The sequence below is a fragment of the Streptomyces sp. NPDC000348 genome, from assembly GCF_042898795.1.
In the GTDB taxonomy this organism is placed as follows: domain Bacteria; phylum Actinomycetota; class Actinomycetes; order Streptomycetales; family Streptomycetaceae; genus Streptomyces.
In genome coordinates this window covers 113,057-169,108 of sequence record NZ_JBIAZD010000005.1, presented here as the reverse complement: position 1 = coordinate 169,108, position 56,052 = coordinate 113,057, and the positions used below count along the sequence as shown (strand labels likewise).

54 protein-coding genes (2 of these 54 only partly in view) are annotated in these 56,052 nt (G+C 72.8%); 21 read left to right on the top strand and 33 right to left on the bottom strand.

The features are described 5' to 3' along the window. Positions 1–491, bottom strand: partial view of a two-component system response regulator gene (locus tag ACFY3N_RS12575; protein ID WP_390816621.1) — the 5' portion only. Its footprint begins 52 nt before the window's first position; only the first 491 of its 543 coding nucleotides appear in the window; its start codon is at positions 489–491; its stop codon lies beyond the left edge, outside the window. 110 nt (positions 492–601) lie between these two features. Continuing rightward, positions 602–979, bottom strand: coding sequence for a chorismate mutase (locus ACFY3N_RS12570; RefSeq protein ID WP_390816620.1), 378 nt, complete (start codon positions 977–979; stop codon positions 602–604). Positions 980–1,060: 81 nt separating this feature from the next. On the opposite strand from ACFY3N_RS12570, the gene ACFY3N_RS12565 reads away from it, so the two are divergent. After that, on the top strand, positions 1,061–1,957 hold the full coding sequence (locus tag ACFY3N_RS12565; RefSeq protein ID WP_390816619.1) for a hypothetical protein: 897 nt from the start codon (positions 1,061–1,063) through the stop codon (positions 1,955–1,957). 103 nt (positions 1,958–2,060) lie between these two features. Here ACFY3N_RS12565 and ACFY3N_RS12560 read toward each other — a convergent pair whose 3' ends face one another. Beyond that, positions 2,061–2,780, bottom strand: a complete 720-nt coding sequence (locus ACFY3N_RS12560) for a vWA domain-containing protein (protein ID WP_390816618.1) — start codon at positions 2,778–2,780, stop codon at positions 2,061–2,063. Positions 2,781–2,925: 145 nt separating this feature from the next. On the opposite strand from ACFY3N_RS12560, the gene ACFY3N_RS12555 reads away from it, so the two are divergent. Together ACFY3N_RS12555 and ACFY3N_RS12550 are read left to right on the top strand one after the other, a co-directional pair. Beyond that, positions 2,926–3,852: a rhomboid family intramembrane serine protease gene (locus ACFY3N_RS12555; RefSeq protein WP_390816617.1), complete on the top strand. Its 927-nt coding sequence runs from the start codon at positions 2,926–2,928 to the stop codon at positions 3,850–3,852. Further along, complete coding sequence (locus ACFY3N_RS12550; RefSeq protein ID WP_390816616.1) at positions 3,849–4,757, top strand: chitosanase; 909 nt, start codon at positions 3,849–3,851, stop codon at positions 4,755–4,757. The genes ACFY3N_RS12555 and ACFY3N_RS12550 overlap by 4 nt, the downstream gene beginning before the upstream one ends. Before the next feature lie 123 nt (positions 4,758–4,880). Here ACFY3N_RS12550 and ACFY3N_RS12545 read toward each other — a convergent pair whose 3' ends face one another. From ACFY3N_RS12545 to ACFY3N_RS12535, 3 genes are all read right to left on the bottom strand, one after another. Continuing rightward, the gene (locus ACFY3N_RS12545; RefSeq protein WP_390816615.1) at positions 4,881–6,344 is read right to left on the bottom strand and encodes a glutamate synthase subunit beta; all 1,464 of its coding nucleotides are present in this window, start codon (positions 6,342–6,344) and stop codon (positions 4,881–4,883) included. After that, positions 6,337–10,935: a glutamate synthase large subunit gene (gltB, locus tag ACFY3N_RS12540; protein ID WP_390816864.1), complete on the bottom strand. Its 4,599-nt coding sequence runs from the start codon at positions 10,933–10,935 to the stop codon at positions 6,337–6,339. The genes ACFY3N_RS12545 and gltB overlap by 8 nt, the downstream gene beginning before the upstream one ends. A 371-nt stretch (positions 10,936–11,306) precedes the next feature. Further along, positions 11,307–12,038 (bottom strand): VIT1/CCC1 transporter family protein, encoded by a 732-nt coding sequence (locus tag ACFY3N_RS12535; protein ID WP_390816614.1) that lies wholly within the window; start codon positions 12,036–12,038, stop codon positions 11,307–11,309. A 259-nt stretch (positions 12,039–12,297) separates the two neighbouring features. On the opposite strand from ACFY3N_RS12535, the gene ACFY3N_RS12530 reads away from it, so the two are divergent. From ACFY3N_RS12530 to ACFY3N_RS12505, 6 genes are read left to right on the top strand one after another with little or no spacing between them, the layout of a single operon-like run. After that, entirely contained in the window at positions 12,298–13,344 is a 1,047-nt protein-coding gene (locus tag ACFY3N_RS12530; RefSeq protein ID WP_390816613.1) for an ADP-ribosylglycohydrolase family protein, read from the top strand. Further along, positions 13,341–14,618, top strand: a complete 1,278-nt coding sequence (locus tag ACFY3N_RS12525; RefSeq protein WP_390816612.1) for an ADP-ribosylglycohydrolase family protein — start codon at positions 13,341–13,343, stop codon at positions 14,616–14,618. The genes ACFY3N_RS12530 and ACFY3N_RS12525 overlap by 4 nt, the downstream gene beginning before the upstream one ends. A 7-nt stretch (positions 14,619–14,625) precedes the next feature. After that, entirely contained in the window at positions 14,626–15,807 is a 1,182-nt protein-coding gene (locus ACFY3N_RS12520) for an ADP-ribosylglycohydrolase family protein (RefSeq protein WP_390816611.1), read from the top strand. Next, positions 15,795–17,315, top strand: a complete 1,521-nt coding sequence (locus ACFY3N_RS12515; RefSeq protein WP_390816610.1) for an ADP-ribosylglycohydrolase family protein — start codon at positions 15,795–15,797, stop codon at positions 17,313–17,315. Before ACFY3N_RS12520 ends, ACFY3N_RS12515 begins: the two co-directional genes overlap by 13 nt. Next, a complete protein-coding gene (locus ACFY3N_RS12510; protein ID WP_390816609.1) occupies positions 17,312–18,517 on the top strand; it encodes a CaiB/BaiF CoA transferase family protein in 1,206 nt (401 codons plus the stop codon). Before ACFY3N_RS12515 ends, ACFY3N_RS12510 begins: the two co-directional genes overlap by 4 nt. After that, on the top strand, positions 18,514–19,344 hold the full coding sequence (locus ACFY3N_RS12505; RefSeq protein WP_390816608.1) for an HpcH/HpaI aldolase/citrate lyase family protein: 831 nt from the start codon (positions 18,514–18,516) through the stop codon (positions 19,342–19,344). The genes ACFY3N_RS12510 and ACFY3N_RS12505 overlap by 4 nt, the downstream gene beginning before the upstream one ends. Before the next feature lie 178 nt (positions 19,345–19,522). Here ACFY3N_RS12505 and lgt read toward each other — a convergent pair whose 3' ends face one another. The 11 genes from lgt to hisI all read right to left on the bottom strand — a co-directional run bounded on the left by lgt (position 19,523) and on the right by hisI (position 28,336). Beyond that, complete coding sequence (gene lgt / locus ACFY3N_RS12500; protein ID WP_390816607.1) at positions 19,523–20,482, bottom strand: prolipoprotein diacylglyceryl transferase; 960 nt, start codon at positions 20,480–20,482, stop codon at positions 19,523–19,525. 93 nt (positions 20,483–20,575) lie between these two features. Beyond that, complete coding sequence (locus tag ACFY3N_RS12495; protein WP_390816606.1) at positions 20,576–21,355, bottom strand: DsbA family protein; 780 nt, start codon at positions 21,353–21,355, stop codon at positions 20,576–20,578. 97 nt (positions 21,356–21,452) lie between these two features. After that, positions 21,453–22,268: a tryptophan synthase subunit alpha gene (trpA, locus tag ACFY3N_RS12490; protein ID WP_390816605.1), complete on the bottom strand. Its 816-nt coding sequence runs from the start codon at positions 22,266–22,268 to the stop codon at positions 21,453–21,455. After that, on the bottom strand, positions 22,265–23,548 hold the full coding sequence (gene trpB, locus ACFY3N_RS12485) for a tryptophan synthase subunit beta (RefSeq protein ID WP_390816604.1): 1,284 nt from the start codon (positions 23,546–23,548) through the stop codon (positions 22,265–22,267). Before trpB ends, trpA begins: the two co-directional genes overlap by 4 nt. 56 nt (positions 23,549–23,604) lie before the next feature. Next, complete coding sequence (trpM, locus tag ACFY3N_RS12480; protein ID WP_390816603.1) at positions 23,605–23,853, bottom strand: tryptophan biosynthesis modulator TrpM; 249 nt, start codon at positions 23,851–23,853, stop codon at positions 23,605–23,607. A gap of 22 nt (positions 23,854–23,875) precedes the next feature. Then, positions 23,876–24,685 (bottom strand): indole-3-glycerol phosphate synthase TrpC, encoded by an 810-nt coding sequence (trpC, locus tag ACFY3N_RS12475; protein ID WP_390816602.1) that lies wholly within the window; start codon positions 24,683–24,685, stop codon positions 23,876–23,878. A 168-nt stretch (positions 24,686–24,853) separates the two neighbouring features. Next, positions 24,854–25,291, bottom strand: coding sequence for a DUF2752 domain-containing protein (locus tag ACFY3N_RS12470; RefSeq protein WP_390816601.1), 438 nt, complete (start codon positions 25,289–25,291; stop codon positions 24,854–24,856). A gap of 77 nt (positions 25,292–25,368) precedes the next feature. Continuing rightward, positions 25,369–25,620, bottom strand: a complete 252-nt coding sequence (locus tag ACFY3N_RS12465; RefSeq protein WP_390816600.1) for an HGxxPAAW family protein — start codon at positions 25,618–25,620, stop codon at positions 25,369–25,371. A gap of 138 nt (positions 25,621–25,758) precedes the next feature. Continuing rightward, a complete protein-coding gene (locus ACFY3N_RS12460) occupies positions 25,759–26,400 on the bottom strand; it encodes a TIGR02234 family membrane protein (RefSeq protein WP_390816599.1) in 642 nt (213 codons plus the stop codon). 41 nt (positions 26,401–26,441) lie between these two features. Then, positions 26,442–27,935: an anthranilate synthase component I gene (locus ACFY3N_RS12455; RefSeq protein ID WP_390816598.1), complete on the bottom strand. Its 1,494-nt coding sequence runs from the start codon at positions 27,933–27,935 to the stop codon at positions 26,442–26,444. A gap of 11 nt (positions 27,936–27,946) precedes the next feature. Then, on the bottom strand, positions 27,947–28,336 hold the full coding sequence (gene hisI / locus ACFY3N_RS12450) for a phosphoribosyl-AMP cyclohydrolase (protein WP_390816863.1): 390 nt from the start codon (positions 28,334–28,336) through the stop codon (positions 27,947–27,949). Between the two features lie 75 nt (positions 28,337–28,411). Between hisI and ACFY3N_RS12445 the strand changes: the two genes are divergently transcribed. Next, positions 28,412–29,047: a TIGR03085 family metal-binding protein gene (locus tag ACFY3N_RS12445; RefSeq protein WP_390816597.1), complete on the top strand. Its 636-nt coding sequence runs from the start codon at positions 28,412–28,414 to the stop codon at positions 29,045–29,047. 23 nt (positions 29,048–29,070) lie between these two features. Continuing rightward, on the top strand, positions 29,071–29,460 hold the full coding sequence (locus ACFY3N_RS12440) for a VOC family protein (protein ID WP_390816596.1): 390 nt from the start codon (positions 29,071–29,073) through the stop codon (positions 29,458–29,460). Here ACFY3N_RS12440 and hisF read toward each other — a convergent pair. Genes hisF through hisD form a run of 8 tightly spaced genes read right to left on the bottom strand, consistent with a single transcriptional unit; the run spans position 29,420 to position 35,132 of the window. Beyond that, the gene (gene hisF / locus ACFY3N_RS12435; RefSeq protein ID WP_390816595.1) at positions 29,420–30,175 is read right to left on the bottom strand and encodes an imidazole glycerol phosphate synthase subunit HisF; all 756 of its coding nucleotides are present in this window, start codon (positions 30,173–30,175) and stop codon (positions 29,420–29,422) included. The two genes, ACFY3N_RS12440 and hisF, sit on opposite strands and share 41 nt — an antisense overlap. Then, a complete protein-coding gene (locus ACFY3N_RS12430; protein WP_390816594.1) occupies positions 30,172–30,576 on the bottom strand; it encodes a Rid family hydrolase in 405 nt (134 codons plus the stop codon). Before ACFY3N_RS12430 ends, hisF begins: the two co-directional genes overlap by 4 nt. Continuing rightward, positions 30,573–31,298 (bottom strand): bifunctional 1-(5-phosphoribosyl)-5-((5-phosphoribosylamino)methylideneamino)imidazole-4-carboxamide isomerase/phosphoribosylanthranilate isomerase PriA, encoded by a 726-nt coding sequence (priA, locus tag ACFY3N_RS12425; protein WP_390816593.1) that lies wholly within the window; start codon positions 31,296–31,298, stop codon positions 30,573–30,575. The genes ACFY3N_RS12430 and priA overlap by 4 nt, the downstream gene beginning before the upstream one ends. Positions 31,299–31,302: 4 nt before the next feature. Continuing rightward, positions 31,303–31,944, bottom strand: a complete 642-nt coding sequence (gene hisH / locus ACFY3N_RS12420; RefSeq protein WP_390816592.1) for an imidazole glycerol phosphate synthase subunit HisH — start codon at positions 31,942–31,944, stop codon at positions 31,303–31,305. Between the two features lie 4 nt (positions 31,945–31,948). After that, the gene (locus ACFY3N_RS12415; RefSeq protein WP_390816591.1) at positions 31,949–32,107 is read right to left on the bottom strand and encodes a hypothetical protein; all 159 of its coding nucleotides are present in this window, start codon (positions 32,105–32,107) and stop codon (positions 31,949–31,951) included. 3 nt (positions 32,108–32,110) lie between these two features. After that, positions 32,111–32,704 carry an imidazoleglycerol-phosphate dehydratase HisB gene (hisB, locus tag ACFY3N_RS12410; protein WP_390816590.1) on the bottom strand — a complete coding sequence of 198 codons (594 nt, stop codon included), beginning with the start codon at positions 32,702–32,704 and terminating at the stop codon, positions 32,111–32,113. Next, the gene (locus ACFY3N_RS12405; protein WP_390816589.1) at positions 32,701–33,810 is read right to left on the bottom strand and encodes a histidinol-phosphate transaminase; all 1,110 of its coding nucleotides are present in this window, start codon (positions 33,808–33,810) and stop codon (positions 32,701–32,703) included. Before ACFY3N_RS12405 ends, hisB begins: the two co-directional genes overlap by 4 nt. Then, positions 33,807–35,132 (bottom strand): histidinol dehydrogenase, encoded by a 1,326-nt coding sequence (hisD, locus tag ACFY3N_RS12400; RefSeq protein ID WP_390816588.1) that lies wholly within the window; start codon positions 35,130–35,132, stop codon positions 33,807–33,809. The genes ACFY3N_RS12405 and hisD overlap by 4 nt, the downstream gene beginning before the upstream one ends. A 193-nt stretch (positions 35,133–35,325) precedes the next feature. Here hisD and ACFY3N_RS12395 point away from each other — a divergent pair, with 193 nt between their 5' ends. The 4 genes from ACFY3N_RS12395 to ybaK all read left to right on the top strand — a co-directional run bounded on the left by ACFY3N_RS12395 (position 35,326) and on the right by ybaK (position 39,411). Further along, the gene (locus ACFY3N_RS12395) at positions 35,326–36,903 is read left to right on the top strand and encodes an oxidoreductase (RefSeq protein WP_390816587.1); all 1,578 of its coding nucleotides are present in this window, start codon (positions 35,326–35,328) and stop codon (positions 36,901–36,903) included. Between the two features lie 149 nt (positions 36,904–37,052). Continuing rightward, positions 37,053–38,129, top strand: a complete 1,077-nt coding sequence (locus tag ACFY3N_RS12390; RefSeq protein WP_390816586.1) for a hypothetical protein — start codon at positions 37,053–37,055, stop codon at positions 38,127–38,129. 11 nt (positions 38,130–38,140) lie between these two features. Next, positions 38,141–38,881 (top strand): LON peptidase substrate-binding domain-containing protein, encoded by a 741-nt coding sequence (locus ACFY3N_RS12385; protein ID WP_390816585.1) that lies wholly within the window; start codon positions 38,141–38,143, stop codon positions 38,879–38,881. A gap of 29 nt (positions 38,882–38,910) precedes the next feature. After that, a complete protein-coding gene (ybaK, locus tag ACFY3N_RS12380) occupies positions 38,911–39,411 on the top strand; it encodes a Cys-tRNA(Pro) deacylase (protein WP_390816584.1) in 501 nt (166 codons plus the stop codon). Between the two features lie 274 nt (positions 39,412–39,685). Here the strand turns inward: ybaK and ACFY3N_RS12375 are convergent, their stop codons facing one another. The 4 genes from ACFY3N_RS12375 to ACFY3N_RS12360 form a co-directional block, all read right to left on the bottom strand. Further along, a complete protein-coding gene (locus ACFY3N_RS12375; protein WP_390816583.1) occupies positions 39,686–40,354 on the bottom strand; it encodes an AAA family ATPase in 669 nt (222 codons plus the stop codon). Between the two features lie 34 nt (positions 40,355–40,388). Beyond that, positions 40,389–41,210, bottom strand: a complete 822-nt coding sequence (locus ACFY3N_RS12370; protein ID WP_390816582.1) for an ABC transporter permease — start codon at positions 41,208–41,210, stop codon at positions 40,389–40,391. Between the two features lie 80 nt (positions 41,211–41,290). Further along, complete coding sequence (locus tag ACFY3N_RS12365; RefSeq protein WP_390816862.1) at positions 41,291–42,265, bottom strand: ABC transporter ATP-binding protein; 975 nt, start codon at positions 42,263–42,265, stop codon at positions 41,291–41,293. A gap of 230 nt (positions 42,266–42,495) precedes the next feature. Beyond that, positions 42,496–43,704, bottom strand: a complete 1,209-nt coding sequence (locus ACFY3N_RS12360) for an NYN domain-containing protein (RefSeq protein ID WP_390816581.1) — start codon at positions 43,702–43,704, stop codon at positions 42,496–42,498. Positions 43,705–43,924: 220 nt separating this feature from the next. Between ACFY3N_RS12360 and ACFY3N_RS12355 the strand changes: the two genes are divergently transcribed. Next, positions 43,925–44,092, top strand: coding sequence for a hypothetical protein (locus ACFY3N_RS12355; protein ID WP_390816580.1), 168 nt, complete (start codon positions 43,925–43,927; stop codon positions 44,090–44,092). A 106-nt stretch (positions 44,093–44,198) separates the two neighbouring features. Here the strand turns inward: ACFY3N_RS12355 and dnaE are convergent, their stop codons facing one another. Then, positions 44,199–47,738: a DNA polymerase III subunit alpha gene (dnaE, locus tag ACFY3N_RS12350; protein WP_390816579.1), complete on the bottom strand. Its 3,540-nt coding sequence runs from the start codon at positions 47,736–47,738 to the stop codon at positions 44,199–44,201. Between the two features lie 205 nt (positions 47,739–47,943). Here dnaE and ACFY3N_RS12345 point away from each other — a divergent pair, with 205 nt between their 5' ends. The 4 genes from ACFY3N_RS12345 (at position 47,944) to ACFY3N_RS12330 (ending at position 52,745) form a co-directional block, all read left to right on the top strand. Continuing rightward, the gene (locus tag ACFY3N_RS12345) at positions 47,944–49,293 is read left to right on the top strand and encodes a DUF2252 domain-containing protein (RefSeq protein WP_390816578.1); all 1,350 of its coding nucleotides are present in this window, start codon (positions 47,944–47,946) and stop codon (positions 49,291–49,293) included. Positions 49,294–49,361: 68 nt separating this feature from the next. Next, complete coding sequence (locus ACFY3N_RS12340; RefSeq protein ID WP_390816577.1) at positions 49,362–50,063, top strand: hypothetical protein; 702 nt, start codon at positions 49,362–49,364, stop codon at positions 50,061–50,063. A gap of 93 nt (positions 50,064–50,156) precedes the next feature. Further along, positions 50,157–50,969 (top strand): DsbA family protein, encoded by an 813-nt coding sequence (locus ACFY3N_RS12335; RefSeq protein ID WP_390816576.1) that lies wholly within the window; start codon positions 50,157–50,159, stop codon positions 50,967–50,969. A 90-nt stretch (positions 50,970–51,059) separates the two neighbouring features. Next, a complete protein-coding gene (locus tag ACFY3N_RS12330; protein ID WP_390816575.1) occupies positions 51,060–52,745 on the top strand; it encodes an alkaline phosphatase D family protein in 1,686 nt (561 codons plus the stop codon). A 12-nt stretch (positions 52,746–52,757) separates the two neighbouring features. On the opposite strand, the gene ACFY3N_RS12325 is transcribed toward ACFY3N_RS12330, so the two are convergent. Next, positions 52,758–53,333, bottom strand: coding sequence for a dienelactone hydrolase family protein (locus tag ACFY3N_RS12325; RefSeq protein WP_390816574.1), 576 nt, complete (start codon positions 53,331–53,333; stop codon positions 52,758–52,760). A gap of 107 nt (positions 53,334–53,440) precedes the next feature. Here ACFY3N_RS12325 and ACFY3N_RS12320 point away from each other — a divergent pair, with 107 nt between their 5' ends. Continuing rightward, positions 53,441–54,556, top strand: a complete 1,116-nt coding sequence (locus tag ACFY3N_RS12320) for a mechanosensitive ion channel family protein (RefSeq protein WP_390816573.1) — start codon at positions 53,441–53,443, stop codon at positions 54,554–54,556. A 7-nt stretch (positions 54,557–54,563) separates the two neighbouring features. Here the strand turns inward: ACFY3N_RS12320 and ACFY3N_RS12315 are convergent, their stop codons facing one another. Beyond that, positions 54,564–55,304 carry an SDR family NAD(P)-dependent oxidoreductase gene (locus ACFY3N_RS12315; protein WP_390816572.1) on the bottom strand — a complete coding sequence of 247 codons (741 nt, stop codon included), beginning with the start codon at positions 55,302–55,304 and terminating at the stop codon, positions 54,564–54,566. 106 nt (positions 55,305–55,410) lie between these two features. Further along, positions 55,411–56,052: the 3' end of a Na+/H+ antiporter gene (locus ACFY3N_RS12310; RefSeq protein WP_390816571.1), read on the bottom strand. 945 nt of this gene lie beyond the right edge of the window; only the last 642 of its 1,587 coding nucleotides appear in the window; the start codon falls outside the window, past its right edge — the gene reads right to left on this strand; the stop codon is at positions 55,411–55,413.

Sequence of the window (56,052 nt, the reverse complement as noted above, 5' to 3'; positions counted from 1 at the left end):
GGCGGCATGTGCGCGTGCGGGTGGGGCGGGGCGGGATGTCCGGGGGCGGGGTTGCGTTCCCCGAGCCGGGCGCGCAGGGCGCGGATCTCGCGTTCCAGGGCGAGGTGGCGCTGGTGCGCGTCGTAGAGGTGACGGACCTTGGTGCGCAGCGCCCACGGGTCGACCGGTTTGGTGACGAGGTCGGCTACGCCGAGGGCGTACGCGGCGGCGCCGAGCTGCGGGTCGCGGGCGAAGCCGGTGAGCAGGACCACGGGGATGAGCTGGGTCTGTTCCAGGCACCGCATGTAGCGCACGACGTCGAGTCCGCCGGCGCCGGGCGGCCGGACGTCGAGGAGCAGCAGGCCGACGTTTCCGCGCAGCAGTTGTTTGAGGGCCTCGTCGCCACTGGTGGCCCGGCCCAGCAGGTGGCCCAGCGGGGCCAGGGCGCTCTCCAGGGCGTACAGGGTGTCCTCGTGGTCGTCGACGATGAGGATCCGGGCGTTCGGCGGCATGCGCACGTCCCTCCTCGCAAGGGACCGGATGGCTGTCCGGGTGCCGGCCGGCGGTGCTCACCGGCCGACGAGGAGTGCACAGCGCAGCATGCCCCGCGCGGGCGGCTCTGTCACTCCCCGGGGGAGGACGTCGTGGCGTGGTTCGCTGAGGGCGTGGCGCCGCCCAGGGTGTCCTCGGCGATGCGCTCGTGGTGGCGGATCACCTCCGCGATGATGAAGTTCAGGAACTTCTCCGCGAAGGCCGGGTCGAGTTTGGCGTTCTCGGCGAGGGCGCGCAGCCGGGCGATCTGGCGGGCCTCCCGGCCCGGGTCGGCGGGCGGCAGCTGGTGCGCGGCCTTGAGCCGGCCGACCTGCTGGGTGCACTTGAAGCGTTCGGCGAGCATGTGGACGACGGCCGCGTCGATGTTGTCGATGCTGTCGCGCAGCCGGACGAGCTCCTCGTGGACGGCTGGGTCGACGGCACCGGTGGTGGTGTTGCTGGTGGTCATGATGGGTCACCTTACGGGGCGGGCGTGGGCCGGGGCGGGCCCGTACAGTGGAACCGGGTTCAGGGCGTCCGGGGGTGAGACGTGGCGAACGGCGGACCGGTGGAGCACGGCTACCCGCATCTGGAGACGGTGCGGGCGGCCGTCACCGCGCTGTACCGGCGTCTGTCGTACGACACGGTCCGCGCCTTCTCGGTGAGTGTGGCGCCGGCCGACGTGGCGTTCTGCGACACGGACGATCTTCATCTGGGGGCGCAGCGGGTGGCCCGCGAGCTGGTGCGGCACTACCGGCTGCCGGACGCGCGGCTGATCGTCGGGTTCCGGGAGATGACGCATGCGGCGAACGTGGAGCTGACGGCCGGACCGGAGTACTTCGTCGAACTGAACGACAGGTTCCGGACGCATCGGCGGGACATCGGGGCGGCCCTGGCGCACGAGGTGGCACACGTGTACCTGCACCGGCTGGACCTGTCGTTCCCGGGGACGCGGGAGAACGAGATCCTGACGGACACGACGGCGACGTACCTGGGGGCGGGGTGGCTGCTGCTGGACGCGTTCCGGGAGGACGGGGCGTCGTCGCAGAAGCTGGGGTACCTCACCCCGGAGGAGTTCGGGTACGTGCTGGCGAAGCGGTCGCTGGTGTTCGGGGAGGATCCGTCGGTGTGGTTCACCAGCGCGCAGGCGTACACGGCGTACACGAAGGGGGTGGCGTTGGCGCGCCGGGACGGGCAGCAGCAGCCGCTCACCGCCGCCGGGTGGGCCGGCAGACGGCGGTACGCGCGCGATCGCCGGCACGCGCGGGAGGACCGCGTGCCCGCGGGGGACCTGGACGTGCCGTACGCCTTCACTCCGCAGGAGCACGGCTCCCTGCGGGTGTCGTTCCCGTGCCCCACGTGTCACCAGCGGATCCGGGTGCCGGTGCGGGGGCGCGTGCGCGCGCGGTGCGGGCTGTGCCGCACGGTGCTGGAGTGCGACACCTAGCGGTGCCGGTGCCCGGTTCCCCGGGTGCGGGCGCGTGGTGGCCCGTCGCGCCCACGCGGCGGAGCCGCACATCGGTACGGCCCCGGGTCCCCGGGGGGTCGTCCTACCCCACGATGCCCTGGGCCCGTGCCGCTGCCAGCCACCGGGGGAACTCGGACACCAGGCGGTCGTAGAGGTCGGCGTCCGGGATCCCGCGGGGGTTCTCGCCCGCGTGGAAGAAGCCCGCGTTGTCGACGGCCCGCTTCGCCGGGACGGCCAGTTCGTCCAGTCTGCGCAGGTAGTCGAACTGCTTGCCGTGCGGGTCGCCGAAGCCGACGAACTGCCAGAAGAGGGGGAGGCGGGCGGCCTTGCAGAGGTACTTCTCCGCGGCGAGTCTGCTGACGGGGCCGCCGTCGGTCTGGAAGATCACCAGGGCGGGGGCCGTGGAGCCGCTGTCCAGGTAGTGGTCGATGACCGCGTCCATCGCCAGGTGGTAGCTGGTCCTGCCCATGTGGCCGAGGCCGGACACGATCCGTTCGATCCGGCCCCGGTGGTCGGCGAGGGCGATGCCGGTGACGGCGTCGACGTCGGTGGAGAAGAAGACGACCGGCACGGTTCCGTCGTCGTCGAGGTGCGCCGACAGGCCCAGCACCCGGTCGGCGAGCGCCTGCACACTGCCGTCCTCGTAGTACGGCTTCATCGAGCCGGAGTAGTCGACCACCAGGTAGACCGCGGCGCGCAGCCCGTCCAGACCGTGCTTGGCGAGTGACACCCCGGCGGTCCTGTAGAGGCCGGCCAGCGCGGGTGCCGTCTCCTCGACCTTGCGCAGACTGATCGCGGCCATACGGCTCCCCCTCGGTCACGGACCCGGCCACGAGAGTACGGCACGCTCACCCCCGCCTCTCAGCCCCTTCACAGGTGTTCGCTATTTTGTTCGCCGCCGTCCCCACCGGCTCACTTCCGTCCCGTCCCTCCCGAGGAGCCGGCCCGTGGATTCCGAGTCCACCGTCACCACCTGCTACCGCCATCCCGAGGTGGAGTGCCACGTCCGCTGCGTCCGCTGCGAGCGGTACATCTGCCCGGACTGCATGCGCGAGGCGGCCGTGGGCCACCAGTGCCCCGAGTGCGTCAAGGAGGGCGCCCGGTCGGTACGGCAGGCCCGCACCCTGGTGGGCGGCCGGGTCTCGGCGGTGCCCGTCGTGACGTACGGGCTGATCGTCCTCAATGTGCTGGTGTACCTGGCGGAGCTGGCGCGGCCGGAGATCGTGGACCGGTTCGCGATGGTGGGCGCGGGGCTGCTCGGGCCGGACGGCGAGCACTACCTGTGGGTCGACCCGTACCCCGCGGGCTTCGGCCCGGAGGGCCTGGTGGACGGGGAGTGGTACCGGCTGTTGACCGGCGCGTTCCTGCATCTGCCGCCCACCGAGGGCACGTTCGGGATCCTCCACGTGGTGATGAACATGGTGGCGCTGTGGAACCTGGGCCGGCTCGTCGAGCCGATGCTGGGCCGGGTGCACTACCTCGTCCTGTACCTGCTGTCGGCGCTGGGCGGTTCGGTGCTGGTGCTGCTGATCGCGCCCGAGGACGCCGTGGTCGGCGCGTCCGGCGCGATCTTCGGGGTGGGGGCCGCGTACTACGTGATGGCCCGGCGCGTCGGGGCCGACATGGCCGGGGTCAACCGGTTCATGGCGGGGCTGCTGCTGTGGCTGGTGGTCTCCGCGGTCGTCACGTCCTGGGAGGGGCACCTCGGCGGACTGCTGTCGGGCGGCGCGGTGGCGCTGGCGTTCGCGTACGCTCCCAGGGACGGGCGGCGGACGGTGGTGCAGGTGGGCGCGTGTGTGGCGCTGGTGGTGGTGCTGTCGGTGGCGGCGGCGGTCAAGGTGTCCGAACTGACGGGTGGAGGCGTCCCCCAGTGAAACGTGCCGGTGTGCTGCTCCTCGCGGCCGTTCCCGTGATCGCCACGGGGGTGTACTTCGTCATGCCGGCGGACTCGGCCGGCACGTCGGCGGCGCCGCCCGCGGCCACCGCCCGGTCGGCCCGTGAGGACGCCAAGGACCGGGCCGAGCAGGAACGGGAGCGGGACGAGGACGACGCGGTCGTCGCCGCCATGCCGCCGGGGCTGGCCGCGCCCGCGAAGAAGGAGCTGGCCCAGCGGCTGGTGGCGAGCGCCGAGCACTCGACCACCGACTGGCGCAGCACCTACGGGGCCATCGAGGACGAGGGCGACGGCTGCGGCTACACGGCGGGCATCATCGGCTTCTGCACCGGCACCCACGATCTGCTCATGCTGGTCGAGAGCTACACCGAGGACCACCCGGACAACGGGCTGGCGTCCTATCTGCCCGCCCTGCGCGAGGTCGACGGCTCGGACTCCCACGAGGGCCTGGACCCCGGCTTCCCGGCCGCCTGGAAGGCGGAGGCGCGGGTGCCCGCCTTCCGGGCGGCGCAGGAGGCGGAGCGCGACCGCATCTACTTCGAGCCGGCGGTCCGGCTCGCCAAGCTGGACGGTCTCGGCACGCTGGGCCAGTTCGTCTACTTCGACGCGATGGTCTTCCACGGCCCCGACACCGACGCGGACGGCTTCTACGCGCTGCGCGAGCGCACGCTGAAGCAGGCGAAGACGCCCGCCGCGGGCGGCTCCGAGACGGGGTACCTGGACGCCTTCCTCGGCATCCGCCGGGAGGCCCTGCTGACCCGGTACCCGGGGCACGACGCCTCCCGCGTCGACACGGCCCAGCGCCGGTTCCTGGAGGCCGGGAACCTGGGCCTGGACACCCCCCTGGTGTGGGAGATGTACGGGGACCACTACCGGCTTCCCTGAACACGTGAAGGCGCCTGCCCATGCGTCCGGTCGGGGACTGGGGGCAGGCGCCTCCTGTGTGTTCCGTACGCCGTTGTACGGGACGTGTGCGGGGACCGTCAGGTCACCTCGTGAGCCGGTCCGTCAGACCGCCAGCGCGCGGTCCGTCGGACGGATCGGGGCCGGCAGCTCGCTCGCCCCGGTGAGGAAGCGGTCGCAGCCGCGGGCGGCCGAGCGGCCCTCCGCGATCGCCCACACGATGAGCGACTGGCCGCGGCCGGCGTCACCGGCGACGAACACGCCGGGCACGTTGGTCTGGAAGTCGGCGTCGCGGGCGATGTTGCCGCGCTCGTCGAGCTCCAGGCCGAACTGCTCGACCAGGCCGTTCTCCCGGTCGGTGCCGGTGAAGCCCATGGCGAGGGTGACCAGCTGGGCCGGGATCTTGCGCTCGGTGCCCGGCTTGGAGGTCAGCTTGCCGTCGACGAACTCGACCTCGCTCAGGTGCAGCCACTGGACGTTGCCGTCCTCGTCGCCCTCGAAGTGGGTGGTGGAGACGGAGTAGACCCGCTCACCGCCCTCCTCGTGGGCGGACGTGACCTTGTAGAGCATCGGGAACGTCGGCCACGGCTGGGAGACCGGGTTCCGCTCCTCGTTCGGGCGGGGCATGATCTCCAGCTGGGTGACGGAGGCCGCGCCCTGGCGGTGGGCGGTGCCCACGCAGTCGGCGCCGGTGTCACCGCCGCCGATCACCACGACGTGCTTGCCCTCGGCCGAGATCGGCGGGGCGACGTAGTCGCCCTCCTGCACCTTGTTGGCCAGCGGCAGGTACTCCATGGCCTGGTAGACGCCCTTGAGCTCACGGCCCGGCACCGGCAGGTCGCGCGCGGTCGTCGCGCCGACGGCGAGGACCACGGCGTCGTACCGCTTGCGCAGCGCGGTGGCCGGCATGTCGCGGCCGATCTCGACGCCGGTGCGGAACTTGGTGCCCTCCGCGCGCATCTGCTCGATACGGCGGTTGATGTGCCGCTTCTCCATCTTGAACTCGGGGATGCCGTAGCGCAGGAGGCCGCCGATGCGGTCCGCGCGCTCGTACACCGCGACCGTGTGGCCGGCCCGGGTCAGCTGCTGGGCGGCGGCCAGACCCGCCGGGCCCGAGCCGACGACCGCGACGGTCTTGCCGGACAGGCGCTCAGGGATCTGCGGGGCGACGTCACCGGTCTCCCACGCCTTGTCGATGATCGAGACCTCGACGTTCTTGATGGTGACCGGCGGCTGGTTGATGCCGAGCACGCACGCCGACTCGCACGGAGCGGGGCACAGCCGGCCCGTGAACTCCGGGAAGTTGTTGGTGGCGTGCAGCCGCTCGGAGGCGGCGCCCCAGTCCTCGCGGTAGGCGTAGTCGTTCCACTCGGGGATGAGGTTCCCCAGCGGACAGCCGTTGTGGCAGAACGGGATGCCGCAGTCCATGCACCGGCTGGCCTGCTTGCTGATGATCGGCAGCAGGGAACCGGGGACGTAGACCTCGTTCCAGTCCTTCTTGCGCTCCTCGACCGGACGGGACCTGGCGACCTCGCGGCCGTGGTTCAGAAAGCCCTTCGGGTCAGCCATTGATCGCCGCCTCCATCATCTTCTCGGTGATCTCGGTCTCGGACAGACCGGCTCGCTCGGCGGCGTCCTTGGCGGCGAGCACTGCCTTGTACGTGCTGGGGATGATCTTGCTGAAGCGCTGCACGGCGGTGTCCCACTCGGCGAGCAGCTTCTCGGCGACGGTGGAACCCGTCTCCTCCTGGTGGCGGCGGACCACGTCGTGCAGCCACTGCTTGTCGGCGTCGTCCAGGGCGCCCACGGCGTCCAGGTTGCCGGCGTTGACGTTGTCCCGGTCGAGGTCGATGACGTAGGCGATGCCGCCGGACATGCCGGCCGCGAAGTTGCGCCCCGTCTCGCCGAGGACGACCGCGTGACCGCCGGTCATGTACTCGCAGCCGTGGTCGCCCACGCCCTCGGAGACGACCAGCGCGCCGGAGTTGCGGACGCAGAACCGCTCGCCCGTCCGGCCCCGCAGGAACAGCTCGCCGCCGGTCGCGCCGTACGCGATCGTGTTGCCCGCGATGGTCGAGTACTCGGCGAGGTGGTCGGCCGCGCGGTCCGGGCGGACCACGATCCGGCCGCCGGACAGGCCCTTGCCGACGTAGTCGTTGGCGTCGCCCTCCAGGCGCAGCGTGACACCGCGCGGAATGAAGGCGCCGAAGGACTGGCCGGCGGAGCCGGTGAAGGTGATGTCGATGGTGTCGTCGGGCAGGCCCGCACCGCCGAACTTCTTCGTCACCTCGTGGCCGAGCATGGTGCCGACCGTGCGGTTGATGTTGCGGATGGCGACCTGGGCGCGCACCGGCTGGGCGTCCTCGGCGCCGGACGCGGCGAGCGCGTCGGCGGCGAGCTTGATCAGCTCGTTGTCGAGCGCCTTCTCCAGGCCGTGGTCCTGGGCGACGACCTGGTGGCGGACGGCGCCCTCGGGCAGCTCGGGCACGTGGAACAGCGGGGCCAGCTCCAGGCCCTGCGCCTTCCAGTGGTTCACCGCACGGGTCACGTCGAGCACCTCGGCGTGGCCGACGGCCTCCTCGATGGAGCGGAAGCCCAGCTCGGCGAGGAGCTCGCGGACCTCCTCGGCGATGAACCGGAAGAAGTTCACGACGTACTCGGCCTTGCCGGAGAACCGGTCCCGCAGGACGGGGTTCTGGGTGGCGATGCCGACCGGGCAGGTGTCCAGGTGGCAGACGCGCATCATGACGCAGCCGGAGACGACCAGCGGGGCGGTGGCGAAGCCGAACTCCTCGGCGCCGAGCAGCGCGGCGATGACCACGTCACGGCCGGTCTTCAGCTGGCCGTCGGTCTGCACGACGATCCGGTCGCGCAGGCCGTTGAGCAGCAGGGTCTGCTGGGTCTCGGCGAGGCCGAGCTCCCAGGGACCGCCGGCGTGCTTCAGCGACGTCAGCGGGGAGGCGCCCGTGCCGCCGTCGTGACCGGAGATCAGGACGACGTCCGCGTGCGCCTTGGAGACACCCGCGGCGACGGTGCCGACGCCGACCTCGGAGACCAGCTTGACGTGAATGCGCGCCTGGGGGTTGGCGTTCTTCAGGTCGTGGATCAGCTGGGCGAGGTCCTCGATGGAGTAGATGTCGTGGTGCGGCGGCGGGGAGATGAGCCCCACGCCCGGCGTCGAGTGCCGGGTCTTCGCGACCCACGGGTAGACCTTGTGGCCGGGCAGCTGGCCGCCCTCGCCGGGCTTGGCGCCCTGGGCCATCTTGATCTGGATGTCGTCGGAGTTGACCAGGTACTCGGAGGTCACGCCGAAGCGGCCGGAGGCGACCTGCTTGATGGACGACCGGCGGGCCGGGTCGTACAGGCGCTCCGGGTCCTCGCCGCCCTCACCGGTGTTGGACTTGCCGCCCAGCTGGTTCATGGCGATGGCGAGCGTCTCGTGCGCCTCGCGGGAGATGGAGCCGTACGACATGGCGCCGGTGGAGAACCGCTTGACGATCTCGGAGACCGGCTCGACCTCGTCGACGGGGATCGGCTGCCGGTCGGAGGTGAAGCCGAACAGGCCGCGGAGCGTCATCAGGCGCTCGGACTGCTCGTTCACCCGCTCGGTGTACTTCTTGAAGATGTCGTAGCGGCCGGAGCGCGTGGAGTGCTGGAGGCGGAAGACCGTCTCCGGGTCGAACAGGTGCGGCTCGCCCTCGCGGCGCCACTGGTACTCGCCGCCGATCTCCAGCGCGCGGTGCGCGGGAGCGATGCCCGAGGCGGGGTACGCCTTGGCGTGACGGGCGGCGACCTCCTTGGCGATGACGTCGATGCCGACGCCGCCGATCTTGGTGGCGGTGCCGTTGAAGTACTTCTCCACGAAGGCGTCCTCGAGGCCGACGGCCTCGAAGACCTGGGCGCCGCGGTAGGAGGCGACCGTGGAGATGCCCATCTTGGACATGACCTTCAGGACGCCCTTGCCGAGGGCGTAGATCAGGTTGCGGATGGCCTTCTCGGACTCGATGCCCGGCAGGAAGGTGCCCGCGCGGACCAGGTCCTCGACGGACTCCATCGCCAAGTACGGGTTGACGGCGGCGGCGCCGTAGCCGATGAGCAGGGCGACGTGGTGGACCTCGCGGACGTCACCGGCCTCGACCAGCAGACCCACCTGGGTGCGCTGCTTGGTGCGGATGAGGTGGTGGTGGACGGCCGCGGTGAGCAGCAGCGACGGGATCGGCGCGTGCTCGGCGTCGGAGTGCCGGTCCGACAGGACGATCAGCCGGGCGCCGTTCCCGATGGCGGCGTCGGCCTCGGCGCAGATGTCCTCGATGCGGGCGGCGAGCGCGTCGCCGCCGCCGGACACCCGGTACAGGCCGGACAGGGTCGCGGCCTTGAAGCCGGGCATGTCGCCGTCGGCGTTGATGTGGATGAGCTTGGCCAGCTCGTCGTTGTCGATCACCGGGAAGGGCAGGACGACGCTGCGACAGGAGGCCGCGGTCGGCTCCAGCAGGTTGCCCGAGGGGCCCAGCGGGGAGCGCAGGGAGGTGACCAGTTCCTCGCGGATCGCGTCCAGCGGCGGGTTGGTGACCTGCGCGAACAGCTGGGTGAAGTAGTCGAAGAGCAGGCGCGGACGCTCGCTCAGCGCGGCGATCGGCGAGTCGGTGCCCATCGAGCCGATCGGCTCGGCGCCGGCCTTGGCCATCGGCGCGAGGAGGACCCGCAGCTCCTCCTCGGTGTAGCCGAAGGTCTGCTGGCGGCGGGTGACCGAGGCGTGGGTGTGCACGATGTGCTCGCGCTCGGGCAGGTCGGGCAGCCCGATCTCGCCGGCCTCGAGCCACTCCGCGTAGGGGTGCTCGGCGGCGAGCTGGGCCTTGATCTCGTCGTCCTCGATGATGCGGTGCTCGGCGGTGTCCACCAGGAACATGCGGCCGGGCTGCAGGCGGCCCTTGCGGACGACCTTCGCCGGGTCGATGTCGAGGACGCCGACCTCGGAGCCGAGGACGACCAGACCGTCGTCGGTGACCCAGTAGCGGCCGGGGCGCAGACCGTTGCGGTCGAGCACGGCGCCGACCTGGGTGCCGTCGGTGAAGGTGACGCAGGCGGGGCCGTCCCAGGGCTCCATCATCGTGGAGTGGTACTGGTAGAAGGCGCGCCGGGCCGGGTCCATCGAGTCGTGGTTCTCCCACGCCTCCGGGATCATCATCAGCACGGAGTGCGGCAGCGAACGGCCGCCCAGGTGCAGCAGTTCGAGGACCTCGTCGAAGGACGCCGAGTCGGAGGCGTCGGGGGTGCAGATCGGGAAGATCCGCTCAAGGTCCGTGCCGGTGCCGAACAGCTCGGAGGCGAGCTGCGACTCGCGGGCGCGCATCCAGTTGCGGTTGCCCTTGACGGTGTTGATCTCACCGTTGTGCGCGACGAAGCGGTACGGGTGTGCGAGCGGCCACGACGGGAAGGTGTTCGTGGAGAACCGGGAGTGCACGAGCGCGATCGCGGAGCCGAAGCGGCGGTCGGACAGGTCCGGGAAGAAGGGCTCGAGCTGGCCGGTGGTCAGCATGCCCTTGTAGACGATGGTCCGCGCGGACAGCGACGGGAAGTAGACGCCCACCTCGCGCTCGGCGCGCTTGCGCAGCACGAACGCCTTGCGGTCGAGGTCGATGCCCCTGCTCTCACCGGCGGTGACGAAGATCTGCCGGAAGACCGGCATCGTCGAGCGGGCGGTGGCGCCGAGCAGTTCGGGCGCGACCGGCACCTCGCGCCAGCCGAGGACGGTCAGGTCCTCGGCGGCGGCGATCTCCTCGATGCGGGCGACGGCGGCGTCGGCGCCGTCCTCCGGCAGGAAGGCGATGCCGACGGCGTAGCCGCCGGCCTCGGGCAGTGCGAATCCGGCCACCTCGCGGAAGAAGGCGTCGGGCACCTGGGAGAGGATTCCGGCACCGTCGCCGGAGTCCGGCTCGGAGCCGGTGGCACCCCGGTGTTCCAGGTTGCGCAGGACCGTGAGGGCCTGCTCGACCAGGGTGTGGGACGCCTCGCCGGTGAGGGTGGCGACGAAGCCGACGCCGCAGGCGTCGTGCTCGTTGCGGGGGTCGTACATACCCTGCGCAGCAGGGCGAGCATCCATGAACGACCAGTTCAGGCGGTCGTTCGCGGAGTGCTGGGACGGCTGGCGCGGCGTACGCATCGGCTCTCCCGTCGTCGTCATGTGGCATGTGCGAAGTGCCGAGGGACGACGCTGGCCCTCTGCGTGGTGCAAAATTTCGTGCAGGTTACATGATGGAGCGGTTCTCGTGAACCGGGATAATCCGTTCCAGCATGCGGACACCCTAGAGGTCGCGGCGGGATTCCGCGCCTGGCGGTGGAAGCTACGGGGACCGGGTCGGACAGATCGATGTCCGTCGGTCCGATGGCGGGAAAGGGCTCCTTCGCCCGACCCGCGGGGCGCGCCGTCGGCCTCTTTGCCCACAGCGCTTACGGCTCATGCCCAGTGGTCATGCCGCCGAAACCAGCAAGTAACGACTACTTATGCGGCCCAACGCATAAGTGCGAGTCGCATCATCCTACGGCCGTTCCGAACAGTGCGCCCAGGACGTACGTCACACCGGCCGCCGCACCACCGAGGGCGAGCTGCCGCAGACCGCTGTACCACCAGCTCCGCGCCGTCACCCTGGCCACCACCGCGCCGCACAGGAAGAGCCCGAGCAGCGCCAGCAGCACGGCGGGCCACAGGGTACTCGCACCGAGCAGATAGGGCAGCACGGGGAGCAGGGCGCCCAGCGCGAACGAACCGAAGCTGGAGACGGCGGCGACGGTGGGCGAGGGCAGGTCGCCGGGGTCGATGCCGAGTTCCTCGCGGGCGTGGATCTCCAGCGCCTGCTCGGGGTCCCTGGACAGCTGCCGGGCGACCTCGCGGGCCAGCCCGGGCTCGACGCCGCGGGCCTCGTAGAGCGCGGCGAGCTCGGCCTCCTCGTCCTTGGGGTGCTTGCGCAGCTCACGCCGCTCGACCTCGAGCTCGGCCTCGACCAGCTCGCGCTGGGAGGCGACGGAGGTGTACTCGCCGGCCGCCATGGAGAAGGCGCCGGCGGCCAGACCGGCGAGGCCGGTGAACACGACGGTCTGCTGACCGACCGCACCGCCGGCGACACCGGTCATCAGGGCGAGGTTGGAGACCAGTCCGTCCATCGCGCCGAACACGGCGGGGCGCAGCCAGCCGCCGTTCACGTCCCGGTGCGTGTGGTTGTCGCGGTGCGCCTCGTGCAGCGTCGCCTCGGTCTCGATGATGGCCATACCCGGGTCCCCCACACTCTTCTTTGGACAAGTTCTATTCTTCGACAACACCCAATGTACGCCTCCTCGAATCCTCCTGCCAGCAAGGAAAGGCTGGGCTAACCTGCGGTTTTGCGGGTTTCACTCGTTTGTGCGGATGGGTGCGCAGATGTCGACCGGGTGACGCTGGGCCCCGCGAGGCTGCGCCGGACACCGCACCGGGGACAGATCCGCAAAGGGCTCCGCGCCCCTCGGGGCGCGTCTGAGAGGAGAGCCGCGTATGGCACCGACCGCCCGCATCCCCTCCGTCCCGGTGCCCGGGGGCGCCGTCGGGCGCCGCGAGCGGGCGCGCGGCGCTCTGCTCGGCCTGGCCGTCGGTGACGCGCTGGGCGCCCCGGCCGAGAACCTGAAGCCCTCCGAGATCCGCGCGCGGTGGGGCCGCATCACGGGGTACGTGGCGGAACACCCGGCGGGCACGGACGACACCGAGTACGCGATCTTCTCGGGCCTGCTGCTGGCCCGGCACGGCTCCGCGCTCACCCCGGCGCATGTCGAGGCGGCCTGGCACGAGTGGATCGCGGACCGCGCGGAGGGTCCTTTCCGGGGCGCCGGCTTCAGCGAGCGCGGCACGCTGGAGAACCTGCGCCGGGGACTGGCGGCGCCGATCTCCGCCCAGCACCGGCACGCCTGGAGCGACGGACTGGCGATGCGGGCGGCGCCCCACGGGGTGTTCGCGGCCGGCCGGCCCGACGAGGCGGCCCGGCTGGCGGCGGTCGACGGCTCGGTCAGCCACGACGGCGAGGGCATCTACGGCGGCCAGGCGGTCGCGGCGGGTGTCGCGGCGGCGATGGCCGGGGCACCGGTGGTCGCGGTCGTGGCCTCGGCCCTGGCGGTGGTGCCGGACGACTCCTGGACCGCCCGTTCACTGCGCCGCGCCGTCACCGCGGCCCACCTCGGCGAACGCGCGGTCCGCGCGGCGGTGGTGATCGGCGGCTATCCGTGGACCGACCTGGCCCCCGAGGCGGTCGCCCTCGCCTTCGGCGCGTACGCGGCGGCCGACGGCGACTTCGCACAGGCGGTCCTGACGGCCGTCAACATGGGCCGCGACGCCGACACCACGGCGGCGGTGGCGGGCGCCCTGGCCGGCGCCACCCGGGGCGCCGCGGCGATCCCGCCGGCCTGGTCGTCCGCCATCGCCCCGGCCCGCGGCACCTGCCTCCCGACCATGGCGGGCCACCACGTCCTGGACATCGCGGACCTGCTGACGCCGGAGGAACCCGACGCCCTGGTTCCGGCGCCGGCCGACGAGACGGAGGCGCCCGCATGATCCCCCTGGCCGAGACGCAACCCGCAGCCGCCGACGGCGAGGACGCCCCACCGGGGCCACCCGCACCCGACGACGGAAGCGGCACGGATGGCGCGGGTGGGAACGCGACCCGGGCCCCAGGCGAAGCCGAGGCCGAACGTCCCGCCCGGCCGCCGCAGGCCCGGGCCCGGGTGGAGGGCCTCCTCCTCGGCCTCGCCGCGGGCGACGCCGCCGGCTGGCCGGCCGCCCGCCACAGGGCCGCCCGCATGCCCGAGTGGACCAGACGCCTCACCCGCGAACTGGACACCTTCGCCGAACAGAACGCCACCACCACCCTCCCCGTCCCGATCGCCCTCAACCAGCCCCCCGAACCCCTCCGCCTCGGCCCCTCCGACGACGCCGAGTGGGCCGCGTTCGCCGCCGAAGCGGTCCTGCGCGCCGGCGACGACAGCGCCCTCGGCGACCTGAGCCGGGAGCGCCGGACCCGCGCCGCCATCGACCTGACCTGGAACTCCGTCGCCGCCGAGATCGCCGCCGCCACCGAACGGGCCCCCGAGACCGAGTCCGCCGTCCTCCCGCTGCGCGCCCGCATCTCCGTCCGCGCCGGCCTCGGCAACCTCGCCACCGGCCTGCGCCCGCCCGCCACCGGCCACGACAACCCGCACTACTTCGACGACGCCGCCTGCGTGCGCGCCTGTGTCCTGGCCGTGGCCCACCCCGGCGACCCGCGGGCCGCCGCCGGCCTCGCCGAGTTCGACGCCCGCTACACCCAGGACGGCGACGGGGTGCACGGTGCCCGCGCCATGGCCGCCGCCGTCTCCCTCGCGCTGGCCGGCGCGGACCCGCACGCCTGCGTGGCGGCGGCCTGCGCCGAGCTGCCCGAGGACACGGAGATCGGCCGCAACGCCCGGCACGCCCTGAAGCTCGCGGCGGACGCCGACAGCGCCTTCGCCCTCGTGCCACCGCTGGAGCACCAGATCGTCGACCACGTCTACAGCTACGGCGTCGCCGCCGCCGAGACCGTCCCCGTGGCCCTCGCCCTCACCACCGCCGCCCGCGGCCGGATCGCGGAGGCGGTCCCCGCGGCGGCCTGCCTGTCCCGGGTCGCGGACTCCGCTCCGGCGCTCGTCGGCGCCCTCACCGGCGCACTGGGCGGCGGGGCCGCGATCCCGGGGACGTGGCGGGAGAGCTGCCGCACCCTCTCCGGCTGCGTGCTCCCCCGGCTCACCGGCACGGACCTGGTGGAACTCGCCGGACTCCTGGAAGCCGCACGACCGACCCCGACGGAGGGATGATTCGGGCATGACGCGCGAAGAGCCAGAAAACAGTGACCGGGGCCTGCCCCTGGACGAGCGGATCGCCGGCGCCCTCGTCGGAGCGGCCGTCGGCGACGCCCTCGGCGGGCCGGTCGAGGGCTACTCCCCCGAGCAGATCGTCGAGCGCCACGGCGGACGCGTGCACGGCGTCGTCGGCCCGTGGAACGGCGCCGCGTGGCGCACCGCCCGCCCCGTCGCGCCGTACCACAAGGGCGACGGCCACGTCACCGACGACACCCTGATGACCCACGCACTGGTACGGGTGTACGCGACGGTCCGCGACCACCTGGACGCCTACGCCGTCGCCGACCACCTGGTCCCGGACCTGATGACGAACCCGCGCTGGATCCCGGAGCTGGAGGCGGAGGCGATCCCGCTGCAGCGGATCTTCCTCGCCGAGAAGTGGCTCGTGGCCCGCCTGCACTACGGTCACGTCGACCCGCGCGAGGCCGGCGTCGGCAACATCGTCAACTGCGGTGCCGCGATGTACATGGCCCCGGTCGGCCTGGTCAACGCCGCCCACCCGGCCGCCGCCTACGCCGAGGCGCTGGATGTCGCGGGCGCGCACCAGTCGTCGTACGGCAGGGAGGCGGCCGGTGTCTTCGCGGCGGCCGTGGCGGCGGCGTGCGCGCCGGGCGCGACGGCGGACTCGGTCGTCTCCGCGTGTCTGTCGTCGGCGAAGGACGGCACCCGGGAGGCGATCGAGAAGGTCTGCGAAACCGCCTCGCGGTACACGGACTTCGAGTCGGCGCTGGGTCCGCTGCGGGAGGCGGTGACGCCGTACGACACGGTGGGCCCCGACTACCGCTCCCCGTCACTGGGTGCCCGCCGCCCGTCCCGGCTGCACGCCATCGAGGAACTCCCGGTCGCGCTGGGCATGCTGGTGGTGGCCGGCGGCGACTTCCGGCAGGCGGTCCTGGGCGCGGTGAACTACGGCCGCGACTGCGACTCCATCGCCACGATGGCCGGCGCGGTGGCCGGTGCGCTCGGCTCCCCGGTCCCCGAGGACTGGGCCAAGACGGTGGCCGAGGCCAGCCGCCTCGACCTGTGGGAGCCGGCGGCCGCGCTCACCGCCGTGACCCGCGAGATCTTCGCACGCGACGTGGCCCGCCGCCGCGCCCACGAGCGGGCGTTCGCCGAGCTGGGAGGCGCTGGATGCTCCGGCTGACCTGGGTCCAGCCCGAGGACCTCATCGGCCACGAACTGCGCCAGGCGGCCCAGGACGGCCGCGAGCCCTCGGCCGTCGCCGCCCGCTGGCGCGCGGCGGGCGGCCCCGAGGCCCCCCTCACCGCGGGCGCCTCCCCCACCCCCGCCTCCCCCTACCTCCGCCTCCTGGCCACCGACCTCCTCGACGAACTGGCCGACCTCCCGAGCACACTGGCCGACGACGAACCGACCGACCTCGCCACGATCAAGTCCCTGTGCCCCGACTGGCCGTTCACCGCGGGCGGCACCGCCGCCGGCCGCGGGCGGTCGTGCCTCCCCCCGTGCCCCGAGGGCCCGGGAGGCGCCTCCAGGGGCGATGGGGGCACCTCCACTCAAGCGAAGTCGGGAGTGGGGGAGGGTGGGTGCGACGGCACCCCGCAGGCGCCGGGCCGCGCGACGGACCCCCGGACACCCCACCCCGCCCGCCTGGAGGCCGCCTGGCTCGGCAGAGCGGTCGGCTGCCTGCTGGGCAAACCGGTGGAGAAGCTCCCCCTCACCGGCATCCGCCACCTCGCCCGGGCCACCGGCAACTGGCCCCTCACCACCTACTTCACCGCCCACGGCGTCCCCGAGGACCTCTTGACCAGGTACCCCTGGAACCGCCGCTCCGCGGCCACCTCCCTCGCCGAGAACATCGACGGCATGCCCGAGGACGACGACCTCAACTACCCCCTCCTCGCCCTCCTCGTCCTCCAGCGCCACGGCCGCGCCTTCACCGCCACCGACGTGGCCCGCGTCTGGCTCGACGAACTCCCCGCCGGCCGCACCTTCACCGCCGAGCGCGTCGCCTACCGCAACCTCCTCAGCGGTCTGGAACCCCCGCTGACCGCCCGCCGCCACAACCCCTTCCGCGAGTGGATCGGCGCCCTGATCCGCGCCGACGTGCACGGCTGGACCAACCCCGGCGACCCGGCCGCCGCCGCCGGGCAGGCACACCGCGACGCCACCCTCACCCACACCGCCAACGGCGTCTACGCGGCGATGTTCACGGCGGCCGTCATCGCCACCGCCGCCACCGGCGACCACGACGTCCACGCCTGTCTGCGCACCGGCCTCACCGTCGTCCCGCCCCGCTCCCGGCTCGCCCGCGCCGTCCACCGGGCCGTACGGCTCGCGCACGAGCACACCGACTTCGACACCGTCGTCGACGTCCTGCACGACACCTACGCCGCCACCCACCACTGGGTGCACGCCGTCCCCAACACCGCCCTGATCGCCGCCGCCCTCACCCACGCCGACGGCGACTTCACCGGCTCCGTCTGCCGCGCGGTGTCCGGCGGCTGGGACACCGACTCCAACGGCGCGACGGCCGGCAGCGTCGCCGCCCTTCTCGCCGGTTCGCCCCGCGCCCTCCCCGAACGCTGGACGGCCCCGCTGAAGAACCGCCTGGCCACCTCCGTCGGCGACTTCCACGGCACCGGCTTCGACACCCTGGCCCGACTGACCCACCTGGAGGCCTCCCGCCCATGACCAGGCCCACTCCCCCCGGTCCCCCACTGACCGGCCTGCGCGTCCTGGATCTCGCCACCCTCTTCGCCGGGCCCCTCGCCGCGACCCTGCTCGGCGACTTCGGCGCGGAGGTCGTCAAGGTCGAGCACCCGAGGAAACCGGACCCCTCCCGCGGCCACGGCCCGTCGAAGGACGGCATCGGCCTGTGGTGGAAGGTGCTCGGCCGCAACAAGCGGACCATCACCCTCGACCTGTCCAGGCCCGGCGGCCGGGCCACCCTCCTGCGCCTCGCCGAAACCGCCGACGTCGTCATCGAGAACTTCCGTCCCGGCACCCTGGAGAAGTGGGACCTGGGCTGGCCCGAGCTGTCCGCGGTCAACCCCCGGCTGATCCTGGTCCGGGTCACCGGCTTCGGCCAGTTCGGCCCGTACGCGCACCGTCCGGGCTTCGGCACCCTCGCCGAGGCGATGAGCGGCTTCGCCGCGATCACCGGGGAACCGGACGCCCCGCCGACCCTGCCGCCGTTCGGCCTGGCGGACTCCATCGCGGGCCTGACCACCGCGTACGCGGTCATGACCGCGCTGGCCGGCCGGGACCGCACGGGAGAGGGCCAGGTCGTCGACATGGCCCTGATCGAACCGATCCTCACCGTGCTCGGGCCCCAGCCGACCTGGTACGACCAGCTGGGCCACGTCCAGCCCCGCACCGGCAACCGCTCCCAGAACAACGCGCCGCGCGGCACGTACCTCACCGCCGACGGCACCTGGGTCGCCGTCTCCACCTCGGCCCAGTCGATCGCCGAGCGGGTGATGACGCTGGTGGGCCGCCCGGACCTGATCGACGAGCCCTGGTTCGCCACCGGCGCGGGCCGGGCCCGGCACGCGGACCTCCTGGACGAGGCGGTCGGCGGCTGGATCGCCCGGCACACCCGCACCGACGTGCTGGCCGCCTTCGAGAAGGCGGAGGCGGCCATCGCCCCCATCCAGGACGTACGGGACGTCATGGCGGACCCGCAGTACCAGGCGCTGGACACGATCACCACGGTCGACGATCCGGAGCTGGGCCCGCTGCGCATGCAGAACGTGCTCTTCCGGCTCTCCGGCACCCCGGGCGCGATCCGCTGGGCGGGCCGCCCGCACGGCGCGGACACCGAGGAGGTCCTGACCGAGCTGGGCCTCACCCCCGAGGACCTCGCGGAGCTCCGCGCGGAGGGCGCCCTGTGACGGGGTTCCCGCTGACCTGGCTGTACGCCCCCGGCGACCGTCCTCCGGTGGTGGCGAAGGCGCTCACCTCCGGCGCCGACGTGGTGGTGATCGACCTGGAGGACGCGGTCGCCCCCGACCGCAAGGCCTACGCCCGCTCCGCCACCGCCGAGCTGCTGCGCGCCCCCCAGCCGGTCCCGGTCCACGTCCGCGTCAACGCCCTGTCCGGCCCCTGGGCCCGCGCCGACCTCGCGGCCGTCGCTGCCGCCCCCGGCCTGTCCGGCCTGCGCCTCCCCAAGGTGTCGTCCCCGTCCGACGTCGTACGCGTCGCCCGGCGCACCGCGTCCGCCCGCGGCGGCGCACTGCCCCTGTACGCCCTCCTGGAGACGGCCCTCGGCATCGAACGCGCCCATGCCGTGGCCACCGCCCACCCGTCCCTGCGCGGCATCGCCGTCGGGGAGGCGGACCTACGGGCCGACCTCGGCGTACGCGACGACGCGGGCCTCGACTGGTCCCGCTCCCGGGTGGTCGTCGCCGCGCGGGCGGCGGGCCTCGCCCCGCCCACCCAGTCCGTCCACCCCGACATCCGCGACCTGGAGGGCCTGGCGGCCTCCTGTGCCCACGGCCGCGCGCTGGGCTTCCTGGGCCGCGCCGCGATCCACCCCCGTCAGCTCCCGGTGATCGAACGGGCCTACCTCCCCACGGAGGAGGAGATCGCGCAGGCGGAGACCATCGTCAAGGCGGCAGCCTCGAACCAGGGCGCCCAAGCCCTCCCCAACGGCACCTTCATCGACACGGCGGTCGTACGAGCGGCCCGAAGAACCCTGTCCCTGACCACCAGAACCTGAACAACTCCCCACCGTCCCCGCGGGCAGTCGTGCCGCTGGGGCGGCACGGGTGGGCGCTGGGGGTACCCCCTCTGGGGGAGGCACCCCGCAAACGCCGGGCCGCGCCAACACCCCCGCCCCACACGGACCGAGGGCGCCCGGGAAAACCCGGACGCCCTCGGCGCAGTACGGCAGACCGTCAGCTCTTCCTGGCCGACCCGGCCCCGTCCTTGGAGTCCTCGGACTCCTCGGACTCCTCCTTCACGGAAGGAGCACCCTCCTCGTCCTTCTCCACGGCCCCGGCCTCGTCGGAGTCGGCCCCGGAACCGCCCTCACCGCCGGAGGCCCCCGGCTCCACCACGTCCTCCCGCCCCGGCCGCTTCCGGGCCGACAGCACGATGTACAGCACGGCCAGCAGGAACACCAGGATCGACGTCCAGTTGTTCAGCCGCAGCCCGAAGATGTGGTGCGCCTCGTCGACGCGCATGTACTCGATCCAGAAGCGCCCCGCGCAGTACCCGGCGACGTACAGCGCGAACGCCCGTCCGTGGCCGAGCCGGAACCGCCGGTCCGCCCAGATCACCAGCAGCGCCACACCGATGCACCACAGCGACTCGTACAGGAACGTGGGGTGGTACGTCCCCGGCTCCCGCCCGTCGGCGGAGGACGTGATCTCCACCGCCCACGGCAGGTCGGTGGCCCGCCCGTACAGCTCCTGGTTGAACCAGTTGCCCCAGCGTCCGATCGCCTGTGCGAAGGCGATGCCCGGCGCGATGGCGTCGGCGTAGGCGGGCAGGGGGACGCCCCGGCGCCGGCAGCCGATCCAGGCGCCCAGCGCACCGAGCGCGATCGCGCCCCAGATGCCGAGGCCGCCCTCCCAGACCTTGAAGGCGTCCACCCAGTCGCGGCCCTCGCTGAAGTACAGCTGGTAGTCCGTGATCACGTGGTAGAGGCGGCCGCCGATCAGGCCGAAGGGCACGGCCCAGACAGCGATGTCGGCCACTGTGCCGGCCCGCCCGCCCCGGGCGATCCAGCGCTTGTTGCCGAGCCAGACGGCAACGAAGACGCCGATGATGATGCAGAACGCGTAGCCGCGCAGCGGAACGGGGCCGAGGTACAGCACCCCGCTCGACGGGCTGGGAATGTAGGCAAGTTCCATGGCAGGGTCGACGCTACCGTGCCGGACCGGGCGCACGGCAGGCGGTCCGGCTACGGCTCCATAACAGGACCGCCGGACGGCCGGTCCGGGGCGTCACTGTCCCTTGTCGGCCTCCTGGACCATCCGCTTGAACTTCTCGGGGGTCATCGAGCGGTCCTGGACGATGTTCTTGCCGTTGTACAGCACCGTCGGCGTGCCGTTGAAGCCGCCCTTCTGGAACGCCTCGTGGGACTTGGCGACCCAGCTGTTGTGCGTGCCGTCCTCGACGCAGGTGCGGAAGGCGGGGGTGTCGAGTCCGTCGACCTTGCCGGCCAGCTCGATCAGCCCGGCGTTGTCGGCGAAGGCGTCGTCGCTCTCCATCGGCTGGTTCTCGAACAGCACGTCGTGGTACGCGGTGAACTTCCCGGCGTCCTGGGCGCAGGCGGCGGCGTTGGCCGCGCTGCGGGAGCCGGTGCCGCCCATGCCGTTGTCGATCAGGGTGACCAGGTGGTACTCCACCTTCAGCCGGCCGGAGCCGGTCAGCTCGTGGAGGGTGGGGCTGTAGGCCTGTTCGAAGACCTTGCAGGCCGGGCAGCGGAAGTCCTCCCACACGACGAGGGTGGACTTGGCGCTCTCCTTGCCGACCGGGATGGCGAGGCCGTCCTTGCCCAGGGCCCCGGAGGGCGCCACCACGGGGCCGGACGCCTCGCTCCCGTCGTCCCCGCCCGAGCTTGCGGCGACGACACCGATCACCGCCGCGAGCCCCAGGACGCAGAGCACGCTCGCGCCCACGATCAGGGCCCGGCGCCGCTTCTCCGCCGCCTTCTGCTTCTCGCGCTCGACCGCCATCCGCTCCCGGGCGGTGCGCTTTCCCTCACGGTTCTTCTCGCTCACACCCGCAGAACGAACCGGGGAGGCGCGGAGCGCCTCCCCGGTCCCAGGACCACCCTTACGAGGGATCCGTATGACTGACTGCGGACACCGCGGCCGGTCACGCCTGCCGGCGCACCCCCTTGGCCAGGTCACCGGCGAGCGCGCGGACGGCCCGGACACCGGCGGCGTCGTCGGGGGCCTCCAGCATCCGCTTGACGAAGGCGGAACCGACGATCACGCCGTCGGCGAAGCCGGCGACCTCGGCGGCCTGGGCGGCGTTGGAGACGCCGAGGCCGACACAGACCGGGATGTCGGTGGTGGCACGGGTGCGCCGCACCAGGTCCTCGGCCTGCGCGCCGACCGACTCGCGGGTTCCGGTGACGCCCATCAGGGAGGCGGCGTAGACGAAGCCGCTGCCGGCCGCGGTGATCTCGGCGAGCCGCTCGTCCTTGCTGCTGGGCGCGACCACGAAGACCGTGGCGAGCCCGTGCTTCTCCGCGTGTTCCCGCCAGAGCGCCGACTCCTGGACGGGCAGGTCGGGCAGGATGCACCCGGCGCCGCCCGCCTCGGCGAGCTCGGCGGTGAAGCGCTCGACGCCGTAGCGGTCGATGGGGTTCCAGTAGGTCATCACGAGGATCGGCTTGCCGGTGGCCTCGTGCGCCTCGCGGACCGTGCGCATCACGTCCGCGATCCTCACGCCGCCGCGCAGGGCGATGTCGTCGGCGGTCTGGATGACCGGGCCGTCGAGGACGGGGTCGCTGTGCGGCAGACCCACCTCGACGACGTCGGCGCCGCCGTCCAGGGCGGCCTTGACCGCCTCGATGCCGCCGTCCACGGTCGGGAACCCGGCCGGGAGGTAGGCGATGAGGGCGGAGCGGCCCTCGGCCTTCGCCGCGGCGAGGGTGTCGTTCAGCAGCCGTACGTTCCCGCTCACTTGGCGTCCCCCTCGATCTCGGCGGTGCCGGCCTCGTCGGCGGCGACCTCGGCGTCGGTGTCGTACAGCCCGAAGTAGCGGGCGGCGGTGTCCATGTCCTTGTCGCCGCGCCCGGACAGGTTGACGACGATCAGCCCGTCCTCGCCCAGCTCCCTGCCGACCTCCAGGGCGCCGGCGAGGGCGTGGGCGCTCTCGATGGCCGGGATGATGCCCTCGGTGCGCGACAGCAGGCGCAGGGCCTGCATGGCGGCGTCGTCGGTGACCGCGCGGTACTCGCCGCGGCCGCTGTCCTTGAGGTAGGCGTGCTCGGGTCCGATGCCCGGGTAGTCCAGGCCGGCCGAGATGGAGTACGGCTCGGTGATCTGGCCCTCCTCGTCCTGGAGGACGTACGACCGGGAGCCGTGCAGGATGCCGGGCTCGCCCGCGGTGAGGGTGGCCGCGTGCTCGCCGCTCACGATGCCGTGTCCGGCGGGTTCGCAGCCGATGAGGCGTACACCGGTGTCCGGGATGAAGGCGTGGAAGAGGCCGATGGCGTTGGAGCCGCCGCCGACGCAGGCGATCGCGGCGTCGGGCAGGCGTCCGGCGCGCTCCAGGAGCTGGCGGCGGGCCTCGACGCCGATGACGCGGTGGAAGTCGCGCACCATCGCCGGGAAGGGGTGCGGGCCGGCGACGGTGCCGAAGAGGTAGTGCGTGCGGTCGACGTTGGCGACCCAGTCGCGGAACGCCTCGTTGATGGCGTCCTTCAGGGTGCGGCTGCCGGACTTCACGGCGATGACCTCGGCACCGAGCATCCGCATCCGGGCCACGTTGAGGGCCTGGCGCTGCGTGTCGATCTCGCCCATGTAGATCGTGCAGTCGAGGCCGAAGAGGGCGCAGGCGGTGGCCGTGGCCACGCCGTGCTGGCCGGCCCCGGTCTCGGCGATGACGCGGGTCTTGCCCATGCGCCTGGTGAGGAGGGCCTGGCCGAGCACGTTGTTGATCTTGTGCGAGCCGGTGTGGTTCAGGTCCTCGCGCTTGAGGAAGATCCTGGCGCCACCCGCTTCCGCGGCGAAACGGGGGACCTCGGTGAGCGCGCTCGGGCGGCCGGTGTAGTGGACCAGGAGGTCGTCGAGTTCGCGGGCGAACTCGGGGTCGGACTTGGCCTTGTCGTACTCGACGGCGACCTCGTCGACCGCCGCGACCAGGGCCTCGGGGATGAACTTCCCGCCGAAGGCGCCGAAGTAGCCCTCGGCGGTGGGGATGTGCCCCTCGGGATCGGGGATGAAGAAGTTGCTGGGCATGCGGGTACCTCACGGTGAATGTGTGTCGGGCACTGATCGCCGTGGGGGCGGGGGTCTCAGGCCGCTGCGGGCCCGTTGTGGCTTGTCGCGCTCACGCGGCGGAATCGCATGTCGGGAACAGCCCCGCGCCCCTGGGGGACGCGCTGCCATCGCCGCCCGTTGACCTGCCCGGGCTCGTCCCCGATGACGTACCGGACCCTGCGGCCGTGGACGCGGCGCGCGGGGGCGCGGCAGCCGCGGGGGCGGCAGCCCCGCGCGAGGCGCGCGTACGGGTCCCTGGAGGCCAGGGTGATCGGGACGGTCATCGGAGCCAAGCCTACCGGTGGATCAGCCCCGGCCGTGCCGCAGTGCGGGGTGCTCGCCCGCCGCCACCAGGTCGGAGACGGCCGTCCTGGGGTCCTTGCCGGTGACCAGGGACTCGCCCACCAGGACGGCGTCGGCGCCGGCGTTGGCGTAGGCGATGAGGTCGTGCGGGCCGCGGACGCCGGACTCGGCGACCTTGACGAGGGTGTCGGGGATCTCGGGGGCGACCCGCTCGAAGGTGCCGCGGTCGACCTCGAGGGTCTTGAGGTTGCGGGCGTTGACGCCGATGACCTTGGCGCCCGCGTCGACCGCGCGCTCGACCTCGTCCTCGTCGTGCACCTCGACGAGCGGGGTGAGCCCGATGGACACGGCGCGCTCGATCAGCGACTCCAGGGCCGGCTGGTCGAGGGCCGCGACGATCAGCAGCGCGAGGTCGGCGCCGTACGCGCGGGCCTCCCAGAGCTGGTACGACGTGACGATGAAGTCCTTGCGCAGCACGGGGATGTCCACGCGCGCGCGGACGGCCTCCAGGTCGGCCAGCGAGCCGCCGAAGCGGCGCTGCTCGGTGAGGACGGAGATGACGGCCGCGCCGCCCGCCTCGTAGTCGGCGGCGAGTCCCGCCGGGTCGGCGATCGCGGCCAGCGCGCCCTTGGACGGGCTGGAGCGCTTGACCTCGCAGATCACCTTGACGCCGTCGCCGCGCAGGGCGGCCGCGCCGTCCTTGGCCGCGGGAGCCTTCGCCGCGCGCTCCTTGAGCTCGTCGAGGCTGACGCGCGCCTGCCGCTCCGCGAGGTCGGCACGGACTCCGTCGATGATCTCGTCGAGCACACTCACGCGAGCGGCCCCCTTCCTGACGGTCGGTCTTCACTGGTCACTGCGATGGTATCCGCAGCGGGGCGGATGCCCCGCATCCAGGTTGACGCCGGCTCCTCCCCCGGCCCCGGACCCGCTTCGCCCGGCTCGGGCGGGAGACGCCCCCGCTGCCGGGCCTTCGCCTGTCGGTCAGGGGTGCAGCCAGCCGCCGAACGGCAGGTTCCGGACCACCGTGAAAGCCAGCAGCAGCGCTCCCAGGGACCACAGGAGCACCGGCGGCGGATCGATCCGCGGCGGAGGCCCGCCGCGCGCCGCGCGGACCACCCAGACGGTCCACAGCACCGCGCAGACGGCGTAGCCGAGCACGGCGGGCGCGTTGGCCTGGAGGGCGGCCGGGAGGTCGCCGTGGACCACGGCGTGCGCGCTGCGCAGTCCGCCGCAGCCGGGGCAGTAGAGGCCGGTGAGGCGCAGCAGCGGGCAGGCGGGGTAGTGGCCGGGTTCGTTGGGGTCCACGGCCCCGACGTAGGCGAAGGCCCCGGCGGCGGCGGCGAGCAGCCCGGCGGGGACGGCCAGCCGGGCCGCCCTGCCGGGGGGCGCGCCGGGAGTGGGAGCGTTCACGCCGTGCATTGTGCCCCGGATGCGGCTCGGGGGCGGTTCCGGCAGCGCGTGCCGGGCCCGCCCCCGTGCGGGGTGCTCCGCCGTGCTCAGCCCTCGGCGCGGGCCGGCGTGCGGTCGCCGGTGACCTGGTGCACGGGGTGGTTGCTCTTCGGCTGGCCCAGGCCCATCGAGCGCATGACGGCGCCGACGACACCGCCGAGGAGCACGACGCCGATGCTCGCCCAGAAGCCCACGGGCTGGTCCATCACCATGAACGCGCCACCGGCGCAGAAACCGATGAAGGCGATGATGACACCGGTCCAGGCGGCCGGGGTGTGACCGTGGCTGCTGCCCGCCATTGCTTGCTCCTCGTTGCTGTGTACGTGTCTGAGCGGACGCTCGCTGCCATTGTCCCGCACACGCCCGCCGAGGGTGAGCGGGGGTGGGCGCCGGAGCGCGGGCGCTCGTGCCGCGGGGCGGGACGCGCCGGGCCGCGGCTAGGCGCCCGTCGGGTCCTCGCCCCTGTCCAGGGCCTTCCAGAGGTCCTCGGGGCGGTCGGGGTCGACCGGCACGGGCCTGCGGCGCGGACGCGGGGCGCCGCTCCGTTCGTAGCGGCCGGACATGGCCGGCCAGAGGCGGCCGTAGCGCAGGGCGAGCAGGCCGGCCAGCAGCAGCAGGAGACCGCCCGCGGCGGCCACGTACGGCCACGCGGTGTGGCTGAGGGCGTCCACGGTCGCGGAGGTGTCCCCCGACGCCTGGGCCGCCTTCTCGTCGAGCGCCCCGCTGTCCGACGCCCCGAGCAGCGCCGCCGCCACCGTGCCCGCCCCCGACAGCGCCAGCAGCGCCGCGACGGCGAGGCGTCCGGCGCGGCGCACGGCGAACACCGCGACCAGCGCCGCCAGCCCCACCACGGCCAGGGCGGCGGGCACGCCCGTGACGTCGCTGCCCTTCGCGGTCAGGGGGAACGCGCCGCCGGCCACCCTGGCGGTGCCCTCCGACCACTGCTGCCGGGTGGCGAGCAGGGCCACGGCCGCGCCCAGGGCACCGCACAACAGGGCGACGGCGAGGCTGAGGCGGCCGCTGCGGGCGGAGCCGGCGGTCCGGGAACGGGGGGCGGGTACGGCAGTCACGTCATCCACTATCGCCTGAACCCCGGGCGAACCGACACCCGGGGTTCGTCTCAGGCCGTTCCCAGCCGGTTCGCGGTGTGCACCGCGCGCAGCACCGCCGCCGCCTTGTTGCGGCACTCGGTGTCCTCCGCGGCCGGGTCGGAGTCGGCCACCACTCCCGCTCCGGCCTGCACGTACGCGGTGCCGTCCCGCAGCAGCGCCGTACGGATCGCGATCGCGGTGTCGGAGTCGCCCGCGAAGTCGAGGTAGCCGACGCAGCCGCCGTACAGCCCGCGCCGGGACGGTTCGAGCTCGTCGATGATCTGCAGCGCGCGGGGCTTGGGCGCGCCGGAGAGCGTGCCGGCCGGGAAGCAGGCGGTGAGCACGTCGAAGGCGGTGCGGCCGGCGCCGACCCGGCCGGTGACCGTCGAGACGATGTGCATGACGTGCGAGTACCGCTCGACGGACATGAAGTCGACGACCTCGACGGAGCCGGGTTCGCAGACCCGGCCGAGGTCGTTGCGCCCGAGGTCGACGAGCATCAGGTGCTCCGCGCGCTCCTTGGGGTCGGCGAGCAGTTCGTCGGCGAGCGCCTGGTCCTCCTGCGGGGTGGCGCCGCGGTGCCGGGTGCCGGCGATGGGGTGGACCATGGCCTGCCCGCCCTCGACCTTCACCAGCGCCTCGGGGGACGAGCCGACCACGTCGAAGCCGTCGAAGCGGAACAGGTACATGTACGGCGACGGGTTGGTGGCCCGCAGCACCCGGTAGACGTCCAGGGCGCTCGCCGTGCACGGCGTCTCGAACCGCTGGGAGGGGACCACCTGGAAGGCGTCCCCCGCGCGGATGCGCTCCTTGATGTCCTCCACGGCCCGCCGGAAGTCGGGGCCGCCCCACAGCGCGGTGTACCCGGGCAGTTCGGAGGGCGGCAGCACGGCGGGCGGCTGGGCCACCGCGCGGGTGAGGTCGGCCTCCATGGCGTCGAGCCGGGCCACGGCGTCGGCGTACGCCTCGTCGACGCCGGTCTCCAGGTCGTTGTGGTTGATCGCGTTGGCGATCAGCCAGACGGCGCCCTCCCAGTGGTCCATGACGGCGAGGTCGCTGGTGAGCAGCATGGTCAGCTCGGGCAGCCGCAGATCGTCCCGCTCGCCGGGGCCGAGCTTCTCCAGGCGGCGCACGATGTCGTAGCCGAGGTAGCCGACCATCCCGCCGGTGAAGGGCGGCAGGCCCAGGTCGTGGGCGAGGTCGCGCGGGGTGTGCAGGGCCTGCAGGGTGGCGCGCAGCGCGGCCAGCGGGTCGCCGTCGACCGGTACGCCGACGGGCGGGGCGCCCTCCCAGTGCGCCTGTCCGGCGCGCTCGGTGAGGGTGGCAGCGCTGCGGACGCCGACGAAGGAGTAGCGGGACCAGGAGCGGCCGTTCTCCGCGGACTCCAGCAGGAAGGTGCCGGGGCGCTCGGCGGCGAGTTTGCGGTAGAGCGCGACCGGGGTGTCGCCGTCGGCGAGGAGCTTGCGGGTGACCGGGATGACCCGGCGGTCGGTGGCGAGCTTGCGGAACGTCTCGAGGTCCATGGCGGCAGACCTTACTGATCCGGGGCGGGGGCGTCGGCCACCAGGACGTCGGCGTCGAAGCAGGTGCGGGCGCCGGTGTGGCAGGCGGCGCCCACCTGGTCGACCTTGACCAGCACGGTGTCCGCGTCGCAGTCGAGGGCGACCGACTTGACCCACTGGAAGTGGCCGGAGGTGTCGCCCTTGACCCAGTACTCCCGGCGGCTGCGCGACCAGTAGGTGCAGCGGCCGGTGGTCAGTGTGCGGTGGAGTGCCTCGTCGTCCATCCAGCCCAGCATCAGCACCTCTCCGGTGTCGTACTGCTGGGCGATGGCGGGCAGGAGGCCGTCGGGGCTGCGCTTGAGCCGCGCGGCGATCTCCGGGTCGAGGCGGCTGGGCCGGGACGTACTGGTCATGCCGACCATTGTGCCGCGCGGGGCGATCGCGTCCGCGCGGATGTCCACTGGGCGGACCTCGCGCCCGGCCGTAGGCTGGCCTCCATGTCGACCCATGCCAAGCGTGAACGACTCCTCCTGGCCGATCTGCTGGAGACCGCGGGCCCCCAGGCCCCCACCCTGTGCGAGGGCTGGACGACCCGGGACCTCGCCGCCCACGTGGTGGTGCGCGAACGCCGCCCCGACGCGGCCGGCGGCATGCTGGTCAAGCAGCTGGCGGCGCGTCTGGAGCGGGTGATGGCGGAGTTCGCCGCCAAGCCGTACGAGGAGCTGATCCAGCTGATCCGGACGGGCCCGCCGCGCTTCTCGCCCTTCTCGCTCAAGCAGGTCGACGAGCTGTCGAACATCGTCGAGTTCTACGTCCACACGGAGGACGTGCGCCGCGCCCAGCCCGACTGGACGCCGCGTGAACTCGACCCGGTGTTCCAGGACGCCCTGTGGTCGCGGCTGGAGCGCTCCGCGCGGCTGATGGGCCGCGGGGCGCCGACCGGCCTGGTGATGCGCCGTCCGGACGGCCGGACGGTGGTGGCGCACCGCGGCACCCCGGTGGTCACGGTGACCGGGGAGCCGTCCGAGCTGGTGCTGTTCGCCTACGGCCGGCAGAGCGCCGCCAGGGTCGGACTGGACGGTGACGAGAACGCGGTCGCGAAGCTGCGCGAGACCAGACAGCTCGGCATCTGATCCGCGTCCGGAAGGCGCGGGTCGTGATCAGAGCGGCCAGGACCGGCGTGCACGTCGACGACGTGGCGGAGGCGCACGCCTTCCGCACCGGCGTCCTCGGCTTCGGGCCCCGTACCCACGGGGACACGGGCGACGGGACGCCGTCCGTCACCGTGGGGGCGCGCGCGAGCGCCCGGCGGAGGCTGGAGCTCCTGCCGGAGCCGGGGCTGCCCGCGACCGTGTTCTCCGCGGACGGCCTCCGCGCGGAGTGCGAGCGGCCGCACGGGGAGGGTGTCCGCTTCGTCCGGGACCCGCGGGAGCGGGGTCCGGTGATCTCCGCGGCCCTGGACGGCACGGCCGGCACCCTCAGCCGGCCCGGCCGACCGGCCGGGCTCACCGCACCGGGTGGCCGGCCTCCCGCAGCGTCTCCTTGACCTGGCCGATGCGCAGGTCGCCGAAGTGGAAGACGGAGGCGGCCAGCACGGCGTCCGCGCCGGCGGCGACCGCGGGCGGGAAGTCGGCCAGCTTCCCGGCGCCGCCGGAGGCGATCACCGGGACGGTGACGTGCGCCCGGACGGCGGCGATCATCTCCAGGTCGTAGCCGTCCTTGGTGCCGTCGGCGTCCATGGAGTTGAGCAGGATCTCGCCCGCGCCCAGCTCGGCGGCGCGGTGCGCCCACTCCACGGCGTCGATGCCGGTGCCCCGGCGGCCGCCGTGCGTGGTGACCTCGAAGGAGCCGGAGTCCGTGCGGCGGGCGTCGACCGACAGCACCAGGACCTGCCGCCCGAAGCGTTCGGCGATCTCGCGGATCAGCTCGGGCCGGGCGATGGCCGCCGTGTTGACGCCCACCTTGTCGGCGCCCGCGCGCAGCAGCCTGTCCACGTCCTCGGCGGTGCGGACGCCGCCGCCCACCGTGAGCGGGATGAACACCTGCTCGGCGGTGCGGCGCACCACGTCGTACGTCGTCTCGCGGTTGCCGGACGACGCGGTGATGTCCAGGAACGTCAGCTCGTCGGCGCCCTCGGCGTCGTACACCTTGGCCATCTCGACGGGGTCGCCCGCGTCGCGCAGGTTCTGGAAGTTGACGCCCTTGACGACCCGGCCGTTGTCCACGTCCAGGCAGGGGATGACTCGGACCGCCAGGGTCATGAAGTCACGGCTCCTCTGAATGCTTCGAGTTCCACTGAGACCAGGACGCGCGAGTCGACGAAGCCCTCGACCACCAGCAGGGTGGTGACCGGGCGCACCGCGTCGAACAGCTCCTTGTGGGCGCGTCCGGCCTCGTCGACGTCCCGCGCGTGGGCGAGGTGGAGGCGCGTGCGGATCACGGACTCGACGCCGAGCCCGAACTCGGCGATCGCCTCCAGCGCGCTGGTGAAGGCCACCTTGGCCTGCTCGTACGGGTCGCCCTCCCCGTACAGCACCTCGCCCCGGAACGCGGTCGTGCCCGCCACCAGGACGCGGTCGCCCGCCGCCACGGCACGTGCGAAGCCGAAGGTTTCCTCCCAGGGGTTTCCGCTCTGCACGCGCCGTACGGCATCGATCGTCATCGGGACACAGCCTCCAGTGCCTCTTCCAGGGTGAACGCCTTGGCGTACAGGGCCTTCCCGACGATGGAGCCCTCGACACCGAGCGGGACGAGCTCGGCGATGGCGCGCAGGTCGTCCAGGGAGGAGACGCCGCCGGAGGCGACCACCGGGCGGTCGGTGGCGGCGCAGACGTTCTTCAGCAGCTCCAGGTTGGGGCCCTGGAGGGTGCCGTCCTTGGCGATGTCGGTGACGACGTAGCGGGCGCAGCCCTCCTTGTCGAGGCGCTCCAGCGTCTCGTAGAGGTCGCCGCCGTCGCGGGTCCAGCCGCGGCCGCGCAGGGTGGTGCCGCGGACGTCGAGACCGACGGCGATCCTGTCGCCGTGCTCGGCGATGACCCGGGCGACCCACTCGGGGGTCTCCAGGGCGGCGGTGCCCAGGTTGACGCGGGTGCAGCCGGTGGCGAGGGCGGCGGCGAGGGTGTCGTCGTCGCGGATGCCGCCGGACAGCTCCACCTTGATGTCCATCGCCCCGGTGACCTCGGCGACCAGCGCGCGGTTGTCGCCGGTGCCGAACGCGGCGTCCAGGTCGACCAGGTGCAGCCACTCGGCGCCGGAGCGCTGCCAGGCGAGGGCGGCCTCGAGCGGGGAGCCGTAGGAGGTTTCCGTCCCGGACTCGCCGTGCACCAGGCGGACCGCCTGGCCGTCGCGGACGTCGACGGCGGGGAGGAGTTCGAGCTTGGCCATGTCTCTACAGGGTTCCGATCCAGTTGGTGAGGAGCTGGGCGCCGGCGTCGCCGGACTTCTCGGGGTGGAACTGGGTGGCCCACAGGGCGCCGTTCTCCACGGCCGCCACGAAGGGCTTGCCGTGGGTGGACCAGGTGACCAGCGGGGCGCGCATCGCCGGGTTCGCGGTCTGGAGCGTCCAGTCGTGGACGGCGTAGGAGTGCACGAAGTAGAAGCGGGCGTCCGCGTCGAGGCCGGCGAACAGTTCGGAGCCGGCCGGGGCGTCCACGGTGTTCCAGCCCATGTGGGGCACGATGTCGGCCTGGAGCGGCTCGACCGAGCCGGGCCACTCGTCGAGGCCCTCGCTCTCCACACCGTGCTCGATGCCCCGGGCGAACAGGATCTGCATGCCGACGCAGATGCCCATCACCGGGCGCCCGCCGGACAGCCTGCGGTCGACGATCCAGTCGCCGCGCGCCTCCTTCAGGCCCTGCATGCAGGAGGCGAAGGCGCCGACGCCGGGCACCAGCAGCCCGTCGGCGTTCATGGCCGCGTCGAAGTCACGGGTGATCTCGACGTCGGCTCCCGCGCGGGCGAGGGCACGCTCGGCGGAACGGACGTTGCCGAAGCCGTAGTCGAAGACCACGACCTTCTTGGTGGTGCTCAAGGGTTCACACCTCCAGCCTCAGGAGGCCCGTGACGAGACACATCGCGGCGCCGATGGAGAGCAGCACGACGAGGCTCGTGGGCATCTTCTGCTTGACGAAGGAGATGATCCCGCCGACGAAGAACAGGCCGACGACGATCAGGACGGTGGACAGACCGTTCATGGCTTACAGCGCGCCCTTCGTGGAGGGCAGGATGCCGGCCGCGCGGGGGTCGCGCTCGGAGGCGTAGCGCAGGGCGCGGGCGAGGGCCTTGAACTGGCACTCCACGATGTGGTGCGCGTTGCGCCCGTAGGGCACGTGCACGTGGAGCGCGATCTGGGCCTGGGCGACGAAGGACTCCAGGATGTGCCGGGTCATCGTCACGTCGTACTCGCCGATCATCGGCGCCATGTTCTCGGGCTCGGTGTGCACGAGGTAGGGGCGGCCGGACAGGTCGACGGTGACCTGGGCGAGGGACTCGTCCAGCGGGACCGTGCAGTTGCCGAAGCGGTAGATGCCCACCTTGTCGCCGAGCGCCTGCTTGAAGGCGGCGCCGAGCGCGAGGGCGGTGTCCTCGATGGTGTGGTGGGAGTCGATGTGGAGGTCGCCCTCGGTCTTCACGGTCAGGTCGAACAGACCGTGCCGGCCGAGCTGGTCGAGCATGTGGTCGTAGAAGCCGACCCCGGTGGAGATCTCGGTCTTCCCGGTGCCGTCGAGGTCGATCTCGACGAGGACGGACGTCTCCTTGGTGGTGCGTTCCACGCGTCCTGTGCGGCTCATGAACTCTGCTCCTTCTTCAACTCGCGTACCGCGTCGAGGAACGCGTCGTTCTCTTCGGGGGTCCCGGCGGTCACCCGCAGCCATCCGGGCACGCCGTTGTCCCGGACCAGGACGCCCCGGTCGAGGATCCTCCGCCAGGTGGTGTGGGAGTCCTCGAACCGTCCGAACTGGACGAAGTTCGCGTCGGACTCGGTCACCTCGTAGCCGAGGGCGCGCAGTTCGGCGACCAGCCGGTCGCGCTCGGCCTTGAGCTGCTCGACGTAGCCGAGCAGCGTGTCGGTGTGCTCCAGGGCGGCCAGCGCGGTCGCCTGGGTGATCGCCGAGAGGTGGTACGGCAGCCGGACCAGCTGGACGGCGTCGACGACCGCCGGGTGCGCGGCGAGGTAGCCCAGGCGCAGGCCCGCCGCGCCGAACGCCTTCGACATGGTGCGGGAGACGACCAGGTGGGGCCGTCCGTCGAGCAGCCGGAGGAGCGAGTCGCCGTGGCTGAACTCGATGTACGCCTCGTCGACGACCACCATCGACGGCTTGGCCGCCTGGGCGGCCTCGTACAGCGCGAGGACCGTCTCCGCCGGGACCGCGTTGCCGGTGGGGTTGTTGGGGGTGGTGACGAAGACGACGTCGGGCCGGTGCTCGGCGATGGCCTTCTCGGCGGCGGCGAGGTCGATCGAGAAGTCCTCGTTGCGGGGCCCGGAGATCCAGCCGGTGCCGGTGCCGCGCGCGATGAGGCCGTGCATCGAGTACGACGGTTCGAAGCCGATGGCGGTGCGGCCCGGTCCGCCGAAGGTCTGCAGCAGCTGCTGGATGACCTCGTTGGAGCCGTTGGCGGCCCACACGTTCCCGACGGCGACCGGGTGTCCGGTCGTCCTCGTCAGGTACGCGGCCAGCCCGGTGCGCAGTTCGACCGCGTCCCGGTCGGGGTAGCGGTTGAGGTGGCGGGCGGCCTCGCGGACCCGCTCGGTGATCCGCTCGACCAGCGGTTCGGGCAGCGGGTAGGGGTTCTCGTTGGTGTTCAGCCGTACGGGGACGTCCAGCTGGGGCGCGCCGTAGGGGGACTTGCCGCGCAGCTCGTCCCGTACGGGGAGGTCGTCGATTCCGAAGCTCACTTGTTCTCAGGCACCTTCCAGCCGAACCTTGCCTTCACCGCCGCGCCGTGCGCGGGCAGGTCCTCCGCCTCCGCCAGCGTGACCACGTGGTGCGCGACCTCGGCCAGCGCGTCCCGTGTGTAGTCGACGACGTGGATGCCGCGCAGGAAGGACTGGACCGACAGGCCCGAGGAGTGGCAGGCGCAGCCGCCGGTGGGCAGCACGTGGTTGGAGCCGGCCGCGTAGTCGCCGAGCGAGACCGGGGACCAGGGGCCGACGAAGATCGCGCCCGCGTTGCGCACCCGGTCGGCGACCGCGGCGGCGTCGGCGGTCTGGATCTCCAGGTGCTCGGCGCCGTAGGCGTCGACGACCCGCAGGCCCTCGTCGAGGCCGTCGACCAGGACGATGGCGGACTGGCGGCCGGACAGGGCCGGGACGATCCGGTCGTCGATGTGTTTGGTGGCCTCGACCTGCGGCGCCAGCTCCTTCTCCACCGCGTCCGCGAGCTCCGCGGAGTCGGTGACCAGGACGGCGGCGGCCAGCGGGTCGTGCTCGGCCTGGCTGATCAGGTCGGAGGCCACGTGCACCGGGTCGGCCGTGGAGTCCGCGAGGATCGCGATCTCGGTCGGGCCGGCCTCGGCGTCGATGCCGATGCGGCCGGTGAAGTAGCGCTTGGCGGCGGCGACCCAGATGTTGCCGGGGCCGGTGACCATGTTCGCGGGCGGGCAGGACTCGGTGCCGTACGCGAACATCGCGACGGCGGTGGCGCCGCCGGCCGCGTAGACCTCGTCGACGCCGAGCAGGGCGCAGGCGGCGAGGATGGTGGGGTGCGGCAGGCCGCCGAAGTCGGCCTGGGCCGGGGAGGCGAGCGCGACGGACGGGACGCCGGCCTCCTGGGCGGGCACCGCGTTCATGATCACGGAGGAGGGGTAGACGGACCGGCCGCCGGGCGCGTACAGACCCACGCGGTCGACCGGGACCCACTTCTCGGTGACCGTGCCGCCGGGCACGACCTGGGTGGTGTGGGTGGTGCGGCGCTGCTCGCGGTGGACGAGCCGGGCGCGGCGGATGGACTCCTCCAGGGCCGCGCGCACGGCCGGGTCGAGTTCCTCCAGCGCGCGCGTGAGGGCGGCGGCGGGGACCCGCACCTGATCCAGCTTCACGCCGTCGAACCGCTCGGCGAAGTCGATCAGCGCCGCGTCGCCCCGATGATGCACGTCCTCGCAGATGGGCCGCACCTTCTCCAGGGCGGCCGCGACGTCGAAGTCGGCTCGGGGCAGCAGGTCGCGCAGGGCGGGGCCCTCGGGGAGGGCGTCGCCGCGCAGATCGATACGAGAGATCACGTGCTTAATTCTCTCAGACCCGCGCGGTGGGCCGTCCGCCCGTTCCAATGGCTGATACGTCACCCCCGTGGTGACGGTCCGCGCACATTCCGGAGATCCTCTTCACTTTCCGTGTTCAACACGTCACCGCACCGGGCATGAACGGTTGTACGAAGGGACGAACCGGCGAGTAGGCGGGAAGGAGGGGATTTCCGTGACCGAGGGGGTGGGACCGGGCGGCGGAGAGCCGCCGGAGGACCTGACCGCCGCGGAGGCCGGGATGTGGCAGGCCTTCCGCAACGGCAGTGTGTACGACCTGACCAGCGGGGACACGGTCGTCGACGATCCGCACGGAGGACATCCGTGGGGCCCCGGGCGGACGGTCCGGGCACGCGTCGTGTGCTGGCTGCTGCTGGACGGGCCGCCCGCCCTGGCCGGCCGGGTCTCGTCGCTGAAGCTGGTCGGGGTGCAGATCAGCGGCGCGCTGGACCTGGCGGGCGGCACGGTGGTGCCGTACCTGGAGATGCGGGCCTGCCGTTTCGAGCGGGACGTGCTGCTGCCGGAGGCCCGCTTCACGACCGTGCGGATGGTGGACTGCTCGATACCGCGCCTGGAGGCGGCCCGGCTGCACACCGAGGGCGATCTGCACCTGCCGCGCTGCCGGTTCCTGGGCGGCATACGGCTCACCGACGCGCGGATCGGCACGGACCTGCTGCTCAACCAGGCGATCGTGCACCGGGACCGCAGCGGCCGCTCGATAGCGGCCGACGGCATGAACGTCGGCCAGGACCTGCAGGCGGAGATGCTGGAGTCGTACGGCGAGCTGAGCCTGCGCAGCGCGACGATCGGCGTGTCGCTGAGCCTGCGCGGGGCCCGGCTGGTCAACCCGTACACCCGGCTCGCGCTGAACGCGCCGCAGCTGACCGTGGAGCGCTCGCTGTACCTGACCCCGGCGGGGGTGGGCGCCCAGGCGCGCAGCGGGATGACACCGGCGCGCGGGACGCGGATCCAGCGCTTCGAGTGCCGGGGCGGGGTGCGGCTGGACGACGGGCGGTTCGGGGACGCGGTCGACTTCGAGGGGGCCCGGTTCACCTTCACCGACGAGCAGGAGCTGTCGCTGCGCCGGGTGCAGACGCCGGAGCTGCGCTTCCTCGGGGAGCGGCCGGTGCGCGGCAAGGTGGTGCTGTCGGGGGCGCGGGTGGTCAACCTGATGGACCGGGCGGACAGCTGGCCCGGCCCCGGCCGGCTGCACATGGGCGGCTTCACCTACGAGAACCTGGTGCCGCGCGGACCGTTCCCGCTGGCGCTGCGGCTGCGCTGGGTGGACGCGGCGAGCGCCGAGTACAACCCGGAGCCGTACGAGCGGCTGGCCGCCGTGCTGCGGGAGGGCGGGGAGGACGAGGACGCCCGCGAGGTGCTGCTCGCCAAGCAGCGCCGGCGCCGCGAGAGCCTGCCGCCGGCGGCCAAGCTGTGGGGTTACGCACAGGACTGGACGGTCGCCTACGGATACCGGCCGGGCCGGGCCGCGGTGTGGATGGGGGTCCTGTGGGCGTGCGGTTCGCTGGCCTTCGCGCGTTCCGATCATCCGCCCCTCAAGAGCGGTGAGCACCCCCCGTGGAACCCGCCCCTGTTCGCCCTGGACCTGCTGCTGCCGGTGATCGACCTCGGCCAGGTCGGCTTCTGGCAGCTGCGCGGCGGCTGGCAGTGGCTGTCGGCCGCGTTCGTCCTGCTGGGCTGGATCCTGGCGACGACGGTGGCGGCGGGGGCGACGCGGACCCTGCGCCGTACGTAGCGCCCCGGGGCCGGTGAGGCCGGAGGGGGCGTGAAGAGCGCGCACAGGGTGAAGAACACTCTGCTTTTTGCCGGGCCTTGACCGAGTCCCGTACAACCTTCCACGACTTCCGTGTCGCCTCTGGCGCCGCTGTGACCTGCGGTCTTTCAATGGTCGACACCATGGCTCTGCTGCACGCGTTCACCCGTACGTCCTGGGTGCGAGGAAAGACGACGGGCGCCACGCCCCCCGTCCCCGTCGTGCTGCCCGCCGACGACGAGGTGCTGCTCGACGCACCCGACGATCGGCTGGGCCCGGCGCTGGTCGGGGCCGCGGGCGGTGACCACACACCCGTCGCCGACCTGCTCGCCGCCACCCGGCGCGCCGGCGCCTGGGAGCACCGCGACCGGTACGTGCGGCGGCTGGCCGCCTTCGCGCGCTCGCGCCCCGAGTGGCTGGACGCCTGGCGCGCCCGCGACCCGCGCGACCCCGACGGCCTGCTGGTGGACGCCCAGCGGGCGGTGGACCGCGCCTGGGACTCACCGGCCCGCGCCGAGCTGCTGCGCGGGGTGAGCCCGCTGATCACGGCCGCCGCCCGGGCGGACAACCGCGACCCGGTGCCCTGGCGGCTCGCCCTGGACCACGCCCGCGGCGCGCGCGCCGGGCACCCGTACGTCGAGGAGCTGTGGGAGGCAGCGGTCCGGCGGGCCCCGCACCACCACGGCTGTCATGTGGCGGCCCTGCGCTATCTGGCGTCCTCGTGGCACGGCTCGCACCGCGAATGCTTCACCTTCGCGGACCTGGCCGCGCAGGACGCGCCGGAGGACTCGTTCACGCAGGCGCTGCCCCTGCGGGCGGCGTTCGGCTACCTGACCGACCGCTGCGGTCCCGAAGTGCCGCGCGAACGGCTCGAGGCGGCGGCCGACCGCGCCGTGGCCCTGTCCGCCCGGCTGCCGGCGGGCCGGCCCTGGCCGGCCGAGCTGCGCAATCTGCTGACGTACGTCCTGGTCCGGCTGGAACGTCGGCGGGACGCCCTGGAGCAGCTGCGGCTGACCGGCCCGTACGCCACGTCCTTCCCCTGGGACCGGGACGCGGACGATCCCCTCGGCCGCTTCCTGGAGGTCCGCCGGAGCGTGCGCGCGGCGGTCGCGTCCGGCCCTCCCGAGCCGGGACCCGGCTCCCCGGCACCGGTCCCCGACCGACCGAGGAGTGAACAGGGCGGTCGACTCCGCTTCGGCGACCATTAGGCTCTTGGTTCGTGACGACCGTCCGGCTCCCGCTCTTCCCCTTGAACACGGTGCTGTTCCCGGGGCTCGTGCTTCCGCTCAACGTCTTCGAGGAGCGCTATCGCGCCATGATGCGCGAGCTGCTGAAGACCCCGGAGGACGAGCCGCGCCGGTTCGCCGTCGTGGCGATCCGCGACGGGTACGAGGTGGCGCCGAGCGCGCCCGGCATGCCCGATCCGACGGCCGTGCCCGCGCGCGGCCCGGCGGCGGGCTTCGGCGCCGATCCGCTGCGCGCCTTCCACAAGGTGGCCTGCGTCGCCGACGCGGCGACGATCCGGGAACGGGCCGACAGCACCTTCGAGGTGCTGGCGACCGGTACGACCCGGGTGCGGCTGCTGTCCGTCGACGCCTCGGGGCCGTATCTGACGGCCGAGTCGGAGCCACTGGCCGAGGACCCCGGCGACGGGGCGGGGGCGCTGGCCGAGGGCGTGCTGCGGTCCTTCCGCCAGTACCAGAAGCGGCTGGCGGGGGCACGGGAGCGGTCACTGACGACCGGCACGGACCTGCCGGACGAGCCGGGTGTCGTCTCCTACCTGGTCGCCGCCGCGATGATGCTGGACACGCCGACGAAGCAGCGGCTGCTCCAGGCGCCGGACACCGCGTCCCGGCTCCGTGACGAGCTGAAACTGCTGCGCGCGGAGACGGCCGTCATCCGTCATCTGCCGTCGTTGCCGGCCGCGGAGCTGACCCGCGGTCCGACGAGTCTCAACTGACCCACGAATTCACTGGAGCACAGGCGGGAATGGCGAAGAAGTCCAAGAAGCAGCAGTCGGGGGGCACGCCCGCGACGGTGGCGCTCACCGCGGCCGGGGTGCCGTTCACGGTCCACTCCTACGACCACGACCCCTCCCACCCGTCGTACGGCGAGGAGGCGGCCGAGGCGATGGGGGTCTCGCCGGACCGGGTCTTCAAGACGCTGGTGGCGGACGTCGACGGCGTGCTGACGGTGGCGGTGGTGCCGGTGGCGGGGCAACTGGACCTGAAGGCCCTCGCGGCGGCGGCCGGCGGCAAGCGGGCCGCGATGGCCGACCCGGTGCTGGCGGAGCGCACCACGGGGTACGTCCGCGGCGGCATCTCGCCCCTGGGCCAGCGCAGGAAACTGCCCACGGTGGTGGACGAGTCGGCCACCGCGCACGAGACGATCTGCGTCTCGGCAGGCCGCCGCGGCCTGGAGGTCGAACTCTCCCCGGCCGACCTGGCCGACCTGACATCGGCGACCCTGGCCCCGATCGGCCGCGGCTGACCCGCTACCCGGCCAGTCGTGCCTCCCCAGTGCCTCAGAGGCCCGGGAGGTACCCCAGGGCGATGGGGGTCCCCCCGCTCATGGGGCCCCGCTCATGGGGGTCCCCCCGCTCGAGCGAAGCCGAGAGTGGGGGAGGAGCCGAGAGTGGGGGAGGAGCCGAGAGTGGGGGAGGAGCCGAGAGTGGGGGAGGAGCCGAGAGTGGGGGAAGGCGGGCGCGACGGCGCCCCGTGAGCGCCGGGCCACGCGAACCCCCGGGCCCGGCAACACCGGAAAGCTACGCCCCCGGCTGCGACACGTACGGCTCCGCCGGCGGGAACTGCTCCGGATCCCGGGGCCCGAACAGCCCCGTCAGCCCCAGGTGCAGCACCAGCGCCGCGAACGGCCACGCCAGCAGCGCCCCCTTCGCACTCAGCTTCAACGGCGCGTCGAACGTGACCCCCTCGCCCACGCTCCTCGCCTGGGCGATCACGTCCGACGCCGGCCCCAGCCACACCCCGAGCCGCCAGGCCAGCACCGACCCCAGCAGCCCACCGACCGCCAGCGCCACCACCAACGGCACGCCCCCACGCCGTCGCACCAGGAACACGGCGAGCGCGCTCACCGCACCGAACCCCAGCGCGAGCAGCGAGAACGTCCCGTCCACCCCGATGCCCTGCTCACCCTCGGAGTCCTTGAGGTAGACGACCCAGTTGTCACCGACCACGTCGCCCACCAGCGGCACGCGCGGCGCCAGCCACCACCACAGCACCCCGAGCAGCACCCCGCCGAGCGCAACCGCCACCGCGGTCACGGCGGCCTCGCGTATCTCCGCCTTCATCCCGGGGCCGTCCTGTTCGTCCCACCAGGCGTGCCGCGGGTGTGCGGCGTCGCCGGTCTTCCCGTGCGGGTACGCTGCGGCCGCCTGCTCGTGCGGAGGCGGTGGTGGTGTCAGAGGTGCGCTCACCCCGCCATCGTGCCAGGCCCGGCTGTGCGGCGCGTCACCGGACGGCTGCCCTGCGGTACGCCCAGGTCGCGACGGCCAGCGAGATCACGCCGACGCCACCGCACACGGCGAGGTCACCGAGCACACGCGCCCAGTCGGGATGCGGTGCGAAGGTCCGCGCGAAGGCCTCGACGCCGTACGTCGACGGCAGCAGGTCCCGGGCGAGGCGCACCACCTCCGGCATCCGCTCGGCCGGCAGCACACCGAGCAGCAGCGCGGCCGACATGCCGAGCTGGCCCAGCAGCGTGGCCACCTCCGCGCGGGGCGCGAGCAGGCCGAGCGCCGCACCGAGTCCGGCGAGCGCGGCCCCGGCGAGCGGGATCACGGCGGCCAGCACCCACAGGTTCGCCAGCGGCAGCCCGAACAGCACGCACCCGAAGACGGCGGTCACCATGGTCCCCGGCACGGTGAACGAGGCGTACGCGCCCGCCGCGCCCAGCACCACCGCCGCCGGCGGCACCGGCAGCGTCGCGTAGTGGTCGAGCCCGCCGCTGGCCCGCAGCTGCCCGAAGTACTGGGCGAGCAGGTTCAGCGCGACGAAGGCGACGACCAGGACCGCCGAGCCGGCGACCACGGCCCGCGCCTCGCCGCCGCCGTCCACGACCCCGCGCATCAGGATCATGATCCCGACCGACTGGAAGGTCGCCACGAACAGCAGCGGTATCCGCGCGACCCGGGCCCGGGACAGCTGGGCCCGGTACACGGCCGCCAGCGACGGCCACAGCCGTGCCCGCGGGCCGAGTCCGGCCGGTTCCGGCGCGGCCCCCTCCATGGCCAGGACGCCGCCCGGCACGACATCGGCGGGTACGACACTCACGTCGTGCTGCTCCCCTTCGTTCGGAGGTTCGCCCGAAACCGCTGCGGTCCCGTTCCGTACGGATGTCGCGGCCCGTGTGCTCATGCCTTCACCAGTCCCTGTCGTACGGCGCCGCCCAGCGCCAGGTAGACGTCCTCCAGGCTGGGCGTGGCCAGCGTGAAGTCGTCCAGGGCGGCGAAGGCGGCCCCACCGGTGACGGTGGCGACGACCGTACGGGCCTCCTCGGGCGCGAGCCGCAGGGTCCAGCGGCGGCCCGACTCGACGACCCGGTCCCGCAGTGCGGCGACCTCCGGCACGTGCAGGGGTGCCGCCTCGCGCCACACCAGATCGACCCGGACCTCGCCGGCGACCCGCTCCTTGAGTCCGGCCGGGCTGTCGCAGGCGATGACCCGGCCCCGGTCGAGCACGGCGACCCGGTCGAGCACGGTCTCGGCCTCGATGACGTTGTGGGTGACCAGCAGCACGGTGGTGCCGTGCTCGGCGCGGCGCCGGTCGACGGCGGACCACACGGCGCGCCGGGCCACCGGGTCCATGCCGGTGGTGGGCTCGTCCAGGACGAGCAGCGGCCGCTCCCCCACCAGCGCGGCGGCGAAGCAGGCCAGCCGGCGCTGGCCGCCGGACAGCTTCTTCAGCGGGCGCCCGGCGATCGGGGTGAGCCCCAGTTCGTCCAGGACGTCGTCCCGCTCGGCCCGTGCCCGCCGCGCGTCGAGCCCGCGCAGCCGTCCGGTGGTCTCGGCGGCGAGGGACACGGTCAGCTCGTCGAGGGCGCTGGACTCCTGGCCGAGGTAGGCGAGGATGCGCGCGGCGCGCTCGGGGTGGCGCACGATGTCGTGGCCGAGGATCTCGACGCTGCCGCGGTCGGGCCGCATCAGCCCGGTCAGCTGGCGCACGAGGGTGGACTTGCCGGCGCCGTTCGGCCCGAGCAGTCCGAAGATCTCACCGCGCCGGATGTCGAGCCCCACCTCGTCGGTGGCCCGGACCTCGGGCGTCGCGGGGGCCCCGCGCCGGCCGCGCACCGCCGGATAGGTCTTGGTCAGCCCGCGCACCGCACACACGACATCACCGCCGTGCCGGAATCCCTGTGCCGCGCGCGTATTCACAAGGAACGAGCCTACGGGGTCGGCGACCCCGACCCGCCCTCGGGTCGCCCCGGTGTCCGCGAACCCGCCCCCACCGCCCATCGGCCCGCCCCTCGGTCCACCGGGCCGGGTGGTGGACGGGTGCGGGCCGGAGGGCGGGAGCCCTCGGGCGAGGGCGCGGGGGCGGAGCCCGCGGACCGGCCCGCTCACTCCTCGGCGGGAGCCCTTTCCGTGCCGGTGCGGAGGTCCAGTTCGCGCCAGAAGCCCGCCCGAATGGCGTAGCGGTCGCGTTCGTCGATCTGGTCGTCCTTGTGGGCGAGGAGACCGAAGCGGGCCGCGTAGCGGAGCAGCTCGCCGTCGACGCGGTGCGGGATGCGGGGGTACATGGCGGACAGCTTCTGGATGTGACCCTGGTCGCCGAGCCGCTCCACCCAGCGCCGGGCGAAGACCTGCCCCACCTCGAAGGGGTCCCCGCCGACGGTGGTGATGTCCTCCTCGCGGTCGGCCCACCGCTGCTCCGCCGTGGTCAGCTGGGCGAGCGTCGGCATGGAGGCCGCGTCCGGCGGCTCGGCGGCCGGCCGGTCGACCCAGCCCTTGTCGGAGGACCAGCGCAGGGTGGCGGAGGCGGGCTGCTGGGGCGGGTGCGGGCCGGGGCCGCGCAGTGCGGCCAGGTCCTTGGGGGTGGGCACGCCCTTGGCCGTGGACGTCCGTTCGGCGGTGCCGTTGTGCCCGGCGGCGGCCGGGTGCTGCGGCTCCCGGTCGGTCCGGTCGGCCGTCGCGCCGAGCGCGGACTCCGGCAGCGGGGCGGAGAGGATCGCGGCGATCTCGGGCCGCGGCACGGGCGGCGGGGCGCACACCCCGGTGTGCTCCTTGGCCCGTACGGCCCGGGTGATCCACGCCCGGTCCAGCACCCGGCGCTCGTCGGCCTCGGCGACCAGGTCCTCGGACTGGTTGTAGTCGCCGTCGGCGGCCTGCACGGCCCACAGGTGGACGGCGACGCCGTGCTCCTTGGCGGCCATCATGCCGGGCAGCAGGTCGCCGTCCCCGGTGACCAGGACGATGTCGGAACAGGCGCGGTTGCGGGCCAGTTCGGTCAGTTCGGCGTGCATCGCGGCGTCAACGCCCTTCTGCGCCCAGCGGCCGTCGCTGCGGGTCAGCGCGCCGAGCCGGACGGTGACCCGGGGCATCACGCGCAGCCTGCGGTGCTCGGGCTGCGGGACGCGGTCGGGGGCGCCGTCGAACCAGTAGATGCGCAGCAGCGGCTGCCGCGTGTCGGACTCGGCGCGCTCGCGCAACCCCTGGATGAGGGCCGCGTGGTCGACGGTGATGCGGGACCGCGACGGTTCCCCGGCGAGGAGACTGGCGGCGGCCCCCAGCAGATACCCGGCGTCCACCAGGACGATGCAGCGGTCCACGCGGTCCACCCTCTTTCCGGGAGGTTTGCTTCGGGCTTGCTTCGAGTCTGCCCGACCACGCCGGGGTTAACGGCCCGAACTCGATCTTCGGCGTGGCGTTTCCCCACTTCCTCCCCGATCAGCCCGGTCACACACGGTAATTGTCCGACATGCGTCCGTCATCGGGCCGTGTGAATCTGGTTCCGGCCCTGGCCCCTAGTCCCCCACAGGAGGCACCACCATGGCCAAGAACAAGAACCGTGACCGTAAGCAGCCGCAGGCCGAACGCGCCCAGCGGGCGGCCCAGCCGTCCGCGATGGAGACGCCGGACGAGCAGCGCACCACACAGGTCGTGCCCGGCGAGGTCGGCCGGGGCAACGGCCGGCAGAAGCGCTTCGGCCACAACTGACATCCGCGTGACGGGCCGTTGTGGCCCGGGCGCACGAAGCTCCACGCACCGAAGAGGGGCGCACCCACCGCGGGGTGCGCCCCTCACGCACGTCGGGCGGGCCGGCCTAGCCGGCCAGGCAGGACGGTCCGAGGAGGACCTTCAGATCGCCGAACAGGGCCGGGTCCGGCTTCACCCGGTGCCGGTCCAGGCGCAGCACCGTCGTCTTCGTCGGCCCCTGGAGCTTGATCCGTACCTCGCTGTCGCCCTTGTGGTGGGTGAGGATCTCGCCGAGCCGGCTGACCATCGGCGGGGTCACGCGGGTGGCCGGGATGGTGAGCACCACGGGCGCGTTGGCGCCGGCGTTGGACAGGTCGGGGACCATCAGCTCCATCGCGACCAGCCGCGGCACGTCCTCCCGCTTGTCGAGCCGGCCCTTGACGAACACCACGGCGTCCTCGACGAGTTGCGTCGAGACGAGCTGGTACGTCGCCGGGAAGAACATGCACTCGATGGAGCCCGCGAGGTCCTCCACGGTGGCGATCGCCCAGGCGTTGCCCTGTTTGGTCATCTTGCGCTGCAGGCCCGAGATGATGCCGCCGATGGTGACCACCGCGCCGTCGCCGAAGTCACCGCCGGTGAGCTGGGAGATGCCCGCGTCGGCCTTGTCGGACAGCACGTGCTCCAGGCCGAACAGCGGGTGGTCGGAGACGTAGAGCCCGAGCATCTCGCGCTCCTGGGCGAGCAGGTACGTCTTGTCCCACTCCTCGTCGGTGAAGGTGACGTCGAGGCCGAAGCCGGGCTCGCTGGTCTCCTCCTCGCCCATGCCGCCGAAGAGGTCGAACTGCCCCTCGGCCTCCTTGCGCTTGACCGCGACCACGTTGTCGATCATCGGCTCGTACTGCGCGGTGAGGCCCTTGCGGGTGTGCCCCAGGGTGTCGAAGGCGCCGGCCTTGATCAGCGACTCCGTGGTGCGCTTGTTGCACGCGACCGCGTCGACCTTGTCGAGGTAGTCGGGGAAGGAGGCGTACTTCCCCTTGGCCTTGCGGCTCTTGATGATCGACTCGACCACGTTCGTACCGACGTTCCGCACTGCCTCCAGGCCGAAGAGGATCACGTCGTCGCCCTGGGCGGCGAAGTTGTGCACCGACTCGTTGACGTTCGGCGGGAGCACCCTGATGCCCATGCGGCGGCACTCGTTGAGGTAGATCGCCGACTTGTCCTTGTCGTCCTTGACGGAGGTCAGCAGCGCCGCCATGTACTCGGCGGGGTGGTTCGCCTTGAGGTAGGCGGTCCAGTACGACACCAGTCCGTACGCGGCGGAGTGCGCCTTGTTGAAGGCGTAGCCGGCGAAGGGCACCAGCACGTCCCAGAGGGCCTGGATGGCCTCGTCGCTGTAGCCGTTCCCGCGGGCGCCGGCCTGGAAGATGGTGAAGTTCTTCGCCAGCTCCTCCGGCTTCTTCTTGCCCATCACGCGGCGGAGGATGTCGGCCTCGCCGAGCGAGTAGCCGGCGATGATCTGGGCGGCCTTCTGCACCTGCTCCTGGTAGACGATCAGGCCGTAGGTGACGTCCAGGACCTCCTTGAGCGGCGCCTCCAGCTCGGGGTGGATGGGCGTGATGTCCTGCTGGCCGTTCTTGCGCAGGGCGTAGTTGGTGTGCGAGTTCATGCCCATCGGGCCCGGCCGGTACAGGGCCGACACGGCGGAGATGTCCTCGAAGTTGTCCGGCTTCATCAGCCGGAGCAGGGAGCGCATCGGGCCGCCGTCGAACTGGAACACGCCGAGGGTGTCGCCGCGCTGGAGCAGCTCGAAGGTCGTGGGGTCGTCCAGGGGCAGCGACAGCAGGTCGATGTCGATGCCCTTGTTGGCCTTCACCATCTTGACGGCGTCGTCCATGATGGTCAGGTTGCGCAGGCCGAGGAAGTCCATCTTCAGCAGGCCGAGCGACTCACAGCTCGGGTAGTCCCACTGCGTGATGGTCACGCCGTCGGTGTGCCGGACCCAGACGGGCACGTGGTCGGTGATGGTCTCGCTGGACATGATCACGCCGGCCGCGTGCACGCCCATCTGCCGGACCAGGCCCTCCACACCGCGCGCGGTGTCGATGACCTTCTTCACGTCCGGCTCGTTCTCGTACATCCCGCGGATCTCGCCGGCCTCGGAGTACCGGGGGTGGTTCGGGTCGGTGATGCCGGAGAGCGGGATGCCCTTGCCCAGGACGTCGGCCGGCATCGCCTTGGTGAGCCGGTCGCCCATGGCGTACGGGTAGCCCAGCACGCGCGCGGAGTCCTTGATGGCGTTCTTCGCCTTGATGGTGCCGTACGTGCCGATCATGGCGACCTTGTCGGCGCCGTACTTCTCCGTCACGTACCGGATCACCTCGACGCGCCGGCGCTCGTCGAAGTCGATGTCGACGTCGGGCATGGAGATGCGCTCGGGGTTGAGGAACCGCTCGAAGATCAGGCCGTGCGGGATCGGGTCGAGGTCGGTGATGCCGAGGGCGTAGGCGACGATCGAACCGGCCGCGGAGCCTCGGCCGGGGCCGACCGCGATGCCCTGCTTCTTCGCCCACATGATGAAGTCGGCGACCACGAGGAAGTAGCCCGGGAAGCCCATCGAGATGATGGTGTCCATCTCGTACTCGACCTGCTTCATGCGGTCGTCCGGGATGCCGTCCGGGAAGCGGCGGTGCATGCCGCGCATGGTCTCCTCGCGGAACCAGCTGACCTCCGTGTAGCCCTCCGGGATGTCGAACTTGGGCATCAGGTCGCGCTTGGTGAACATGCCCGTGGTGTCGACCATCTCGGCGATCAGCCGGGTGTTGGCGCACCCCTCCTGCCAGGCGTCCGAGGAGTCGATGGCGTACATCTCGTCCGTGGACTTCAGGTAGTAGCCGGTGCCGTCGAACTTGAAGCGGTCCGGGTCGGAGAGGTTCTTGCCGGTCTGGATGCACAGCAGCGCGTCGTGGGCGCCCGCCTCGTGCGCGTACGTGTAGTGCGAGTCGTTGGTGACCAGGGGCGGGATGCCGAGCTTCCGGCCGATCTCCAGCAGGCCGTCGCGGACCCGGTGCTCGATCTCGATGCCGTGGTCCATCAGCTCCAGGAAGTAGCGCTCCTTGCCGAAGATGTCCTGGTAGTCGGCGGCGGCCTTGAGCGCCTCGTCGAAGTGGCCGAGGCGCAGCCGGGTCTGCACCTCGCCGGAGGGGCAGCCGGTGGAGGCGACGATGCCCTCCGACCACTTCGCGATGGTCTCCTTGTCCATCCGGGGCCACTTCTGCAGCCAGCCCTCGGCGTACGCGTCGGAGGAGAGCCGGAAGAGGTTGTGCAGGCCCGTGCTGTTCACGGCCCACATCGTCTTGTGGGTGTAACCGCCGGAACCGGAGACGTCGTCCCGCTTCTGGTGCGGCTGGCCCCACTGGATCTTGCGCTTGTTGCGCCGGGACTCGGGCGCGACGTACGCCTCGATCCCGATGATCGGGGTGACTCCGGCCTTCTGGGCGGAGTGGAAGAAGTCGTACGCCCCGTGCAGGTTGCCGTGGTCGGACATGGCGATGTGCGTCATGCCCATCTCGTTGCAGGCGTTGAACATGTCCTTCAGCCGCGCGGCACCGTCCAGCAGCGAGTACTGGGTGTGGACGTGCAGGTGCGTGAACGGCGGCTTTGACACGGTGCGGCCTCCAGGGAGAACTCACGGCGACGGGCGGGCGGACGGTCCGGGGGACAGCGTTGAAGTCTATGCCCCGGCACCGACACCGGCAGCGCATCCCGGCGTACCTTCGGTCGGTGGCGCGGGCACTCCCGTGACCCGCCGCGCGTTAGGCAGGGGACGGACCAGCCGTCCCGAGACATCCCGCACCTGGAGGCACCAAGCGATGTCGGTCCCGCAGCTCAACGACGAGCACCGCGGCGAGGAGATCCTCGCCGTCCTCGACACCGCGTTCGGCGAGCTCCTGGCCGCCGACCCGGCCGCGTTCCGGGTGAAGTTCCGGAAGATGGCGGCCTCGGCGTTCGCCTTCTACCGCGGGACGGCGTGCCTCTTCTACCACGACCTGGACGCGGAGAACGCCGGGCGGGACGGCGGGAGCACGTACAGCGGTCCCTACCTGGACGAGCGCACCTCGCGCGTGTGGATCCACGGCGATCTCCACGCGGAGAACTTCGGCACGTACATGGACTCCAACGGCCGCCTGGTCTTCAACGTCAACGACTTCGACGAGGCCTACGTGGGCCCCTTCACCTGGGACCTCAAGCGCTTCGCGGCCTCGGTGGCGCTGATCGGCTACGCCAAGGCGCTCAGCGACGGGCAGATCACCGAGCTGGTCACGATCTACGCGGCCGCCTACCGGGAGCGCATCCACGCGCTGGCCACCGGCGCGAAGAGCGACGAGGTGCCGCCGTTCACCCTGGACACCGCCCAGGGGCCGCTGCTGGACGCGCTGCGCGACGCCCGCTCGCTGACCCGGTTCGGGCTGCTGGACTCGATGACCGACATCCGCGACTTCGAGCGCCGCTTCGCCGCCGGCGGCGGCGCGGTCGAGCTGGACGCCGCCACCCGCTACAAGGTGCTCGCCGCCTTCGACGGCTACCTGGAGACGCTGCCGGACGCCTCCCTGGCCCGCCCGGACTCCTACCGCGTGAAGGACGTCGTGGGCCGCCGCGGCATCGGCATCGGCTCGGCCGGGCTGCCGTCGTACAACATCCTCCTGGAGGGCCACAGCGACGCCCTGGAGAACGACGTGGTGATCTACATCAAGCAGGCCCAGACCCCGGCCGTCTCCCGCCACGTCACGGACCCGGCGATCCGGGACTACTTCCGGCACGAGGGGCACCGCACGGTGATCTCCCAGCGCGCCCTCCAGGCGCACGCCGACCCGTGGCTGGGCTGGACCGAGCTGGACGGCTCGGGCCAGCTGGTCGCCGAGGTCTCGCCGTACGCCGTGGACCTGGACTGGGGCGACATCGACGACCCGGAGGAGATCGCCCTGGTCGTCGCCGACCTCGGCCGGGCCACGGCGACGATGCACGCGGCGGCGGACGACACCTCCGGCGAGTCCCTGGTGCCGTTCTCCACCGAGCGCGCCATCGACGCCGCGATCGCCGCCGACGAGGACTCCCTGGCCCCCCTCCTGGTCGATTTCGCGCACGACTACGGCGCCCGCGCGCGCGGCGACCACCAGATCTTCCTGGACCTGTTCCGCAACGGCAGGATCCCGGGACTCTGACGATCCGCCCGCCCACAGGAACCCTTTAGGGATCCCTTACCGGAGCACGTGACACACTCTTCACCGCCATGGACATATCCGGAACCCAGCTCAGAGCCGTCCGCGCGGCGCTGTTCACGGCCGTCGTCGTGACGCTCAGCACCGCGTCGCACGTGCTGCTGAGCGGGGTTCCGCTGCCGCTGAACACGGTGGCCGCGATCGCCGCCGCCGTGTTCCTGCCGGCGTACGCCCTGGCGGGGCGGGAGCGCTCCTTCGGGCGGATCGCCGCCCTGCTGATCCCGCTGGAGCTGGCCGCCGACACCGTCTTCACCACCGGCCAGCACCTCTGCTACGGCCGGATGGGCGGCCCCGTGGCGGGCCCGCTGCGCTCCGTCGGCTTCGATGTGCTGTGCGGCGACGGCACCAGTGTGGGCGCACCGCTCGCCCGGGCCACCGGACACGCCGCCGAGGGCGGCGACCGGCTGGCGGTCCTGCTCGCCCAGGCCGACCCGGCGATCGCCTGGGCGCTGCTCGGCGCGCACATCGGGGTGGGTCTGTTCGCCGCCGCCTGGCTGCGCCGGGGCGAGCGGGCGCTCGCCCAGCTGCTGAGCGCGGTGGCGGTCACGACGTTCCGGCCGCTGCTGCTCGCGGTCGCCGCGGTGACCGTGCGACGGGCCCCGGAGGTCAGCCGTCCGGCCCGCCCGGTCCACCGCGCCGCCACGGCCCGGACCCCGCTCCTCGCGCACTCCCTGGGACGGCGCGGACCGCCGTGCTCCGCCGCTCTCGCCTGAGACGGCCCCCGTCCCGGCGAGACCTCCGAGCACCAGCGGTCCCCCATTCGTATTCCGCACACGACCGTGTGCGTCCCCCGTGGAGACATCACCATGAGCAAGCGGAACAGCCAGGCGGCGAAGTCGGCGGCCCGGGAGCGGCTGCGCCAGGAGCGCGAGCGCGAGGCGAAGAAGGCGAAGGCCAAGCGGCAGGTCGTCGTCGCCCTGTCGGTGGTCGGCGTGCTGGCCGCGGCCGGCGGCATCGGCTACGCGGTCGTCCAGGCCGGCCAGCCCGACCACTGGGAGGCCGCGAAGGACGCCAAGCTCGTCAAGCCGGCCAACACCAGCGGCAAGAACGGCACGACCGTCGTCATCGGCGAGTCCGACGCGAAGAAGACCCTCGAACTGTACGAGGACCCGCGCTGCCCGGTCTGCGCCTCCTTCGAGCAGACGGTCGGCAAGACCATCGAGAAGGACGTCGAGGACGGCAAGTACAAGATCCGCTTCATAGGCGCCTCGTTCCTCGACCGCAACCTGACCGGCGAGGGCTCCAAGAACGCCCTGAGCGCCCTGGGCGCCGCGCTGAACGTCGGCCCCGAGGCGTTCCTCGCCTACAAGGGCGCCCTCTACTCGGCCAAGTACCACCCCGAGGAGACGGACGACAAGTTCAAGGACGACGCGTACCTGATCAAGGTCGCCAACACGGTGGACGCCCTGAAGAACAACAAGGAGTTCCAGGCGGACGTGAAGGACGGCACCTACGACAAGTGGGCGCTGGAGATGTCCGACGTGTTCGACAACAGCGAGGCCCAGGGCACGCCGACGCTGATGATGGACGGCAAGAAGCTCACCGGCTCCGACGGGCAGAACGCGCCCATGACGGTGGACGAGTTCAACACGGCGGTCGACGCGGCCCTCAAGGCCTGAACCCCGGCCGGCCGACGGCGCGCTGAAGAGCGGGCGAACTTTGGCGGGTTCGCCCGCTCTCACGTGTACCTGTCAGTAACCTGATCGGCTGTGACCAGTCGACACAGATCATCCGAGAGCGCCGTCCCCGCCACCGCGGACGCCGGCTTCCCCGCGCCGCGCCGTCGTACGGTCGTCAGGGCGGCCGCCGCCACCGCGGTGCTGGCCGGACCGCTCGCCGCCGTCCCGCCCGCGCGTGCCGCGACCGCGCAGGCGCCCGCCTTCCTGCACGGCGTGGCCTCCGGCGACCCGCTGCCGGACGGCATCCTGCTGTGGACCCGGGTGACGCCGGTGCCCGAGGCGATACCCGGCTCCGGGCTCGGCCCGGACACCGGGGTGAGCTGGACCGTGGCCCGGGACGAGGCGTTCACCGACGTCGTCGCGGAGGGCTCGACGCTCGCCACCGCCGCCTCCGACCACACCGTCAAGGCGGACGTCCGCGGCCTGCGGCCGGCCACCGACTACTGGTTCCGCTTCTCCGCCGGCGGCACCGACTCCCCCGTCGCCCGCACCCGCACCGCCCCTGCCGCCGACGCCGCCGTGACCGGGCTGCGCTTCGGCGTGGTCTCCTGCGCCAACTGGGAGGCCGGCCGCTTCTCGACGTACCGCCACCTCGCGGCCCGCGGCGATCTGGACGCCTGGCTGCACCTGGGCGACTACATCTACGAGTACGGCACCGGCGAGTACGGCGCCCGCGGCGAGGTCGTCCGGCCGCACACGCCCGCCCACGAGACCGTCACCCTCGCCGACTACCGGCTCCGGCACGCGACGTACAAGACCGACCCCGATCTGCAGGCCCTGCACGCCAAGGCACCGGTCGTCGCCATCTGGGACGACCACGAGATCGCCAACGACGCCTGGTCGGGCGGTGCCGAGAACCACACCGAGGGCGCGGAGGGCGCCTGGGCGGCCCGCCAGGCCGCCGCCAAGCAGGCCTACTTCGAGTGGATGCCGGTACGGCCCGCGCTCGCCGGCACCACCTACCGCCGGCTCCGCTTCGGCAAGCTGGCCGACCTCTCGCTCCTGGACCTGCGCTCCTTCCGCTCCCAGCAGGTCTCCCCGGGCGACGGCGAGGTCGACGACCCGGACCGCACGCTCACCGGGCGCGCCCAACTGGACTGGCTGAAGGCGGGGCTGACGGCCTCCGACACCACCTGGCGGCTGGTCGGCACCTCGGTGATGATCTCGCCGTTCGCCCTCGGCTCCCTCCCGGCGAGCCTCCTCGGGCCGCTCGCGAAGCTGCTGGGCCTGCCGCGGGAGGGGCTCGCCCTCAACACCGACCAGTGGGACGGCTACACCGACGACCGCCGCGAACTCCTCGCCCACCTGCGCGCGAACGCCGTCCGCAACACGGTCTTCCTCACCGGCGACATCCACATGGCGTGGGCCAACGACGTGCCGGTGAACGCCGGCACCTATCCGCTGTCGGCGTCGGCCGCCACGGAGTTCGTGGTCACCTCGGTCACCTCCGACAACCTCGACGACATCGTGAAGGCCGCCGAGGGCACCGTCTCCGCGCTCGCGGCACCGCTGATCCGGGCCGCCAACCGGCACGTCCACTGGGTCGACACCGACCGGCACGGCTACGGTGTGCTGGACGTCACCGCCGAACGGGCGCAGATGGACTACTACGTGCTGTCCGACCGCACGGCGGCGGACGCCACCTCCGCGTGGGTCCGCTCCTACCGCACCCGCAGCGGCACACAGCGGGTCGAGCGCGTCCACGACCCGGTCTGATCCGCGCCCGGCTCAGTCCTCCAGGGAGCCGAGGAAGCCGAGCGCCACCCGCCAGGTGGCCTCGGCGGCCTCCTCGTCGTAGTCCGGCAGGCCGGGGTCGGTGTAGAGGTGGCCGGCCCCCGCGTACCGGTACACCTCGACGTCGGCCCCGGCCCGGCCCATCTGCAGGTACCAGGCGGTGAGCCAGTCGTCGGTCTCGAACGGGTCGGGCTCGGCGACGTGCAGCTGCACCGGCAGTTCGTCCACCGAGGCGTTGGCCGCGATGTCCGACGTGCCGTGCAGGAGCAGCAGTCCGCGCGCCTTGCCGTCGCCCAGCGCCAGCGTCTGCGCCACGGAGGCGCCGAAGGAGAACCCGGCGTACACCAGCCCGCGCTCGGAGTAGGGCGCGGCGGCCAGCACGGCCCGCTTCAGCAACTCCTCCTTGCCGGCCTCGTCCTTGTACGCCATGCCCTCCTCGACCGTGTCGAACGTGCGGCCCTCGAAGAGGTCGGGCGTCCACACCTCGTGTCCGGCCGCGCGCAGCCGGTCCGCGGCCCGGTGCACCGCGGGGCGCAGACCGTAGGTCGAGTGAAAGAGCATGATGTTCATACGGTCCATGGTGCCAGCCCGGTGTGACGGGGCCGGATCGCGGCACTACCCGTGATCGCGCGGAAGTCACATGTTCATGCCCGCGCGGGCCGGTTAGGTTCGGGGGCATGGATGACGTGCTCCGCCCATTGATCGTGGTCGGCGGCTCGGTCGTGCTCACACTGCTGCTCGGCTGGACCACCGACCTGCTGCTGCGCAAGGCCGACGAACGCCACCACGAGACTCCGCTGTGGGGGCTGCTGCGCCGCGGCCGGATCCCCTATCAGCTCCTGCTGTGCGCGGCCCTGCTGAGAGGGTCGTACCACGAGGCGGACCTGCTGCCGGACCACGAGGCCGCCGCCGGCCGGACCCTGACCCTGGTGCTGATCGGCTCGGCCGCCTGGTTGGCGATCCGCATCGCGGCCGCGGTCGTCGAGACCACGTACACGCGGTACGCCAGCAACCACCGCGAGCGCGACCCGGCGCGGGTCCGCCGGGTGCGCACCCAGGTGACGCTGATCCGGCGGGTGGTCTCCGCGATCGTCGGTGTGGTGGCGGTGGCCGCGATGCTGCTGACCTTCCCCGCGATGCAGGCGGCCGGGGCCTCGCTGCTGGCCTCGGCCGGCATCCTCGGCATCGTCGCCGGTGTGGCCGCCCAGTCCACCCTGAGCAACATGTTCGCCGGGCTGCAGATCGCCTTCGGCGACATGGTGCGCATCGGGGACACGGTGGTCGTGGACGGCGAGTGGGGCACCGTCGAGGAGATCACGCTGACCTTCCTCACCGTGCGCACCTGGGACGAGCGGCGGATCACCATGCCGGTGTCGTACTTCACGTCCAAGCCGTTCGAGAACTGGTCGCGCGACACGCCGCAGATGACCGGCATCGTCTTCTGGCACCTCGACCATTCGGCCCCGCTGGAGGCGATGCGCGACAAGCTCCGCGACATCCTGCGGGAGTGCCCGGCCTGGGACGGCCGCGCCTACAACCTGAACGTGACGGACAGCACACCCAGCACGATGGAGGTGCGGGCCCTGGTGACGGCCAAGGACGCGGACGACATATGGACGGTACGGGTCGAGGTCCGCGAGCAGATGATCCGCTGGCTGACCGCCGAGCACCCCTACGCGCTGCCCCGGGTCAACACGGCCGACGCGGTGCCGCCGCCCCGCCCCGGCGGCCACCGCTCCCCCGGCGGGATACCGGCGGCCCGCCGCGCGCACCAGCATCCGAGGGAGCGCTGACCCGTTCTCAGTGGCCCCGTTCGGCGCCGCCGTTGACCTGGATGATCTGGGAGGTGATGTGCGCGGCGCCCGGGGAGGCCAGCCAGTGCAGGGTCGCGGCGACGTCCCCGGGCGTTCCGGCGCGCCCGTCCAGGGTCTCCCCGACCAGCCGGGCGCGCAGTTCCCCGTCGATGCCGTCGCCGAAGAAGGCGGTGTCCTCGATGTAGCCGGGGGCGACCACGTTCACGGTGATACCGTGCGGGCCCAGTCTCCGGGCGAGGTCGTGGGCGTACGGGTGCAGCCCGGCCTTGGCCGCCGCGTACGCCACCTGCCCGTGGCCCCGGTAGGCGGCGATGGAGCCGAGGAACAGCACGCGCCCGCCGGGTTCGGCGAGCCGGGCCCGCAGGGCCTCGGTGAGCAGTGCGGCGGTCAGCAGGTTGAGCCGGAAGTTGACCGTCCAGGAGCGGGCGACGGCGTCGAGCGGGTCGTCGCCGTCGGCCGGGGGTTCGAGGAGCCCGTTGCCTCCGGCGCTGTGGATCAGCACGTCCACCGCGCCGAACTCCCGCCCCACGAAGCCGGCGACACCCCGCACGGCTCGGGGATCGGCCAGATCGGCGGCGTACGTCAGGGCGCCCGGCACCTTCGCCCGCTCCAGTACGTCCCCGCGCCGCCCGAGCAGCAGCACCCGGTCCCCGTCGGCGGCGAACACCCGCGCGGCGGCGAGCCCGATCCCGGTACCGCCCCCACTGATCACAACATTCCGAGTCATACGAGGACTCTACGAACGAAAAGCCCCCAAAGGCGTCTGACTTCCACGGGAAACGCCCTCTTCTCCACCGACCGGGACGGGCGGCGCGCGGGTGGGGGAACGCCCCTCACCGCAGGCTGCGCACGTCCAGATGCCGCAGCACCCGGTCCACCACCGCGGGATCCGCCCCCGGCTCACTCCGCGCCGCGACCACCTCGTGCCGGGCCGCGCTCAGCATCTCCCGCTGGATCGACCGCACCCGCTTCAGCCGCCGCGCCCGCTGCCGGTGCGCCTCCCGCCGCTCGTCGTCCACGAGGTCGGGGCTGATCCGCACCCCGATGTCGAAGGCGCTGCGCAGCATCTGCTCGGAGAGTTCCTCCGGCAGGTCCTCGGCCTCCTCGATCTCGCGCAGCCTCCGCTTCGCCGCCCTGGCCGCCCGGACCGCCAGGTCGTGCTCGAACTGCTTCTCCCGCCCGGTGTCGGCACGCACTCCCAGCCGCACCACCAGCCAGGGCAGGCTCAGCCCCTGCACCAGCAGGGTCGCCATGATCACGCCGAACGCGATGAAGACGATCTCGCCCCGGCCGGGAAACTCGTTCCCTGCGTCGGTCTCCAGCGGAATCGCCAGCGCCAGCGCGACCGAGGCCACCCCGCGCATTCCGGACCACCACATCACCACCGTCTCGCGCCAGCTCACCGGGATCTCCTCGGCGGTGTCCCGCGCGGCGTGCAGCCGTTGCGTCAGCCAGGTCGCCGGCAGCAGCCACAG

Excerpts from the sequence above, each read along its gene's own strand:
- ACFY3N_RS12570 (WP_390816620.1), bottom strand. The coding sequence starts at position 979 with ATGACCACCAGCAACACCACCACCGGTGCCGTCGACCCAGCCGTCCAC.
- ACFY3N_RS12560 (WP_390816618.1), bottom strand. The coding sequence starts at position 2,780 with ATGGCCGCGATCAGTCTGCGCAAGGTCGAGGAGACGGCACCCGCGCTG.
- ACFY3N_RS12545 (WP_390816615.1), bottom strand. The coding sequence starts at position 6,344 with ATGGCTGACCCGAAGGGCTTTCTGAACCACGGCCGCGAGGTCGCCAGG.
- gltB (WP_390816864.1), bottom strand. The coding sequence starts at position 10,935 with ATGCGTACGCCGCGCCAGCCGTCCCAGCACTCCGCGAACGACCGCCTG.
- ACFY3N_RS12535 (WP_390816614.1), bottom strand. The coding sequence starts at position 12,038 with ATGGCCATCATCGAGACCGAGGCGACGCTGCACGAGGCGCACCGCGAC.
- ACFY3N_RS12530 (WP_390816613.1), top strand. The coding sequence starts at position 12,298 with ATGGCACCGACCGCCCGCATCCCCTCCGTCCCGGTGCCCGGGGGCGCC.
- ACFY3N_RS12525 (WP_390816612.1), top strand. The coding sequence starts at position 13,341 with ATGATCCCCCTGGCCGAGACGCAACCCGCAGCCGCCGACGGCGAGGAC.
- ACFY3N_RS12520 (WP_390816611.1), top strand. The coding sequence starts at position 14,626 with ATGACGCGCGAAGAGCCAGAAAACAGTGACCGGGGCCTGCCCCTGGAC.
- ACFY3N_RS12515 (WP_390816610.1), top strand. The coding sequence starts at position 15,795 with ATGCTCCGGCTGACCTGGGTCCAGCCCGAGGACCTCATCGGCCACGAA.
- ACFY3N_RS12510 (WP_390816609.1), top strand. The coding sequence starts at position 17,312 with ATGACCAGGCCCACTCCCCCCGGTCCCCCACTGACCGGCCTGCGCGTC.
- lgt (WP_390816607.1), bottom strand. The coding sequence starts at position 20,482 with ATGGAACTTGCCTACATTCCCAGCCCGTCGAGCGGGGTGCTGTACCTC.
- trpB (WP_390816604.1), bottom strand. The coding sequence starts at position 23,548 with ATGCCCAGCAACTTCTTCATCCCCGATCCCGAGGGGCACATCCCCACC.
- trpM (WP_390816603.1), bottom strand. The coding sequence starts at position 23,853 with ATGACCGTCCCGATCACCCTGGCCTCCAGGGACCCGTACGCGCGCCTC.
- ACFY3N_RS12470 (WP_390816601.1), bottom strand. The coding sequence starts at position 25,291 with ATGCACGGCGTGAACGCTCCCACTCCCGGCGCGCCCCCCGGCAGGGCG.
- ACFY3N_RS12465 (WP_390816600.1), bottom strand. The coding sequence starts at position 25,620 with ATGGCGGGCAGCAGCCACGGTCACACCCCGGCCGCCTGGACCGGTGTC.
- ACFY3N_RS12455 (WP_390816598.1), bottom strand. The coding sequence starts at position 27,935 with ATGGACCTCGAGACGTTCCGCAAGCTCGCCACCGACCGCCGGGTCATC.
- hisI (WP_390816863.1), bottom strand. The coding sequence starts at position 28,336 with ATGGTCGGCATGACCAGTACGTCCCGGCCCAGCCGCCTCGACCCGGAG.
- ACFY3N_RS12445 (WP_390816597.1), top strand. The coding sequence starts at position 28,412 with ATGTCGACCCATGCCAAGCGTGAACGACTCCTCCTGGCCGATCTGCTG.
- hisF (WP_390816595.1), bottom strand. The coding sequence starts at position 30,175 with ATGACCCTGGCGGTCCGAGTCATCCCCTGCCTGGACGTGGACAACGGC.
- ACFY3N_RS12430 (WP_390816594.1), bottom strand. The coding sequence starts at position 30,576 with ATGACGATCGATGCCGTACGGCGCGTGCAGAGCGGAAACCCCTGGGAG.
- priA (WP_390816593.1), bottom strand. The coding sequence starts at position 31,298 with ATGGCCAAGCTCGAACTCCTCCCCGCCGTCGACGTCCGCGACGGCCAG.
- ACFY3N_RS12415 (WP_390816591.1), bottom strand. The coding sequence starts at position 32,107 with ATGAACGGTCTGTCCACCGTCCTGATCGTCGTCGGCCTGTTCTTCGTC.
- hisB (WP_390816590.1), bottom strand. The coding sequence starts at position 32,704 with ATGAGCCGCACAGGACGCGTGGAACGCACCACCAAGGAGACGTCCGTC.
- ACFY3N_RS12390 (WP_390816586.1), top strand. The coding sequence starts at position 37,053 with ATGGTCGACACCATGGCTCTGCTGCACGCGTTCACCCGTACGTCCTGG.
- ybaK (WP_390816584.1), top strand. The coding sequence starts at position 38,911 with ATGGCGAAGAAGTCCAAGAAGCAGCAGTCGGGGGGCACGCCCGCGACG.
- ACFY3N_RS12355 (WP_390816580.1), top strand. The coding sequence starts at position 43,925 with ATGGCCAAGAACAAGAACCGTGACCGTAAGCAGCCGCAGGCCGAACGC.
- ACFY3N_RS12345 (WP_390816578.1), top strand. The coding sequence starts at position 47,944 with ATGTCGGTCCCGCAGCTCAACGACGAGCACCGCGGCGAGGAGATCCTC.
- ACFY3N_RS12340 (WP_390816577.1), top strand. The coding sequence starts at position 49,362 with ATGGACATATCCGGAACCCAGCTCAGAGCCGTCCGCGCGGCGCTGTTC.
- ACFY3N_RS12335 (WP_390816576.1), top strand. The coding sequence starts at position 50,157 with ATGAGCAAGCGGAACAGCCAGGCGGCGAAGTCGGCGGCCCGGGAGCGG.
- ACFY3N_RS12325 (WP_390816574.1), bottom strand. The coding sequence starts at position 53,333 with ATGAACATCATGCTCTTTCACTCGACCTACGGTCTGCGCCCCGCGGTG.
- ACFY3N_RS12320 (WP_390816573.1), top strand. The coding sequence starts at position 53,441 with ATGGATGACGTGCTCCGCCCATTGATCGTGGTCGGCGGCTCGGTCGTG.
- ACFY3N_RS12315 (WP_390816572.1), bottom strand. The coding sequence starts at position 55,304 with ATGACTCGGAATGTTGTGATCAGTGGGGGCGGTACCGGGATCGGGCTC.